The sequence below is a fragment of the Actinoallomurus sp. NPDC052308 genome (assembly GCF_040679195.1).
In the GTDB taxonomy this organism is placed as follows: domain Bacteria; phylum Actinomycetota; class Actinomycetes; order Streptosporangiales; family Streptosporangiaceae; genus Actinoallomurus; species Actinoallomurus liliacearum.
On record NZ_JBFAUM010000006.1, the window covers coordinates 1 to 56,745 of the forward strand.

The following is a 56,745-nucleotide window of genomic DNA, read 5'->3' on the forward strand; positions in this document are numbered from 1 at the left end:
TCGCTACGAACGCAAAGCCGACCACTTCCTGGCGTTCGTCGGCATCGCTGCCGCCCTCATCTGCTACCGCCGACTCGCCAAATAAAACGACGTCTTAGGCGGCTACCAACATCCCCATGACGCGGATACAGGCGATGAAGCAGGCGCCAATGTCGGGACCCCAAGGACGCATTACCCCAGGTCATGGCGCTCGCAATGCCGCTACAGCCTCCACCAGTCCAGCGCGCTCTAGTACATCGAGTACGTCATCCACGGTCTCCGGTGGGTTGTTCCGGGTGTCTGCGATCTCTTGAACACATGCCCACAGGTTACGGTCGTCGATGTCGATCTGATCGAGGACGAACTCATCCGGCGTCTTGACCTCCAGGCCCCAAGGCTGCAGAACATCCTTGGGAAGTCCTTGACGTTGGCAGTGACGATGATTTGAGCGCCTGCCTTGATCGCAGCAGCCAGCACGTGGCGGTCGTGAGGGTCCGGGAGCTTTAAGCCCTCGATCAGCGGCTCACAGTCGGTGACTAGTGCGTCTGGCACCGCCCGATTCATCAACTCCCGAACCCTTGGCAGTTTTTCGGCTATGCCAGGTCGCCGCGCGCCGAGGTTGCTGAACACTTCATCCAGGATCTGGTCGGTCCACTTGGCGCGGATCCTGCTAGTCCGCCTCATGGCGATGCGGATAACAAATCCCGCATTGTGTTGCCGAACAGTACGTTGGCGTCATAGACCACGACGAAGGTCATGGCTTAGAAACCCAGCTCCTGGCCGAGTACAGACAGCTCGTCGGCGGCAGCTCGGCGCTCAGCATCGTCGCGGCGCTGGTAGTCGAGCAGGTCCTCATACTTGATGCGGCGGTGCCGTCCAACCAGCCGATACGGGATCTTGCCGTCTTCTAGCAGGCCAATTAGATAGGGGCGGGATACGTTCAGGATGTCGGCCGCTTGCTGCGTGGTCAGCTCAGCCTTGAGCGGCATCACGTTCACTCCCCGCCCCTGGGCGGCCTGGATGAGGATGAACGCAACCATGTCAACCACCTCGCGTGGCAGCACTAGAGCGTCCTCACCTGCAAGCTCACCGGTCACCAGGATCTGCTGGGCGTTGGGGTGGCTGGTGAGGTAGTCAGCGATCCGCCGCTTGGCACGCTCGGCCAGTTCGGCATCGATTGTTCCGGGACTTAGGCGCTTAGCCTGGGCAGACGTCATATCTGCAGTATCCGCAACATTCGCAGTGCGCAACGGCCGGCACGAGTACACGGTTCGAGAAGCATCATTGATCGCGCTGAATCGGGATCATCGTATGTACGAGTGGAGCACGCGTGCCGTAGCGCCGCTGTCTCGCTCTTAGCCTCCGAGCTTCCGAGCGCCTCCCGGCCTTCCTGGGGTTATCGGTGGTCGAGCTCGGCGAGGAACCTCGTGCCTCGTCAACGTACTTGCTGATCAGCCGTCGCAGCTCGACCAGCTCCTGTTCCCGGTGCGGGTAGCCCACGATGGGCAGCTCTAGCACCTCGCACAGCTCGACCAGGGCGCGTTCGTACTCTGGCCCGCGTTCATGTCGACGCGGGCCAGGGCTGTCCGGGCTCACCATTGGTCGGCCCACTTGACGTGGATCTCGTAGGGCCGCCGGCCGTTCTGTGCGGCCTCGGCCTGTGCTTCGAGCAGGGCTTCCCACCGCATCGAGCGAGGCGGCCTGCCGGGTGAACACCTGGACCTCGGCGGAGGCTGGCCGGGCGGTCCGAGTCCGTATATGAGAAACGCCCCGCCTCCGGCGTACCGGAGGCGGAGCGCTGTTCCCTCACGGGATATGGGCAGCGGCCTTACTTGCCGCCGCTCTTCTTGTTGCCCTCGTCCTTGATCGGGGTCTTGGTGCCGCCCTTGTCGCCGTTCTCCTTGTAGGTACCGCGGTCGGGCATGAGAGGCTCCCTCGGGTCGTCGAAGAGCTGCCTTTTTGCCAGCTCACTGTGGACTGTCCGAGGGGATGCTTCGTCCGCCACCCGATCTTGATAGGAATCTCGGAGCTTCCGAAGATCTCGATCGCTCGCCGGGGCGGCCGTCTACGCCGACAAGGCCCTCAACGAGCAGGGCCACCGGTGTGTAGCGCAGCTTGGCAGCGCGGTTCGTTCGGGACGAAGAGGCCGGCTCGCGCCGTTGGTCCGCTGGTTTCTCCCTCCAGCCCCGACCAAGTGTCCCCCGCGTCCCTCTTGTCGCCCAACCGTCCGTGACCTGCCAGAACCAAGGGGAGACCGTGGGGGACATCGCGCCTTCCATGTGTCCCCCCGCGCGCGTCGGGGGCTGGAACAGCGGCGGGCGCCCCCGCTGTTCCAGCTCGCCAGGAGGATCACGGGCGGGTGACTAACTGCGTGACAACCGCGACGAACGACGGCGGACGTTCCCGCTCGGTTGGGGCCTTCCAGGGCAGCAGCAACGTCTAAGGTGCTGGCCAAACACAGCGTAAGTCGCCTGAAAAGCGGAAGGTCGGCGGTTCGACTCGGCCCCTGCCCACAAGTCGTGATCTTTGAGAACAGCGTCCGACCTGCAGGATGAGGTCGGACGCTGTTCGCTGTGTGTCTGGTCGTGGTCGGTCGTCAATGGGGGGCGATGTCGGATACGTGCCCAAGTTTTAGCCCTGTTGGGCTGCCGCGATGCGGCGTTTGAGGTGGAGCATCCTCAGATGTCCTCGACTTCGCGGATGACCGTGGCGGCCTGGCCACTGAAACTGACCTTCGCGAAGCGCTGCGCGGACTGGACCCACATGTCCATGTTGTCGGTAGTGCAGCGGTTGTCCGGGCGGGCCGCCCCATCCGGGCACTTGCCGCCCGCCACGATCAGGACGGTGTCGGCGGCCGTGAAGAACACCGTGTCACCCACCTGGTACTTGCCGGGCGCGAGATAGGTCAACTCACCCTCCGCCTGACCCACCTCGCTGGGCGGCGCGTCCTGCTCGGACGGCGCGACGGTGTTGTGCTGCTGGGGCGCGGTCGACTGTCCCGCGGACGCAGAAGAGGAAGAGGATGTCGTGGCCGCTGTGGCCGACGACGCGGCCGACGACGGTGCCGGGGCCGCGCCGGCGCCTCCGGCGTTGTTGCAGGCCGACAGGCCGAGGGCGAGGATGGCAGCGGTCGCGGCGGTCGCCAGGATCGTACACATAAGGTCATCTCCGTAACTCCGGTGCCGCTCTGGGCGAGCGCGCTTCTGGTTTGGTGAGACCTCGACCGCCCGGACCTGGTTTGCCGGAATGCGGGTGATCAGAACCACGCGGAGTCCACCGAACTTCTCCACCCACCCCCTTGTCCAACCCCTTTCAGCCCCGCATCAAGGAACTCATTTCATCCTCGAGCGACACCGTGTTCTTGCAGGCGAACGACCGCTCGGCTCACCCACCGCAAACGTGCTATATGGAGCGACTTCGCAGCCTGATGCCCAGAACCAAGAGACCCTGACATGGGCATCGACCGCATGGCCGACGCCAAGCGGAAGGTCGAACGTTCGCCCCCGCCCACCACACCTAACGTGCAGAAAGACCCCGAGCGGAGATCGCCCGGGGTCTTTTTGACGGCAACGTCCTCAGCCGAGGGCATCTCCTGGCTTCCCAAGCGCCTTGCGTCCCTCGTCCAAGGCCGCGTGTGCGTAGATCGTCATGGTGGCCTCGATGTCACTGTGGCCGACGATACCCCCCGGACAAAATGCGGCGGGACGCCCAGGTCAGTGGGCCAGGCCTAATCGGGGCTAGTGCTTGATGGTGTGAGTGTGACCCACGGCGATCCAGTTGGGACCGCACATTGCCCGCGAGGTTTCGCCGACCCACTTCCAGGGGCCGTAGACGGTCTTCTGGCCGCTCCCGTTCCGCTGGTGGCACTTGGCGATGGCCCGCACATAGCCTGCGCCGGACGCACATCGCGCCCACGTGCCGACGCGGGGCGACATGTAGCCGTCCTTGCAGCCGGAAGGCCACGGTTCGGCGTGCGCGGCGGTCGGTGTGATGGATACGACGGCGCCGGCCGCCACAGTTACCAACGCGCCCAAGATCGTTTTCTTCATGGTGGCGAGTATAAAAGTTTTCGATCTTGCAGCGTCCGCATTACTCAGCCGATTTCAGTGAACAAGGTCACCCGAACTTTTCATGAGCTGCGGCCCCGCCGGGCCAGAGCGGTCGGGCACACGAAAAAGCAGCCCTTCCCGGAGATCCGGAAAGGGCCGCTCTTGCGTGTGACACCGCTTACGCGGCACCCCCAGATGTGTAGACGTCCACGATGCCGGCGTAGTACAGGCCCGTGGCGCGCTGCTTATCGGACGCGGCCCCCGGGGAACCCGTCCCTGAACTTGACGTGGAGCACGGCGTCAGGACCGAGACGCCAACGGAGGCGCCGACGCGCCTCGAGAAGCGCCGTGCGCTCCAACTGCCGCCTGCTGTTCCCCCGGACCGTGTCGTGGAGGGTCAGCACGGGCTTGCCGGCAGGCTCGTCGACCTGCGCGGACCCGCTCAGGATCACCTCGACGTCCACTGAACGGGCGTAGAAGCGGTCCTGAGGGCAGCAGCAGACGTGACGACAACGCCTCGATGCTCCGAACTGGGCATCTCACCTTCGGCCGTGGGTGACCAACAGCGTGACATCCGCGACGAACGACGGCGGACGTTGTCGCGGGTCATCAGCGACCTCGTATGTCTCGTCGCCAGCGGGTTGGTGGCGTGCCGTAGCGGTTCTTGAACGCGCGGCTGAATGCCGCCTCCGACGTGTAGCCGACCCTCTGCGCGATGAGCGCGACCGGATGGGAGGTGTCGCGCAGCAGGTCGGTAGCCGCGTCCAGGCGTACGTGCGCGAGATAGGCCGCCGGCGGCATCCCAACGCGAGCGACGAACCGCGCAGCGAACGCCGACCGGGAAAGGTTGCACGCTCGGGCCAGCTCCTCGACCGTCCAGTCGTGGCCGGGACCTCGGTGGATGGCGCTCAAGGCCAGACCGATCTGCGGGTCGAACGCACCGGGCAGCCAGTTCGGTTCGGCGTCCGCGCCGGCGGCCCAGGCACGCAGAATCTGGATGAAGATCAGGTCGAGGATGCGGGCGACCATTACCGCCGACCCTTGAGAGGGCGATTGCATCTCGATCACGAGCATCCTGCGGGCGACTTCGAGCCCCTCGAGCGCTGGGCCGTGGACGCCGCGCAGGATGATCACGGCCGGGAGGCTCCCGAGCAGGTGGCTCGCCTTCGGATCGCCGATCGTGAATGTTCCGCAGAGCCAGCGCGCCGGCTCGGGTGCGTCGTTCTCGGCTACGCCGGCGCGCACGATCGCTTGCGCCCGCTTGCCCCCGTCGCTGACGTGGTGCGGGTCGCCGCGCGGGAACAGGACGACATCGCCGCGGCTTACGTGCTCGACGTGCGGGTCTCCGTCGACCCGAACCACGAGTTCGCCCTCTTCGATGATGTGCAGGCTGCCGATATCGGCGAAGCCGATCGAGAAGGTTCGCGGCGGAGCGTACGCAACGATCCGTTCTCCGCTCAGACGGACCCTCCGGAGCAGCTCCGAGAGCAAGTCGTGCGACTGACTATCTGCGTCGAGGCCGAGCGCGGCATCCTCAAGCGCCGGCGGATCGGCGAACTCATGCGGCGATCCGAGCAGATCGGCTGACGTCGCTGGACGATCAGCAAAATTTCCTGGCGGAGCGGTCATGGTCGCTGCCCATTCCTCTAACTACGATCGACGAACAGTGAGTGGGGCCAACAAACGAAAGGACTTAGGACGGCGCTGGGCGCTCTGTCATATGCCGGCTTCTTCATCGGAGAAGCAGCTGCGATAGCGAAAGTTCGCCCGACATCATCGTCCAGGTCTGGGCCTGCTCGCTTGTATCAGCCGAGACTAACAACCAGGAGATCATCCATGGCGGAAAAGCCGACTAAAATCAGCTTCGTCTATTCCAACCCCACCGACCCGGACGCATTCGAGGCAGCTTACTCCGAGCAGCTCGCGCTGGCGCGCAAGCTCCCCGGCCTGACTCGGCTGCAGACGTCGAAGGTCTGGCCCAAGGAGGACGGCAGCCCGACTCCGGCGTACCGGCTTTTGGACCTGTACTTCGCCGACTACGCGGCGGCAAGCGCCGCCGCCGCGGAGGCGGGTCCGCTCGTCGCCGCTACCCGCGAGCACGCCACCGGAGGCGTTGTGATCGCATTCGCAGAAGTCCTCGAGGACGCCTAGGCCGAACAAGACGGATTCCAGTCCCGTCGTCATTGCGGCAACCGATTGCCGGGAGGGGGCAGGACCCCCTCCCGGCCCACCCCCACAGCCGATGGGTGATATCGCGCGAGCGAAGGCCGTCGCGAGGGGACCGGCCAACGCCCGGTTCGAGGTGATGAAGAGTCCAGATCTCCCTCTGGCCGACGAGCCGGAGTGAGACGTCACAGCCGCCACAGGTGGATGCGGCCGTCCGAACCGCCACCGGCCAGCGTCTTGCCGTCCGGGCTGAACGCCACCGAGTAGCCGGTCGTCGAGCCGAACGCGTGGACCTCCTTGCCGGTTCGCGCGTCCCAGACCGTGGCGGTCGGGCCGTTCTCCTCGTCGCAGGCGGCCAAGTAACGGCCGTCGGGGCTGAACGCGACCTCGCCGCTCGTGCCGCCGGCGAAGCGTTCGCCGGGCTTGTGCGTGGCGACGTCCCAGGTCTCGACGTCGACCTTGGTGCCGGCACCGGCCACGGTCTTCCCGTCCGGGCTGAACGCCACCGCGTCGACGGCGCGATGGGCGTTGATCGGGCTTTTCGGTCGGCGGCCGGGGACGTCCCAGAGGCGGATGTGGTCGCCGTCGCCGTACGCCAGCGTCCGGCCGTCCGGGCTGAACGCGGGCTCGAAGATGAAGTGGCCCTCGGTCGGGGTGGTGGCGGTGTCCTGCCGGGTGGCGATATCCCAGAGCCGCACCCCGACCATGATCGCCGCGTTGTCGCCGAGCCAGAAGGAGCCGACGGCGAGGGTCGTACCGTCCGGGCTGAACGTCGCGGACGTGGCGCTCTCGCCCTTCGGGGTGGTGAGGGTGGTGATGACCCGCCTGGCGGCGACGTCCCAGAGCTGGATGCTGCCGTTGTCGTCCTCGGTGGCCAGCGTTTTCCCGTCCGGGCTGAACGTCACGATGTGCCGGGACTTGTCGGGGTCGCCGGTACCGCTGTCCAGCACGGCGGTCTGTCGTCCCGTGGCGGTGTCCCACAGCCGGACGGCGTCGTAGTTGTCGGCGCTGGCGAGCGTCTTGCCGTCCGGGCTGAACGCCACGCCCCAGACCCCGGCCGAGTCGGTGTCGAGCACGCGGTCGGCCGGGATGGTCGTCGGGATGGCGGTCGGGTGGTGCGTGGGCACGGAGGCGCCACCCGTCCCGGCCCGTACGGCGACGCCGACGGCTGCGGCGAGCACGACGACGGTGCCCGCCACGATGGCCGCGACCCGCCCACGTCGGAGGCGACCTACGGTCCCGTCCAGGACCTCGGTGCCCGTCTGGACCGTGCCACCGTACGAGCCGGGCGGCACCGAATGCGGCGCGAACTCGGGACGCTCCGGGGACAGGTCACCGGATGGGCCGGGCGCGGGAGGCACCGGAACCAGGCCATCGCCCGGCCCGGGCTGGGGACCGGCTGGAGGTCGAGCACCGTACGGACCGGGCGCGGACTCGGGCGGTGGCCCGGGCGCCGGAAGCGTGGCCTCGGAACTCGCCGAAGATCGGCCACCGTAGGGACCGGACGCGGACTCGGGAGGCGCGGCGGGCGGTGGCGCGGCCTGCGGGATGAGGAGGTCGCGGACGTACTCCGGGGTGGGTCGGGCGTCGGGGTCCTTGTTGAGGAGGCCGGTGAGGACGTCCGTCAGGGGGCCCGCGCGGGTCGGCGGCGGTGGGTCTTCGGTGGCGATGGCGACGAAGACCGCGCCGTGCGTCGGGCCCTGAAACGGGGGGCGGCCCTCGACCACGGCGTACAGGGTGGCGCCGAGCGCCCACAGGTCCGACCGCGGGGTGGCGGCGTGGCCGCGGACCTGTTCCGGTGACATGTACGCCGGGGTGCCGAGCTGGATGCCGGACTTCGTCAGCGTGGCGTCGCCCTCCAGCACGGCGATGCCGAAGTCGGTGAGCACCGCGCGGTCGCCGTCCAGCAGCACGTTCGCCGGCTTGACGTCGCGGTGCACGATGCCCTTGGCGTGCGCGGCGGCGAGCGCGTCCAGCATCTGACGGCCGATGTCCGCCACCCGCCGTACGGGCAGCGGCCCGCCCGTACGCAGCACATCGTCCAGCGACCCTCCCGCGGCCAGCTCCATCACCAGCCACGGGCGGCCATCGTCGCCGATCACCCGGTCGTGCAGGGCCACGATGCCGGGGTGGTGCAGGCGGGCGGCGGCGCGCGCCTCGCGGGCGGCCCGGGCGTACCACTCGCGCCGCTCGGTGTCGTCGATCTCGTCGGGCAGCCGCAGTTCCTTGACGGCGACCTCGCGATCAAGCTCGGCGTCGTACGCGCGCCAGACCCGGCCCATGCCGCCGCGTCCGATGAGCCCGAGGATCCGGTAGCGACCGGCGAGGATCTCCCCGGGTTCACCGTGCATGGAACGAAGATAGCGAACCGGACATTGCGCGTCAGCTAGCACGGCTGACAGCGGCGGTTGACAGCAACGGCGACCACCACCGGCTACCGCCGACACACGTCGACAGCCATCTGACCTAAGGCAGGGCGGGCACGATCTCTCCTGTGATCGCGGAACGTCAACGACCTCGTGATCACTGAGTCCCTGCCGGCACCTCACTCCGGGGTGAGGGCCTCAGCCCGATCCGCGTGACCCCCTTATTCAGGTACGCGGATGATGTCGGGCTGCTCGGGGCCGTGCGGGATGTCGAAGGTGTCCTCGCCGGTGCGCAGTAGCCGCAGCACCACACCGGCCACGTACTCCGGTCGATGCACCACCAACCCTGGCCGGGGAGGCACGCCATCTTTGAAGATGCCGTTGCCGAACTCGGTCGCGGTCACCGAGGGCAGCAGCAGCGACACCGCGATTCCGTCCGCGGCCAGTTCCTCTCGCAACACCGAGCTGATCATGTTCACCGCCGACTTGGTCGCCGCGTACGCCCCCACCCCGGTCGCGACCCGGCGGGTCGTGCCCGAGCTGACGTTCACGATCCGCCCGAAGCCCCCCTCCCGCATGGCGGGCAGCACCGCCTGGGTGACGTCGACCAGGCCGGCCACGTTGAGGTCGAGGATCTTGCGGTACTCGGCGACATCGATGTCGGCGATCGGCCCCTGGATGCTGGCGCCGGCGTTGTTCACCAAGCCGTCGATCTGCCCGTGCCGGTCCAGTGCGGCCGCGACCAGATCGCGCACCTGCGTGGCGTCGGTTACGTCGGTGGGCACCGCCAGCGCCCCGTCGAGTTCCTCGCTCAACGCGGCCAGCCGGTCGGCCCGGCGCGCGGCCAGTACCGGATACGCCCCGGCGGCGTGCAACAACCGCGCGGTGGCTTCGCCGATCCCAGACGACGCGCCCGTGACGATCACCGTCCGGCCGGTCAGTTCGATCAGATCCGTCATGATTCAACGTGTACCAGACCGCCGCGCCAGATGATCGGGGTGAAGCCGCCGACCGGGCGCCCGGTGGAGTCCGGTGAGGAAGAGGGATACTGCTCCCCGACGGAGACGGGTATCCCGAGAATGTGTTGACGACATCACCCTGTCCGACTACGACGCTTTGACGGCTCGCTAACGAGAAGCTCGATCAGGAACTCGGCATCCTCGGCACCTGCGACGCGGCCGTGTTCGTCGGACGAGCGTCGACGGATCCGTCATCCTTCGGAAGCCATACCCGAGTCGAAGGACATGGCTTCCGAAGGATGGCCGCCTGCGACCGTGTACCGGGCCACCCGCGCGGCGCACTGCGGATCTGATCGACGCCACCTGACGGCGCTGACCGCCTTGGCGAGCGGTTGGCTCTCGAACTCCCTCGGCCAAAGGGTGTGTGCTACGGCATTTTGTGTTCGGCAGCGACAGATGCGCGCACCAACATGGGTATTGTCCCTAGGTTGGTTACTGTCCCGCCGCAGCTGGTTGGGAAGTTGTTCAACGTGCATCCGACCTCAAGGAGCTGATCGGTGTTTGTGCGCACGGTGACGAACACATTAGCGTTGCCCTGAATTGTCACCGATGCACAATCCACAGCAATGGCGCCAAATGCCGAAGTGAAGTCGGTAAGCGGGGTAGGCGTAGGCGGACTTGTGCTCTCGTTGACTGTCTGGCCAAACACCTTCCCATTACGAACAGCCACGACAGCCTTCGTCTGACCTTGGGCGGCCGCCGCGCCAAGGCACTTGGATGGTCCCCCTGGCCCTGTGGGCCCGCTCGGCCCTGTGGGCCCGCTCGGCCCTGTGGGCCCAGTCGGGCCTGTCGGCCCAGTCGGGCCTGTCGGCCCGGTCGGTCCGGTCGGTCCTGTGGGTCCTGTCGCCCCTGTGGGTCCAGTCGGTCCTGTCGGCCCGGTCGGTCCTGTCGGCCCGGTCGCCCCTGTGGGCCCCGTCGGCGCTGTGGGCCCCGTCGATCCAGTCGGTCCGGTTGATCCAATCGGCCCGGTCGGCCCAGTGGGACCCGTCGATCCGAGGAGCCCCACCGGCCCAGTCGGCCCCGTCTGCCCCGTCGGCCCAAGGGGCCCAGTCGGCCCCGTCGACCCAGACGATCCAGCCGGGCCAATCGAGCCGGTGGGACCCGTCGATCCAACCGGACCCGTCGGCCCAAGTGGCCCAGTCGGCCCAGTCGGCCCAGACGATCCAACCGGTCCAGCCGGCCCAGTTGACCCCGTCGGCCCAGTCGATCCAACCGGCCCAGTCGATCCAGTCTCCCCGGCGGGTCCAGTCGGGCCGCTGGGTCCGGTGCGTCCGGCGAGTCCCGTGGGGCCAGCGGGACCGGCCAAGCCGGTATCTCCTCGCGGCCCTCGCAGTCCTGGTGCCCCCCGCGGGCCCCGCGGTCCTCGGGCCCCTCGCGATCCTCGCGACCCTTCCAGGGCTCCTATCGCGAATGCTGGAATTGGATCGCCTTCATCCTCTTCTACAATCTTGTCCCTATCGCCACCGACATAGAAACAGTGAGACCTGAAGATCCCTCGATGGCATAGTCCAGATACCGGGCTAAATCCGTAACCAACGGGCGAGATCTCCGGCGTCTTAGATTCCGCCGGAGCCGACGGCGGCAAGAACATCGTCACTGCGAGTCCGCCGACTGCCGCTGTCGCCGCAAAAGCCAGCCGACCCACTCCACCGGACGCTTCAACGAGTGATCGTTTCGTGTTTTGCATCAATTCTACGCACCTATGCCTGAACTGGAGATCGAACCTTCCGATAAGGCCACCCGACAGCGGCGCGAGATGGATACCCACCCATCGATACGTGAACTGCATCACTAAGGCCACAATCAAGTAAGAATCGATATGGCGATAAGTCCGATGACTCCTATCTCACCCTCCGATCCATCCAAGGATTTATCCCCGCAGAGCGGCCTCGATGTGGCATTTGACAGCATCATCATGGCCCCAATGCACTCGGTGTAGACCTTAAGCAGGACGGAGACGCCGTGCCCCGTGCATTCTGCGGCTTGGACGGCTGGTACGCCTCTGTTAAGCCATGTGGAGGCGAAGCGGAGGTCGTCGGCTCGTCGCCGCGTATGCCAGCAAATAGATCTCTTCGGCCCGGGCAGGCGCTCGCGACGCCATCTATCTCGCGCAGGCCCAACGAGCAGGGGGCTACTCATCGGCGCGTGATCTCGCGGGGCTATCCGGGAGGCAGCAGTAGCCCCGCGGGTGGGTCCGTGGCGAGGTCCTTGCCGAGGCCGCCCCGGCGGCCGGAGAAGGTCGCGTCGCTGAAGTCGACGGTGCCGCCGGAGAACTTCGCGCCGGTGAAGACGATGGTGGTGCCGGAGAACTCCGCGTCGGTGAAGTGGAGGGTGCCGCCGGACAATGTCGCGTCGGTGAAGTCGAGCGTGCCACCGGAGAACGTCGCGTCGTTGAAGTGGGCGGTGGTACCGGAGAACTCCGCGCCGCTGAAGCCGACGATGCCACCGGAGAGCGCCACGCCGGTGAAGTGAACGGCGCCGCCGGAGAACTCCGCGCCGGCGAAGTCGAGGGCGCCGCCCGAGCATGTCACTCCGGTGAAGTCGATGGAGGCGCCGGAGAACACCGCGGTGATGAAGTAGTGGGTGGCACCGGAGAATGTCGCGTCGCCGAAGCGGACCGTACCGCCGGAGAACTCCGCGGAGACGAAGTGGATGGGGCCGTCGGAGAAGGTCGCGCCCGTGAAGTCGATGGAGGCACCGGCGAACCTGGCACCGGTGAAGTCGACGGTGGCGCCCGAGAACGCGGTGCCGGTGAAGTCGACGATGCCGCCAGAGAACACGGCGTCGCGGAAGTCGACGATACCGCCGGAGAACTCCGCGCCGCTGAAGTCGCCTCCATCGAAGCGGGCACCGGTGAAGTTGAAGTCATGGCCTCGCCAGGAGACCCGAGCGTTATCGCGCAGGTGTGCGGTGATGATCGAGATGACGGTGTGGTGCACCTCCCGGCTGCCGCCGAACGCCAGCTGCTCGGCGGCCGGAGGGCCGGCCTCCGAGGGAGGTTCGTAGGGCGTCCGCAGGTAGGCGCACAGCTCGTCAATGCAGGTCTGCCGGCCGTCCTGCCAATCGTCGGCCAGACCGGCCAGCGCGTACACCCCGGCCAGCCGCACCGCGGTCTCGGCGTGTTCAAGCCGCCTCGTCGCCCTGGCGAACCGTCTGTTGAACACCCGCACCCGGTCATCCTCTCCGCTTTTCCCGTCTTCGGCGAGACGCCGTTCGCGAAAGTCCATCACCGACGAACCTCAGCACGTCCTCCACCGACAGGTGCGTACACGCCTTCAGGCGCGGCAGGTCGGCGTGGAGGGAGATCGCGCGCCTGGTGGATCACAAGGGCGGCTCCGCCGCCGCGGAGAAGGGCCATCGGCAGGAGACCCGGCGCCTCGACCATCGTCCGCCGCACTCATGGCAACGCCGATATTGATCCGCCGGTCGCGGTCACATCTCACTCAATCCCGGAACGCCTCAGCCGTCGCTGCCACACCGATGTTGGACACGACCGTCGGCCGGCCGCCCGTGAGCCGGGCGAGGCCGAGTGGACGACCGTCCCCCACCACATCACCGTGGCGTTCGGCGGCCTGACGCCGACCGGAACAGTGGACCTGGGTACACCCCGGGACGGTGCCTGACCGTATCGAGGGCGCGGCCCAGGATCCGTAGTGTCCAGGGCATGACTGATCGCCGCGTTGGAAACCCCGCCCTGACCCGCCGGAGCGTGCTCGGCGGCGCCGTCGCGCTCGGCGCGGGAGGCGTCCTGACCACCGGAATTCCAGCTCAGGCGGCCGAGCCGTCCAGGCTTGAAGGTCGGATCGACGCCCTCGCCGGACGGCTCGATGCCGACCTGATCGCCCTACGCCGCGACATCCACCGCCACCCCGAACTGGCGGGCGACGAGGTCCACACCGCCGCGCTCGTCGCGGACCGGCTGCGCGCCGCCGGTCTCGCAGATCAACGGCGGTCCGGATCCCGCGCACGTGTGCGGCCACGACCTGCACACCACGATCGGCGTCGGGGTCGCCGAGGTGCTGGCGCGCCTGCGGACCCGGCTCCACGGCCGGGTGGTGTTCTTCTTCCAGCCGGGAGAGGAGGCCCTCGCCGGGGCGCAGGCGATGATCTCCGACGGCGTGCTGGAGCGGACGAGGCCGGACGAGATCCACGCACTGCACTGCGGCCCCTTCCCGGTCGGCACGTTCGCGGTCACGCCAGGCACCGGGCTGCCGGGTCAGGACCACGGCAGCATCACGCTGACCGGGCCCGGCGCCTCCGACCGGGCCGAGCGGCTCGTCGCCGACCTCGGCGCGCTGTCGACGGTCACGCCTCCGCAGACGTCGGCCGACCTCGAACGACTCATCCGGGAGGTGGAGACGCCGCACGGGCCGCTGGCCCGGTTCGTCTGGATGAGGGCCGGCGCGCGTCCCGCCGCCAACGGCGACGTCGAGGTCCGCGCGACGTACCGGTGCTGGCCGCAGGAACGCATCCCGGAGATCCGCGACCAGTTGCGCCACCTGACCGGCCGGTACCCGGACGCCCGCATCGAGTTTCCCGCCGACGCGTTCCCGGCGATGGTGTGCCCGCCACGTCCGGGACGGGAGGTCCGCGACTACCTGGAGCGCGGACTCGGCCGTCAGGCCGTCACGACCATGCACGCGGCGATCCCGTTCAGTGGCGAGGACTTCGCGCTGTTCCTCCGCCGCGTCCCCGGGACGTTCAGCTTCCTCGGCGTCCGGCGGCCCGGCGCGGACATCACCACCGCGTATCCGCACTTCGGCACCTTCGACCCGGACGAGCGCGCCATCGGCGTCGGCGTCCGCGCGATGGCCGGCTGGCTCGCCCATCGCGCCGGGATCGGGACCGGGCACTCTGCACCCTGACGAGCGCCTGGTCGCCGGATGGGCGTGCCGTCCAGGACGGCGACGGCAGCCACCACCGGTTGCCTCCGGTACGCGTCGACCACCGTCTGGCCTCGGCACGGGCACCGTCAGCAGGGCCGATGTCCCTCCTGAAAAGCGGAGACCGCGCTCAGCCGTCGGCCCGTCTCGGCTCGGTCGGGTAGACGAGGGGAAGGCCGGCGACCCCGACCAGGCCGGCCGGCCAGAGGGCCGCTGGGCGAACTCCGTCGACGAGTCGGTAGCTCGGGATGCGACGATGCCATTCCTCCAGGACCGCCTTCATCTCCAGCCGCGCGAGATGAGCCCCGAGGCAGAAGTGCGGCCCGATCCCGAAGGCCAGATGGGGCTGGCGGCGGTGGAAGTCGATCGTGTCGGGCTCGGCATGCTCCGAGGGGTCTCGGTCGGCGACCGCGACGGCGACATGGACGGCGGAACCCGCGGTGACCCGGTGGCCGTCCAGCTGCACGTCCTCAACGGCCACGCGAGGGAGGGTCAGGATCGGGCCGTCGATACGGAGGAGTTCCTCGATCGCGTCGGGGATGATGCCCGGGTCGTCGACGAGCTGCTGCCGTAAGTCCGGCCGGGTGGCCAGGATCGCGAAGGCGTTCGACAGGGCGTCGGTCACGGTGTCGAGCCCCGCGAGGACGAATTGGAAGCACATGCCAAGGAGCTCGTGCTCGGTGAGGCGGTCGTCGCCGGTGTCGGCGAGGAGGACTGCCAGCAGATCGGTCCCGCCGCTCTCCGCGCGGCGCGCCGCGATGTGCTCGACCAGATAGCCGGAAAGCTCGCGGGCGGCCTCGGCGGCGGCCTCGGAGGGGGCCTCGGCTCCGAACTCGGGGGCCGAGCTGAGGATGGCGTCCTTCCAGGCGATCAGGCGATCACGGTCGGCGAGCGGCAGTCCGAACATCGTCAGGAACACCTGCGCCGGGAGCGGTACGGCGATGCTCGAGACGAAATCGCAGCGGCCCGCGTCGGCGACATCGCCGACCAGTCTGACGGCGAGCGCTCTGATCTCAGACTCCATCGCCCTGATCCGGCGCGGGCTGAAGTGGGGCTGGAGCAGGCGCCTGTAGCGGGTGTGCTCGGGCGGGTCGAACGCGATCGGCAGCATCGGCACCGGGCTGCCCGCGCTCTCGTAGGCCCGCTTGGAGGAGAAGAGCTCCGGATGCCGCAGGACGTACTCGACCGTCTCCCGTGAGATGGCCGCCACCCCGGTGGTGACCCTGGTGACCGGTCCCCGCTCGCGAATCTTGGCGTAGGCGGTGTCCCGGTCCTCGCTCACCGGGAGCCTTTCGATCGAAAGAGGCTGCTGGACGCCGGCTTCACCATGGTCGGCCATCGGAAGGGTCCTCACTGTCGCCGAAGCCCCGGGTCGGGCAAACCGTAACAAGTGACCGGTCGACTGAGAAGTGCACTTTGTTGAGGCCGGTCGGGGGCTTGGCGGCGTCATGCCCGCCGTGCTACGCGATGGTCTCCGACCGACGGACCGGCGGGTGATCACGGCTACTGCGGTCGATCATCTGAGCGGCCATCACCGTGCCCGGATGCCGTCGAGGATGAGCGAGATGACACTCGCGGACTCCGCTTCGACCTCGGGGGAGGACCACTCCGCGGCGTGCGTCGGATCGTGGAAGCGGCTGGTCGCGTTGAAAATGGCTCGCGCGATCACCTCTGGCTCACCGGCCGCGAAGTCCCCGCCGGCGATGCCGTCGACGACGATCGCGCGGATCTGGGCGAACAAGAAGGCGACATGGGCGGAGGACACGGTGCTGTGCTCCGCCGCCAGCACCCGGAAGGTGGCGAACAGCTCCGGGTCCTCCCGCGCTTTCGCCCGTTTCACGGCGAACATGGTGGTGAGCAGCCCACGTAGCCGGTCGGGTGGGGGCAGTTCGGAATCCTGAATCGCCGCGGCGAGATCCTCTTGCACCCGGTCGAGCCAGCGCCGTATCACGGCCTCGCGCAGCGCCGCCTTGGACGGGAAATGCCGGTACACGCTCCCGTGGCTCACTCCCAGCAGCCGCGCGACGTCGAGCACCGTGGTCTTCTCCGGACCGTGGCGGCGCAGGACCTCCTCGGTGGCCGACACGATCGTCTCCGCGTCGAGCGGTTCCCCGCGCAATCAGATCTCCCTGTCGAGCTGGTACGAGGTCGGCGCTTCGACGCTGTCGCGCCCGGTCACCCGACCTCCGCAGCGGAGAACGTACGTCAACGGACTGACGAACGTCAAAGTCTGTCAGTCCGTCCGCGTCAGCTTGGAGTGACAAATATTGACATCTGTCATTCCATGTTCGTACGGTGTCGGTCCGACTGTCAGACGCGATGCGATCGCCGACCGAGGAGACATCATCAGCACCCCTACCGCTTCGTTCGCCGGCCGCACCGTGTCCCGGGTCGGCTACGGCGCGGCCCAGCTCGACCGCCTCCGTGACCGCCGCGGCGAGGCCGTCGCGCTGTTGCGCCGCGCGGTCGAGCTCGGCGTGAATCACGTGGACACCGCCGAGTTCTACGGGTTCGGCTTCGCCAACGCCGTGATCCGCGAAGCTCTGCGCCGGGAAGACAGCGTTCTGGTCGTCACCAAGGTCGGCGCCGACCCCAATCCGGGCGGACGTCTGCCGCTGCGGATCGCGCAGCGGCCCGAGCAGCTGCGGGCCAGCGTCGAGGACAACCTCCGCAGCCTCGGCGTCGACCGGCTCCCCGTGGTCAACCTCCGGCGCCTCGACTCCGGCCCCGGGCTGCGTCCCGAGGGCGACCAGGTGGTCGACCTCGACGATCAGCTCGGGGTCATGACCGCGCTGCGGGACGAGGGCAAGATCGGCGCGATCGGCCTGAGCAGCGTCACCCTCGACGGCCTGCGCCGCGCTCTGCCGGCCGGCATCGTCTGCGTGCAGAACGCGTACAGCCTGGTCTCCCGTGCCGACGAGGACATGCTGCGGCTGTGCGCGGCCGAGGGCATCGCGTGGGTGCCGTTCTTCCCGCTCGGCGGGGCGTTTCCGGGCCTGCCCAAGGTCACCGAGGAGCCGGCCGTCCACGCCGTGGCCGAGTCGCTGGGTGTCACGCCCTCCCAGGTCGGTCTCGCCTGGCTGTTGCACCACGCGCCGAACGTGCTGCTCATACCCGGCACCGCCGACCCGGCCCACCTGGAGGCCAACATGGCGGTCGGCGAGCTCACCTTCGACGACGCCACCCGCGCCGCCCTCAACGCCGTCGAGTCCCGCTCCAACGAAGTCCCGATCGGCTAGGCGGAGGGAAGAGCGTGGGGACGGGCATGGGGATGAACGCCCCTTTCGCCGTAGCACCAGCAGCAAGAGACCCTAGGAACGGATCATGAGAGCGATCATCTACCGCGACAACGGCGGCCCCGACGTTCTTCGGCTCGTCGACCGTGACCTGCCCGTGCCCGGCCCCGGCGAGGTTCGCGTCCGGGTCGCGGTGTCCGGCGTGAACCCGACCGACTGGCAGGCCCGCTCCGGCTCCACCGGCCCCACGAGGTTCCCCGAGGTCACTCCGCACCTGGACGGCGCCGGCACGATCGACGCCGTCGGTGAGGGGGTCGACCCGAGCCGGATCGGTCAGCGGGTCTGGCTGTTCATGGCCACCGCCGGGCGGCCCACCGGCACCGCCGCCGAGTTCACCGTCGTGCCCGCGGAGCAGGCCGTGCCGCTGCCCGATGAGGCCGGTTTCGACGTCGGCGCCGCACTCGGCGTTCCCGCGCTCACCGCGCACCGCGCGCTCACCGTCGCCGAGGACGGGCCGCGCCGTCTGCGGCCCGGGGCGCTCGACGGCAGGGTGGTGCTCGTTGCGGGTGGGGCCGGAGCGGTCGGGCACGCGGTGATCCAGCTCGCCCGATGGGCCGGCGCCACCGTGATCAGCACGATCAGCGGCCCGGAGAAGGCCCGGCTGGCCACTGCCGCCGGCGCCCACCATGTGATCAACTATCGCGAGGGCGACCCGGCCGCCGAGATCCGCGAGATCGCCCCGGACGGCGTCGACATCGTCGCCGAGGTGGCGCTCGGCGCGAACCTCGCACTGGACCTGGCCGTGCTGCGGACGCGCGGCACGATCTCGACCTACGCCAACGACGGCGGCAAGCCGGTCGAGCTGGACGTGCTGCGGAACATGGTGCTGAACACACGCTTGCAGTTCCTGGTGCTCTACACCGCTGGTTCCGAGGCGCGCACCGCGGCCGCCGAGGACGTCGCCGCCGCAGTCGCCGACGGCGCCCTGCCGGTCGGAGCGGAGCACGGCCTGCCGCTGGTCCGCTTTCCGCTCGACCGCACCGCCGACGCGCACCGGGCGGTGCAGAGCGGCGCGGTCGGCAAGGTCCTGGTGGACGTCACGCGATGACGCTCCACCGCCCGCGAAGACGTCCCGGCGCCGGGCCGACCGAGGCGATCCCGCTCACGGCCGTCCGGATCCGTCGCCGTAAGAACGCGGTCAGCGGTGGAGATGGGCGAGCACGGCCAGAACACGGCGGTTGTCGTCCACGGACTCCGGCAGGTGGAGCTTCCCGAAGATGCTCGCGATGTCTTTGGTGACCGCGCTGGCAGAGATCATCAACTGCTGAGCTATGGCCACGTTGGAGCGCCCGGCGGCGATCAGGCTCAACACCTCGCGTTCGCGGGGGCTCAGTTCGGCCGTACGGCCGCGCGCGTCTCCTCGGGTCAGCAGTTTGGCGACGACCTGCGGGTCCATCGCCGTACCACCACGGGCCACCGATTCGACCGCGTCGATGAACTGTTCGGTGTTGGACACCCTGTCCTTCAGCAGATAGCCGACCGCCCCGGCTCCGTCCGCGAGCAGTTCACGGGCGCACCGCGGTGGCGGTCACGCCGGTGGCGGTCTTCACGAGTGTCCTCATGGCCCCGCCCTACCCCGCGGGCGGCCGCGCAGACATACCGCGCACCGGCGTACGAGGGCTGAGCACATCCCGCTCGGGCGCAGCCGCCCGTCAGTGCGGGATGCTCCGGCGCGCACGCCGCTGCACATCTCGGCGGAACCACTCGATCACCGCACGCACCTCGTACTGGGTGTCCGTGTCGGCGAGCCGGTCGAGGTAGAGAAGCCGGCGGGCCAGCCCCGGGAGGTCGACGGTGAAGTACATCGCCATGAGCGGGTTGACGAACAGCTCGCCGTCCCGCGTGCGATCGGTGAACCGTACGTCGCCGAACTCGCCGCGGATCGCGGCGGCGATCTGGCCGTTGACGATGCTGGGCCGCATCGGTGTGTGCCGCTGCGCGTCCGCGACCGCGTCCAGATAGAGCAGTGCCTCCTGGCCGGCGCCCGGAATCGTCAACGCGCCCAGGTACGCGCCATCCCGATCGAGTGCCGCCAGGTTCTCCAGTACATGGGCGTGACAGACACCGTGGTAGGCGTCGACGCCGAAGCCCGCGCACACCACCAGCCGTACCGGCACCTCCAGACCGGCGACCGCCGCGAGACTGGTCATGTCCTCCTCCGGCGTGCCGACGCCGGCCTCGTCGCCGCGCATCAGGATGTCGGTGCCGCCGTCGACCAGCACGATCGCGTCGATGCCCAGCCGCGTGACGGCGCGTGAGAGGCACTCGGCACGCCACTCGTGCCGGGTGGAGTCGGATGTCCACCCGGGATACGGCGGCTGACCCACGACGGCGGGGCCGCCGGCCTCCTAACGTCGACGGCGTCCAGATGACGTGCCCCGAGAGGAGGTGGGATCGGTGAGCGGTCCCGTCGAGATCATCCTGATCGTCGGTGCGGTCGGCTACATCCTGGCCCGCCGTCTGCTCGGCGAGCCCGCCGAGGCCAAGCGCATGCTGCTGCTCCCCGCCGTGCTCGCGGGAGTCGGGCTCACCGATCTGGCCAAGGTGCCCCAGTCCCCGGTCTCCATCGGATTCCTGGTCGGCACCACCGCGCTCAGCCTGGTGCTGGGCCTGCTGCGCGGCGCGAGCATCCGCGTGTTCGACAAGGACGGCATCGTCTACCTGCGCTACACGGCGACGACCGTGGTGTTGTGGGGGATCAACCTCGCGGTCAGGTTCGGCGCGAGCGTCGTGCTGGGCGTGGTGGACCCGGCCGCTGCGCATGCCGGCAGCAGTGGGCTGATGCTCACGCTCGGCGCCGGCATGGTGGTGGAGGGGCTGGCCGTGCTGTCCAAGGCGATGCGCACGAGCGGCCGGGTCGTGTGGGCGAAGGGGCGCGACGGCGCACCGCACACGATGTCGTCCCTGCTGGACGGGGTGCAGGAGAAGGTGCGGACCACCGACTGGTCCCGGACACGCCGTCCGCGCGGGCGCGGCGGCCTCGCGGCGCTGATCGAGGACGTGCGCAACCTCGACTTCCGGCAGCCGTACGACGGTTCCGCCCCGTACGGCGGGCCGCGACCGAACGGCGACGGCTCCCCCGAGGACCGGGCGCGGGACACCGATCCGCGCCACCGTGACCGATGACCATGACCGGTATAGGCGGAACAATGTCCGGCGATGAACGCCGAGCCTGACGACACCCGCCCGGCCGGGGTTCGCGCCGCCGACGCGCCGGCGGGAACCCCGGCGCGCTTCGCCGACGAACTGATCCGCCCGTTCGTCGTCGGCACCATCTCGGTGCTCACCCTGATCCAGCTCGTCGAGCATCCGCCGGTCCGGCTCCCCTGGCTCACCTGGGGCGTGGTGGTGGTCGCCATCGCCACGGGGGTCGCGCCGTCGATCCTGCCCTGGCGCCGCCTGTCGGGCCGGATGCAGATGACGCTGGTGTCGGTGTTCATGGCCGCCGGTGCGGTGTCGTTCTCGTTGGCGAAGGACACGGCGGCCCCGGCACTGGTGCTTCTCGCCTCCGTCACCGCCGGCGAGAAGCTGGTCTCCCGGCGGGCCGCGTTCACCATCGTCGGAGCCGGGACCGCCGCCACGGCCACCGTGAGCTGGGTATCCACCTCCCTGCACCTGCCGCACGAGTCGCCGTGGTGGGTCTCGCTCATCGTGTGCCTGCCCCTCTACATCGGCCTCGCGCGCCGGGAACGGGCCGACGCGCTGGCCATCGCCGACCTCGCCGCCCGGCAGAGCCGGCGCGCGGCCGCGTCCGAGGCTCGGGAGGCCGCGCTTGAGGAACGGGGGCGCATCGCCCGGGAGATCCACGACGTACTCGGCCACGCCCTGTCCGGCATCGCCGTGCAGTTGGACATGGCCGACGCCCTGTACGCCGCGGGCCGTGGCCAGGACGCCAACGAGGCCGTACGGCGAGCGCGGGCGCTGGCGGTGTCAGGGATCGGGGAGACCCGCCGCGCGATCCACGCGCTGCGCGAGGACACGTTGCCGCTTCCTGAGACCATCGCCCGTATCGCGCACGGGAGCACGGCCGGATTCGAGGTCCGGGGTGAGCCCGGCGAGGTCCGGGTCGAGGTCGCCCAGGCCGTCATCCGCGCCGCGCAGGAGGCGATCACCAACGCGCATCGGCACGCGCCCGGCGCCGAGGTGCGCCTGCTGCTCGACTACACCGACCGGCTGATCCGGCTCACCGTCACCGACACCGGAACGGCCGGCGCCCGGCCGAACCACTCGGGCGGCGGGATGGGCCTGGTCGGGATGCGCGAACGGGCCGGTCTGCTCGGAGGCGCGCTGTACGCCGGCCCCACCGAACCGCCGGCCCCGGGCTGGACAGTGCGATTGGAGTTGCCACGATGACGTCGATCCGGCTGTTGGTCGTCGACGACCAGGCCGCGATCCGGGACGCGCTCGCGGTCATGCTCGACCTCGACCCGGACATCACCGTCGTCGGCACCGCCGCCAACGGCGAGGAGGCGGTCACCGCGGTCGGCGAGCACGACCCGCAGGTCGTCCTGATGGACCTGCACATGCCGGTCATGGGCGGGGTCGAGGCCACCCGGCGGATCCTGGCCGCCCGGCCTGGTCTGCCGGTCGTGGTGTTGACGACGTTCGAGGACGACGAGTCCATCCTCGCCGCGCTGCGTGCCGGCGCCCGCGGGTACCTCACCAAGGACTCGGACCGTACGAGAATCGTCCAGGCCGTGCGCGGCGCACACGCCGGGCAGGCGGTCCTCGACCCCGACGTGCAGTCGCGGCTGCTCACCCTCGCCACCCGCGCCCCCGCGCCCGAACTGGACACGCCGATGCCGCTGACCGCGCGCGAGCGGGAGGTCCTCGACCTCATCGGCCAGGGCCTGCGCAACAACGAGATCGCCCGGCGCCTGTACATCACCGAATCCACCGTGAAGACCCACATCAACAATCTGTTCGCCAAGGCCGATCTGCACTCTCGCGCCGACGCCGTACGGCTGGCCCTCACCCTCGCCGGGAGCAGGAAGGAGAACGGACGCCCGGTGTGACCCCCGCGCTCTACGACCTGAGGGCCATCGTGGCGAGGTGGCGGGCGATGCCGTTGGTGTCGGTGGCCTCGACGTTGCTGAGCACGACGACCTCGATGTCGTCGTCACGCAGGTACATGTTGCTCGCGGCGTAGCCCTGGAGCAGACCCGGGTGGTACACGAGCCGGTGCCCGTCGAGCCGGTCGATGAGCCAGCCGAAGGCGTACGCGCTCGACGGCAGGGTGAGGCAGCCGCCGGGCGGGCATGGCGCCTGTGGCGAGAACGCCTCGTCGACGGTGGCGGGTGGTGCGACCAGGTCGGCGCCGAACGCCCGGTCCCAGCGGACGATGTCGTCGGTGGTGGAGTAGATGCCGGTCGCGGCGAACGCCTGGGAGCCGTTGATGGGCGGGGCGGGTGACCCGATCGTGAAGTAGCCCCTCGCGTGCCCGGGAGGCCCGTAGCCCCTGCTGTAAGTGGTGTCTCGGAGGCGCAGCGGGCCGGTGATCTCGTCGTGCAGCACGGCGCCGTACGGCTGGTGCGTCACGCTCTGAATGATCGCCCCGGCCAGGATGTAGCCGGAACTGCTGTACTTCCAGCTGGTGCCGGGTGTGAAGTCCAGTGGCAGGTTCACGAACCGCTGGATGATCTCGCGGGTCGTGGTCGGTTGCGAGAGCTTTTCATAGAAGCCGGGCAGATTCTGGTAATCGGGGATGCCTGAGGTATGGACGAGAATTTCGCGGATCGTGATGGGCTGCCACGCCGCCGGGCAGGCGTCGATGTAAGTCGGGATGAGATACGGGCAGATCGGGTCGTCCAGGCCGAGCAGTCCACGGTCGCGAAGCTTCAGCACGAGCATTGAGGTGAACTGCTTGGTGACCGAGGCGATCAGGAAGACCGTGTCCGGGCGGACGGGTATGTGTCTCTCCTCGTCGGCCTCGCCGGCGGCGAACCGCACCAGCACCCGCCCACGCCGTACCACCAGCGCCGAGCCGGTGAACTTCTTCTCCGCCGCCAGATCCCGCAGGTACGACCGCATCGCCGCGGTCGGCTCACCCGGCGGAGACTGGGAAGCCGAAGCCGCGGAGGAGGTGGTGGCGGCGGATTCCTGTTCACCGTGTCCCCGCTGCTGCGCGTGGCTGTAGCCGCTGTTGAAGTTGCGGTTCCGGATTCTGCCTTCGAGCCGTTCCCCATGGCGGTTCCGGTCGACGTCGCCGCTGCTCGATCGGCCGCTGGGGGCCCCGCAGCAACCACCGTCGGAGATGACTTCTTCGGCCACGCCCACTGCGGCGCCGGCCCGGGGAGCAGCGCCCGCGGCGAGGGATGCGCTCCCGACGAGAACCGCGCCGGACATGACCATCGCCATGCTCTTCGGAAATCCCATGGAGCAACCGCCTTGGCCGAAGTAATCGAGACAAAGGGTCGGATCTTTCGGCGATGACCCGGCCGGCGGCGACGATCGCCCACGTCAAGGGATTACTGCCCTGACTTTATGCCGCATGATCCGCTGACGTCGTCCCCTCGGCCGACTTCGGTGAAACCGCGAGAGATGAGACTTGGCGACGAGCCGACGCTCTCGTGATCATCGGTTACCCGCGGCAAGAGCGGTGTGGACCGGCTCGAGTCCTCGGCGGTCTCATCCCGTGGCGGGCTCGGCGGCCTCCTTCCGTGGAGCGTCGCGCCCGTACGGGGTCAGCGCACGCAGGCCCGCGCCGCGCATGGGGGTCTTCTCGGTCAGTGCGGTCGGGTCGATGCCGAGCGGCTCGTCCGTGTCGATGCCCCCGGTGGAATCGTCCTCGCCCCACTCGTCGTCCTGGGTGACCTCTTGCTCCCAGATGACGTCGCCGCCCTTGGCACAGGCCCACGCCTCCGTACCGGCATAGCCGCGCCCGGCGAATCCCCATGCGACGCCGAAACGCTCGCTCAGCCGTCGCAGGGCGTCGCGCGTCTGCGCGTACCACTCGTCATCCCATGCCGGGTAGCACCAGCCGCTGACGATGAGAGTCCAGCCGTCGACCTCCGGAGTGATGAACGCCTCGGCCCGCTGGGTGTGCTCGACCGGCGGCACCGTCCACCATGATCCACTGGCGACGGCCAATCCCAGGTCGAAGTACATCGGACCGGGGTCGGAGAAATCCAGGATCTCCAGGATGGCCTTCTGGTCACCGCCGGGAACGGCGATGCAGCTGTTCTCCCAGATCATCTGGGGACGGTCGGCGACGGCCTTCGCCCCGAGATGGCGTCGCCAGAGATCCTGGTCCTTTCGTGACAGGACTTCGGGTCCGCCGATGTTCATCATCGCGCTGAAGGCGTTGGCGCGATACGCGCCCGGACCGGACCTCCGCACCTCACGCAACGCGTCCAGCGTTCCGGGCCCCAGCTCCTCCAGCGCCCAGATCGCTCGTTGCTGTACGCCCGGGTCCGGATCGCCGAGCAGCCGGATCAGCGCGCCGGTCGCCGGCAGCGCCTCCGTGCCCATTCTCTGCAGGCAGAGGGCCGCGCACTCCCGGACGTCGGCCGAGGGATGCTCGAGCGACTCCAGGAGACGGTCCCAGTACTCACCGAAGAAACCGCCGAACGTCCAGCCGGCCCTTCGCGCCGGCTCTTTTGGCAGATCGGTGGCGACCGCGTCACGAATCGCGCAGAACGCCGCGTCGCCCAGCTCTCTCAGCAGAAAGCCGGCCCGGGCCCAGTCGAGCGGCGACTCCTCATCGAGCAGTTCCGCCATCAACGCGGGGACCCCGGCGTCACCGAGCTCCTTGAAGGTGTTCTGGGCCGGCCTCCAGATCGCCTCATCCGACGATGCGAGGTCGCTGATCAGTCCGTCGAAATTCACTTCAGTGATTATGTCGCCGCGCAGCGAGAACGGCACACGCGTCTCGCCAGCGCTCGTGCACGCGAGCGACTCCTCGATCTCCCGCTATCTGTCGGGGCGGATCGTCCCGCCCTGGGCCGTGATCCAGCGGTTGTCGCGGCTGGCCGAGGACGATCCGGCGCGGCTGCGCCCGCTGTGGGAGCACCTCACCGACGACCGTCACCGCCAGGGCGCCTGCCCGCCGCTGCCCGCGCCGTTCGGCGAACCGGTTCCGCCTCCGGCGGCGGAGCCGGAACCGGCTCCCGAAACCCGTGCCGCCGCCGCGCCGTTTCGATCGCCGCGCCCGGCTCGTCGTCGCCGCCCTGATGGGCGCGACCGCTGTGGTCTTCGGCGGGTCCGGCGTGCTCGTCGGGCTTGTGCGGCCCGTTCACCACGACCGGCGCGACCTTCGCGAGCCGCGCGCACGAGATCGGGCCGTCGTGGCACTTCCGCGCCTGCGGTGACACGCCGAACTGGCCCACCGACCTCCCGCGGAACGCCTGCACCGGGTTCTGGTGACTCCGCCGAGCCCGTCTCCCGCGACCGCCCGCAAGAGGCGGGCTCTCAGCGAGAGCACCAGGACAGCGCTCGACGTCGCAGCTTTTCGCTCGAATTTCACTCGAGATTCAAGCGAGACGAGAAATCAGAATTCCAGCCCCTCCGAAGCGAGTCGACAGCGAGCGACTTCTTGACCACTGGACGTGCATATCGGGCCATCCTCATGACCACATTTGGCCTTTGTTACGGGAGTGACCAGTGAGATTGACTCGCTGATTGACGATTGATTCACTGGGGCTTGACCAAGGCCAGCGATTGTCGCCTGCATAGCCGAAGCCTGCATCAAGCAACGGGGAGAACGGTGCACAGGAAACAACTCTGGAAGTCCAATGTAGGTCTCCTGTTCGACCATAGGGCCGAACTGGACAATCCGATGATCTTCCGTCTCAGCCACCCACTCGACATCGATCCGGCCGGCCGGACCCTCCTCGATATCGAGGAGTCGGCGCAACTCGTGCGGAGAACCTCGGCGGCGCTGCACGCTGCGGGGATTCGCGGCGGCGACCGGGTCGCCGTGTTCAAGGACAACCACTTCGACTGCCTTCTGCTCGCGGCCGCCGCGTGCCGAATCGGCGCTGTTCCCGTCATGCTCTCGGGCTTACTGCCCGATGAGGCGGTGCGCGCCCTGCTGCGACGCGTCGAGCCGAAGCTGCTGGTCAGCGACCAGCAACGCCTGGCAAGCGAAGGCAACGAGGCGAGCCCGCTGTCCGCGCTCGTCGAGCAGACCTTGTGCCTCGACAAAGAGATACCGCAGGCACTGACCCTTGCGGATCTCGACGGAGCCGACGAGCCGCCTCCCGCGCCACGCGCGAATGACGAACTGATGATGCTCACCCACACGTCGGGAACCACGGGCATTCCAAAGCTCATCATGTACACCCCCGACAAGCTCCAGGGTCAGATGGCCAGGCTGGAATGCCGCCATCTACCGCCGATCACCTATCGACGGGACGACACCGTCGCGGTGTTCCTGCCCTACGTACACGCGCGTTCCTTCACCTGGATCTATTCGGTACTCACCCTGTCGCCCGCCAAAGTGCTCCTGATGAGCGACAACGACCCCGAGATCGTCGGGCCGCTGTTCCGGGAACATCAGCCCACCGTGATCGAAGCGCTGCCGATCGACTACGACCGAATGGAGGAGCTCGCCGAAGAGCGCCGGAGCAACGCCTTCTCCTCGGTGCGAATGTTCATCAGCAATTTCGACGCCGTTCACTGGTCGAGGGTTCGCACTTTCCTGAACGCCTCCCGTCATCGTTTCCCCCTTTGGCGGGACGGCTATGGGCAGTCGGAGACCGGCGGCCTGGGAATGACGTTCATCACGCGGCGCAGGGCGAACAAGCGGCGCGACCAGGAGCCGGGCCCCCGCACGGTGGGCCGTCCGATGCCCACGTTCGTCCAGATCAAGGTGGTCGACCCGCGGACCTTCCGCCCGGTCCCGAACGGCACGCCCGGGCTGGTGTTCGCCCGTACGAGGGCGCGCTGCATCGGGTACTTCGGCGAGCCCGAACGCTGGAACGAAAAGGCCGTGGGCGAGTGGTGGAACACCGGTGACATCGGCATCAAGACCCGGACCGGGAAGGTCAAGGTCCTCGATCGCGAGGTCAACTACACGCCCGGCATCAGCTGCATCGAGCTGGAGGACGTGCTCGTCGACTACCTGCCCAAGAAGCACGACGTGGCCTTGCTGGCGGTCAGTGATGGGCCACCGGTGCCCGTCGTCGCCGCCCCCGACGGCCGCCTCGACCAGGGGCAATGGCGAAGGGCGGTGCGAGGACTTCCCGAACTGGCCGAGCCGATCGTGATCGACATCGAGGACATGCCCCGCACCGGGACCGGAAAGATCCGCCGGGAGGAGCTTCGCCGACGGTATCTGGGCGGAGCCGAGGGCCCCGGCACCGGTAGCTGGACATGAGGGCGGCACGCGACGGCGAAGCGGACCGGAACCAGACCCCGGCAGACCACCGGGCGCCCTTCATCGTGGAACCGTTCACGGACACGAGCCATTCGGTCTGGGAGCAGAGAGAGCACGTGGTCGTCGGGGTCAGCCCCGGGAACAGCTACTTCAGCGTCGCGCTGCTGACCGGGCTCCTTGGCTGGCTCTGCGAGGAGTTCGCCCAGGTCGACGTCGTCATTCCGGACTCGGCGCTGGAACACACCTTCCTCGCGCTCGGCTACGACGAGCGCCGCGCGGCGAAGAAGACGCGCGGCGAGATCAATGCGCTGCGCAACAGGATCGTCCGCGCCTGGGAGAGCAGCGGGGGCCCGAGGAAGACCGACGGTCTGCACCGGATGTCGGACCTGGCCTCCAACGAGATCTACGGGGAAAGGCTCGCGGAGTGCGAGCAGGCGCTGGGCAAGGACGACGCCCTGTGGGAGACCTGCGCGAAGATGAGCAGGGACGTCCTCGCCGCCCGAGGGTACGACGGGCCGTTCACCACTGAGCGCATCGAACGGGCCATGCGGTACCTCACCGCCGAACTTCCGTTCTTCCTGGCGTCGGCCGGCATCTTCGGCGTCGAGTCGTCGCTGAACTTCTACCACCAGCCACTTCCGCTCGCAGAACTCATCTTCGCCGACAAGTCCGTGCTCCAGGTCCCACCCTGGCAGGGATACGCCACCATCCGCCCCGATCCAAGAGGCCCGGGCGAGAGTGACACCGATCACCTTCGCGCCCCCGGCGCAGGAGGTGAAGCCGTGGAGTAACGGTCGTTGCTCCTGGTCCGAAACGGGAACTCGTCCCCGCAGGCGGTGGCGCGCGGTGGAACCGTGAGAGGTCCGCTGCGAAGACGGCCACCGCCTGCAGGTGTCACGGGGCCGGATCGTGGAATTTGATCTTCGTGCTCTCAGCAACCCCAATGGACCGCTGGTCGGCTCCCGGCGCCCGGCGGAGAACCGACCTCGTAGATCAGGGCCGCCACCCGATACCGCCTTCCCGGCAGTCCTCCGGCAGGACGACGCCGCACGGTTCCGTCGGCTCAGTCACACCACCACAGCGTCAAATCTGGCAGTCCGTGCCGTACGGTGCATGGGGAAGACTGAAGCCACAGATAGGAGGCGGAACCGGCGATGCCGAACGCTGAGTGCGCGCGGTGCGGCCACACCAACCCGGACGGTGCCCGCTTCTGCTCGAATTGCGGTGCCCCGCTCGCCGGGGAGGTCCCGCCGATCACGAGTGAGCCGGGCGACTCGACGTCCACGATGTCGCTGAGCGCGATCCAGGCGGCCGTCGAGGCGGACCAGGACGAGGGGCCGGCGCCCGATCACCGAGCAGTTGAGGCGCTCCCGCCCGACACCGCGCTGCTCCTCGTCAGAGGGGGCCCCAACGCAGGGAGCAGGTTCCTCCTCGACCGGGAGATGACGACCGTGGGCCGCCATCCGCAGAGCGACATCTTCCTCGACGACGTCACCGTGTCCCGCAGGCACGTCGAGTTCTACCGGCGCGGCGGCCGGTTCTCGATCCGCGATGCGGGCAGCCTCAACGGCACCTACGTCAACCGTGAGCGCGTCGACGAGGCGCCGCTGTCCAGCGGCGACGAAGTGCAGATCGGGAAGTTCCGCCTGGTGTACGTCGGCAACGCCGCCCTCGAGAGCGCCCCTGCCGGCTCGGCGGGGGCCGGGAGTCCTCCCAAGCGCGGCTGGTGGGGCTTCTGGCGCCGACGCTGACCACCCGGGCCTCCCGTCCCCGATCACCGCAGCCGGGTCCGGACGTGAACCGACCGTGTGTCGCCGCGACCCACCGGCCGACCTGCGGCTGAAACGAGATCTCGCCGCTATCCGGACCGACCATGCTGAGGACCGCGGGTCGGCCATGGAGGGCGCGATGAGGTGGGGGCGGTGGGCCGCGCTGGCAACGGTTCTGTGCCTTGTCGCGGTCGGCTGCGGAGGCAATCCGGCGCGCCCGGCACCGGGCGCCCACATCGTCGTCGTCCTGCGCGCGGACGGCAGTGGGCGGGTCGATCTCTGGGTCGGCGGTGGCGTGCACGTTGACCGCGAACTGCGGGACCTGGGCCAGCGGGTGGCCGCCGCGCTGTTCCCCGGCAAAGCCCTCGGCCCAACGCGCGTCGAGCCGGACGCGGCCTTCACGTTCGCCCGTACAGAGGTCGTCCGGGCGTACCATCGGGGCCCACGCCCCGCCTTCGACATCGCCGGCGAGAGCGTCGGTCCCGTGCTGAAGTCCGCCGGATATCCCGGCTACACCTTGCTGCTCCGACCGCCCCAGGTCCGTACGTCGATCGGCGCCCGGACACATCCGCCCGGTTTCGAGTACACCTGGCGGATCTCTCCGGGCGACCCGCCACCGACCGGCCCGATGGTCATGCATCCTCGGCTGCTCCACTGGGCCGTCGAGATGGCGTTACTGGCCGTCGCCGGCATCGGGGTGCTGACGTCGTTCCTCAGCCGTGACGCACGGATCGGGTTCGGTGGATGCGCGGCCGGTTCGGTCGGTGCGGTGACGGTCCTCCTGACCGACCGCGCGTCCGGCGACGCCCTGGGCACGCTGGGCCATCTCAGCGGAACCCCGCTGACGCTGGTGACGAGGCTGCCCATCGTGGCGCTGCCCCTGGCGGCGCTCGCGGTGATCCGCCTCTTGCACCTCATCGCCGGACGATCGAGGTAACCGGCGCAGCCGGCGCTGACCGGGCGCCGACTCGTCGCATGCGTCTGCTCTACTGTCCGGATGGAGTACTCCCGGCTTCTCGACTGCCTTGAGGCGGACTTCACCCGGCTGCGGGCCGTCGCGGCGACCGACCTGGGCGCGGCGGTGCCGAGCTGCCCCGGCTGGACCGTCGCCGATCTGACCCGCCACGTCGGGCAGGTCTACCTGCACAAGACCCTGGGCATGCGCGAGGGTGGCGAGCCCGACCAGTGGCCGCCGAAGGGGCTCAAGGACGAGGAGCCGCTCGCGCTGCTCGACCGCACGTACGCCGGGCTGCTGCGGGAGTTCGCCGCGCGTGCGCCGGAGGAGCCGACCGGCACCTGGTACGGCCCGGACCAGACCGTCGGGTTCTGGATCCGGCGGATGGCGCAGGAGACGGTCGTCCACCGCATCGACGCCGAGCTGGCCGCCGGGCAGCCGGTCGCGCCGGTCCCGGCCGACCTCGCCGTCGACGGCGTCGACGAGCTGCTCAAGGTCTTCCTGGCGTACAGCGTCAACGAGTGGGGCGACTACTTCACCGACATCCTGGCGGGCGCGCCGGCCCGGACGTACGCGATACGGACCGACGGCGCGGCCTGGCGCGTACGGACGGCTCCGACGCCGTACACGGTGGAGGACGGCGCCGGCGACGGCGCGGCCGACGTGACCGTGAGCGGTCCGCCGACGGCGCTGCTGCGCTGGGTGTGGAACCGCGAGGCGGGCGACGAGCCGAGCGGCGTGACGGTCGAGGGCGCCCCGGAGGCGGTGGAGGAGTTCCGGCGCTGCATCGTCACGGCGACGCAGTGAGTCGGCCCGGCGTCGCCTGAGGTCCGCGCCACGGGCGTCCGGTCGTCGGCTTCGCGGCGATGGCGTCGTCGATCCGCACGCACGGCGGCCGATCGTGGCCGTCGCGCCCGCTCGCGCGTGCGGAGATCTTTTCTCCGGACGTTTCGGTGAATTACGGTCTTGGCACCCACGAGCCAGGAGTCCGCATCGATGCGCAACTCGGTACGTACCGCCCTCGCCGCCACCGCGGCCACGCTCGGCGTCGCCGCGTGGTCGACGGCCCTGCCGGCGAACGCCGCACCCGCCTCCTCCACCGGCCATCGGAGTGGTGCGCTGCACTCGCTCCGCGGGCCGGTGACGAAGGAGAACTTCTACTTCGTGATGGCCGACCGGTTCAAGAACGGTGACCCGGCCAACGACACCGGCGGCCTGGGGAACGACCCGCTGGTCTCCGGGTTCGACCCCACGAACAAGGGCTTCTACAACGGCGGTGACCTGAAGGGCATCACCGCGAAGCTGGACTACATCCAGGGACTCGGGACCAACTCCATCTGGCTCACCCCCAGCTTCAAGAACAAGGCGGTGCAGCTCGAGGACGGCCCCTCCGCGGGCTACCACGGCTACTGGATCACCGACTTCACGCAGATCGACCCGCACCTCGGCACGAACGCCGACCTGTCGGCGCTGGTCAAGGCCGCGCACCAGCGGGGCATGAAGGTCTACTTCGACATCATCACCAACCACACCGCCGACGTCATCGGCTACAAGCAGGGGGCGCGCACGGCGTACGTCTCCAAGGACCAGAAGCCGTACCGCACGGCCGACGGGAAGCCGTTCGACGACCGGGACTACGCGGGCACCTCGACCTTCCCCAAGCTCGACCCGAACACGTCCTTCCCGTACACCCCGGTGCTCGACGACAGCGAGAAGCACCTCAAGGTGCCGGACTGGCTCAACGACGTCACGCTGTACCACAACCGCGGCAACACGACCTTCACCGGCGAGGACGCGCAGTACGGCGACTTCTACGGGCTCGACGACCTGATGACCGAGAACCCGCGCGTCGTCCGCGGGTTCATGGACGTCTACGAGACGTGGATCAAGGACTTCGGCATCGACGGCTTCCGCATCGACACGATGAAGCACGTCAACGACGAGTTCTGGCAGACGTTCGGGCCGGGCATCGTGAAGTACGCGCGGGCGCACGGCAAGCCGGACTTCTTCATGTTCGGCGAGGTGGCCCTCGACGGCAGCGACGCCGCGGCGAAGAGTTTCACCTCGCACTACACCACGCACGACAAGATGCAGGCGGTGCTGGACTTCCCCTTCCAGGACGCCGCGCGCAACTTCGCGTCCCGCGGCCTGGGCAACGCCGCGCTGGCGCGGTTCTTCCAGAACGACGACTGGTACACCGACGCGGACTCCAACGTCTACGAGCTGCCGACGTTCCTCGGCAACCATGACATGGGACGCATCGGCTACTTCCTGACCAGCGACAACCCGGGCGCGAAGGACGCCGAGCTGGTGGCACGGGACCGGCTCGCGCACGAGCTGATGTACTTCTCGCGCGGCAACCCGGTCGTCTACTACGGCGACGAGCAGGGCTTCACCGGCACGGGCGGGGACCAGCTGGCCCGGCAGACGATGTTCGCCAGCAAGGTGCCGGAGTACCTCAAGGACGACCTGCTCGGGACCACCTCGACGCACGCGGTCGACAACTACGACACGAGCCACCCGCTCTACCGGACGATCAGCGAACTCGCGGCGGTCACCAAGCGGCACCCCGCCCTGCGGAACGGCGCCGAGCAGGTCCGGTACGCCTCCGGTGGACCGGGGATCTTCGCGTTCTCCCGGATGGACCGCACGCAGCAGCGGGAGTACGTCGTCGCGCTGAACAACGGCACGACGGCGCAGTCGGCCGCGATCCCCACATACGTCGCCGGCGGCGGCTTCACGAAGGTGTACGGCACGGGCGCGGCGACGCTGCGCAGCGACGGCGACCGGACCCTGCGGGTGACCGTGCCCGCCCTGTCCGCGGTGGTGTACCTCGCCGATGGCCGGGTCCCCGCGTCCAAGGCCGCCCCGGCCATCACGCTCGAGGCGCCCACGCCGGCGGAGACGTCGCACGGGCGCATGCACGTCGCCGCGAACGTCGCCGGGTCCTCGTTCAACGAGGTCACCTTCCAGGTCAAGGTCGGCAACGGCCCGTGGCAGCCGATCGGCACCGATGACTCCGCTCCGTACCAGGTGTTCCACGACACGAGCGGGTACCGGACCGGCACTCCGCTGCGCTACCGGGCGGTCGTGCTCGACAACGCCGGTCACACCCGCTGGAGCCGGGAACGGTCGACGGCCGTGCCGGCGCCGGCGGTGACCGTGACCGCCCCGAAGGACGGCGGGACCGTCACGAACATCGACCCGGTCACCGTCCAGGCGAACGTCGACCCCGAGCGGGCGACGCAGTCCGTGAGGTTCGAGCGCAGCGTCGGCGGCGGGGCCTGGGAGGACCTGGGCACGGACACCTCCTCCCCGGCGTACACCGTCACCGACGACGTGTCGAAGCTGCCGCTGGGCACGCAGGTCCGGTACCGCGCCACCCTGCTCGAGCGCGGCACGCGGCCGGTCACCGGCGCGCCGGTCACGGTGACCACCGCCGAGCCCAAGCCCGCTCGCGACCACGTGACGCTCGCCGGGTCGCTGCAGTCGGAGATCGGTTGCGGCGGCGACTGGGACCCGGCCTGCGCGGCCAGCCGACTGGCGTTCGACACGACCGACGGCCAGTGGCACGGCACCTTCACGCTGCCGGCCGGCGACTACGAGTGGAAGATCGCCATCAACGACTCGTGGACCGAGAACTACGGCGCGGGCGGCGCCGCCGGCGGGGAGAACCTCAAGCTCAGCGTCCCGGCGGACGGCACGAAGTACCGGTTCACCTGGAACCAGGTCACGCACGTCCCCTCGGTCGAGAAGGTCTCCTAACCCGCGTCGCCCCCACCCGTACGCCGGGTGGGGGCGACCCCCGCCGCCCGGTCGCGCGTCAGGCGCGCGCGGACCCGCTGGTAACGGCTCGCCTTGGGCTTGGGGATGCGGTCGGGGGACCGCCCCGGGCGCGGCACGACCCGATCGGCCGGGACCGCCTCGTCGAGACGCGCGGCGAGGGAGGAGCCGCCGATCCAGAGCGTCGGCTCGATCAGCAGCGAGAAGCCGTCCCGGCCGATCAGCCGGCGCGCCCCGTCCGGCCAGGCGAGCATCGCCTCGCACTCGGGGAACCGCACCGTCACGCGGCGGGAGGGACTCTGGACCAGGCTGACGCCCGCCGGACCGATGACGAGACGGTCGCCGTCGACCGGCGCGTCGGCGCTGCGCAGGACCTGCCCGTCGACCGTGTCGGCCGAAGTCCACGGTGCCGGATGGAATCGGGCGCCCGGCAGTTCCCGGCCCGGCGTCATCACGAGGGCGGACTGGAACGCCTCGGCGCCCACCTCCCGGACGGCCTCGGGGCTCACGGCGGCCAGGCGCGACTCGAGACCGCGATCACTGATCGGCTCGCGCCCGAACAGCTCGCGCAGCGCGTTGCCATAAGCGGTGCCGGATGGCGAGTCGCGTTTGGCGGTACGGAGCCGGTCCACGATGTCGGCGATCTCCTGGCCGGACGCGGCCTCTTCCGCGGTGAGCCGGAAATGGAATACGAAGGCGGAGACCAGTTCGGCGTGATTCTCCGGCAGGCCGTCGGCGAACGCCGTGACATGGGCGACGTCCGCGTCGCGCACGTTGTACGACGCCGCCGGGCTGTAGCTGATTCCAAGCTCCGTCCGGAGCTTCTTCTCCAGCCGTCTGCCGAGCAACATCGTGTACGCCTGAGCCGGCATCGACCGGCCGACCACGGCGTTGGCCACCACGGTGCGCTGCCGGGGCTCGGTGAAATACGCGGGTGTGACGGGCAGGGCGGATGAGGGCGCCGGCGGCGGAATGCGCTCGCCGGTCGGCAGGTCGAGTCGCAGTGACTCGGGCGGCGGCCCGCCGATGAACACCAATACGGCGTTGTTCCGGGTGAACCACCGCTCCACCCATGCGGAGATCTGGTCCGGAGTGTGCCTGCCGACGCCGAACTCCTCGTAGGAGGACACGCCGTACGTCGCCGCGCCGTACCGCCAGAGCAGGAGCGGCTCCAGCAGGGCGGGTGCCCTGTCGTTCGCCTCGGCGCGCAGGATCCGGTTCTCGACCTGGAGCCGGTCGAAGGGCAGGGAGCGCAGCGCCCCGCACACCCCGGTGAGGAACTCGACGACCTCCTGCGGATCGCCTTTCACCGCGAACACCGTGGTGGTCGCGTCGACCTGGCCGTTGACGGTGTGCGCCTGGCCTTTCACCGCGAACAGCGCGAGATGCTCGATCAGGTGGGTGATTCCCGAGACCGCCAACTGTTCGTCGGCCGTGCCGACCCGGAAGATGAGACGGGCTTTCAGATCGCCGTCGCCGTCCGCCCAATAAGCGGGTATTCCGTCGACCTCGGTTCGTGCCCAGACCACTTTTGACCTCCTGAACGGCCCGAGCAGATTAGGGTCCGCCTCGATCAAGGTCAACCCGATTCGGGAAAGGTCCTGAATAAGGTCAGGCGGTGGTGCCCAGGACGGATTCGGCGATGGCGGTGCGGGCGTAGAGGACGGATCGGCCCGCGCGGTGGGCGCTGACCATTCCGGCGTCGCGCAGCGCGGTGAGGTGCTGGGAGACGCCCGCGGCGGAGATGCCGGTACGCCGGGCGAGGTCGGTGGTGGAGGCCGGCGCCGCCAGCTCGGTCAGGAGAAGGGTCCGGGACCGGCCGAGCACGGCGGCGATGGCCTCGGCGCGCGCGACCGGGCGGTGCTCCCACAGCGTGCCGGTGCCCCGGGCCGGGTACGCGAGCTGCGGCGACTCGGGCGGGCGCGACCAGGTGTAGACATGCTGGGCGAACGCGGAGGGGACGAGCAGCAGGCCGGGTCCGGCGCTCTCCCGCGAGATTACGCACTGGCGGCGGACCAGGCGCAACGTGTTGTCGTCCCAGCTCAGCGTCGAATGCAGCTCGTTGAACAGGTGGCCGGTGCCGCGTTCGGCGACCTGGCGGGCGCGGTGGAAGACGTCCGCGTCGAGCAGGGCGCGGATCTTGGCCCAGTACGGCGCGAGGGCGATCTCCCAGTACGCCTGGATCTCCTCGCACAGCTCACCGAGCCGGGTGTCCGGCGCGGAGCGGCCGTTTCTGCCGAGGACGTCCAGGTCGGCCTGGATCCGATCCGCCGGGGTGGCGCGGATGGCGGCCAGTTCGGCGGCGAGGGCCGGGGCCGGCTCCTCGGCGGGCGGGGTGAGGAAGTCGGGAATGTAGCCGGACGGCGTGATCAGGCGGGCGAGTCGGCCCCGATCGAGGCCCGCGGCGGTCACCCGAGGCCGTACCTGCTCCAGCCAGGTCCGGTGCACCAGGTGCGCCGTGCCCGCGGTCAGCAGGCGGAAGCTCGTGACGACCTCCCACATCGGGGAGACCGTGAAGCGGGTCAGCGCCAGGTCGTCTGCCGAGAAGGCCAGTTCAGACTGCACGTCACCTCCACGGATTCGGTCCAGGCTTAATCAATGGTGGCGATTGTAGGCCGCGCGCAGGATTCCCGGCATGGTGTCCACCTTCCGCGGACTGCCGCGCACCGCCTGGGTCCTCTTCGCCGGAACCGTCGTCAACCGGCTCGGATTCGTCGTCACGCCGTTCCTCGTCTTCTATCTCGCGTCACGCGGCGTCTCGACCGAGCAGGCGTCGTACGTCCTGGGGGCGCTCGGGGCGGGCAACCTGATCGGGCCGGTGATCGGCGGGCTGGCCGCCGATCGCGTGGGGCGGCGGGCCACGATGCTGGCCGGTCTCATCGGTACGGCACTCGCCCACGGGCTGCTGTACGCCGCGCCGAACCTGGTGACGCTCGCCGCCGCGGCCCTCCTCCTCAGCGCCGCGGCGACCACGGTCACGCCGGCCTCCGGCGCGCTGATGACCGACGCGGTGACGGGTGATCAGCGCCGCGTGGCCTTCTCCCTGTTCCACTGGGGGGTCAACATCGGGACGGCGGTCGCCGGGGTGCTCGGCGGGTTCCTGGCCGCGCACGGCTACTGGTCGCTGTTCGCGCTCGACGCGGCGACCTCGCTGGCGTTCGCCGTCATCGTGGTGGCGCTGCTGCCCGGCGGGCGCGCCGGGAGTGAGCGGACCGCCGCCGCCGAGGGCGGGGCCGGGTACGGCGTGGTGCTGCGGGATCCGCTGATGCGCGCGCTGCTGCCGCTGCTCGGCACGGCCCTGGCCATCTACTCGCTGACCGAGGTCTGCCTGCCGCTCGCCATCCGCGACGACGGGCTGCCCACCACCACGCTCGGCCTGATGGCCACGCTCAACGCCGTCCTGGTCGTGGTCCTGCAGCCCGTCGCGCTGCACGTCCTGGCCCGGTTCCGGCAGATCCCGGTGTACGTCACGGGCAGCGTCCTGGTGGCGGTCGGCATCGCCCTGACGGGCGTGGCCCACGGCCCCTGGGCGTACGCGGGGACCGTCGTACTCTGGTCGGTCGGCGAGGCGACGGTCGGCGGTGTCCCCGGCGCGATCGTGGCGGCGCTGGCCCCGGAGTACGCCCGCGGCCGGTACCAGGGCGCGTTCCAGTGGACCTGGGGCATCGCCCGGTTCGCGGCCCTGTCGGTGGGCACCGGCGTGTACGCGTCGGCCGGGCCGGCTGTGGTGTGGTGGTTCAGCGCGGTGGCCGGCACGGCGGCGGCGCTGGGCGTCGGAGCGCTGGCGCCCCGGATCGCCCGCCGTCAGCCGCCACCGCCGCCCGCTCCCCCCGCGCCACCCGCTCCCCCGGCCGCGCCCGTGGTGCCCGAGCCGGTCATAGCGGGCTGACCTGGTCCGCCGACGTTGCCCCATTCGAGGAGGGTGCCGTCGGTGCGCACGGCGACCACGAAGTCGTTGCCCGCGGAGAGCTGGATGATGCCGCGCGCCCAGCGTGGCGGCCTCGCCTGGCCGAACTCGTTCCGTCCCCAGCCGAACGCGGTCCCGTCCCACCGGAGCGCGGCGACGAAACGATCGCCGCCGGAGACCTGCCGGAGACCGGAGACGCGGTTGGCGATGCTGACCTGACGGAAGTCATCGGCCCCCCAGGCGAAGAGCCTGCCGTCCCAGCGGAGGGCCAGGGAGAAGACGCCGCCCGTGGACAGGTCCCGCACCCCCGAGAGCCAGCGCGGGGGACTCGCCTTCCGGAACTCGTCGTTGCCCCAGCCGACGACCCTGCCGTCGGTGCGCAGCGCGATGCCGAAGCGATCGCTGGCCGACGCGAGGATGATCCCGGAGAGCAGGCGGGCCGCACTGACCTCGCGGAACCGGTCGTCGCCCCAGCCGACGACGGTGCCGTCCCACCGCACCGCCAGGGCCCAGTCGCCGCCGGCCGAGATCGACCGGACGCCGGTCAGCCAGCGTGGCGGGCTCGCCTTGCCGAACTCGTCGTTTCCCCAGCCCACCACGGTGCCGTCGGTGCGCAGCGCGATGCCGAAGTCCCTGCCGGCGGAGATCGCGGTGATGCCCCTGAGCCGGCGCGGGAGGCTCGACTGGCCGAATTCGTCCCGCCCCCAGCCGACGACCGTGCCGTCCGTACGAAGCGCCAGCGCGAAGTCGTCTCCGGCGGAGACTGCCGTGATGCCGGAGAGCCGGACGGGCGGGATCGGTCTCGGAAGGTACCTGCCCCGGGCCGGCAGTGCGGCGAACGCCGGAGCCGGCACACAGAGCACCGGCAGGGCCACGGCGGCGATCACCGCGGCCCACGGGCGCGGTCGTGTCCTCGGCTTCATGGCGCTCGGGCTCCCCGCGAGGTGGGCCGCACGGACGTACGGCGAGACGATCTGTCGGCACCATGCTTCCGCGCGGCCGCCGGGCGAGACGACGGATCCCGGTCACGGCACCGTCAGCAGCCGGAAAACAAGCGGCCCACGCCGCACCTCCCGGCCGTCGACGCCCGTGCTCAGGCCGGTGCGCTCAGATCAGGCGGAACGGGCGTGGCCCTCACCGGCGATCCGCGCCTCCGACTCGGGCTCGGTGCCCTCGCGGAGCGGGTCCGCCGGGCGGCGGCCCTCACCGCGCCGCCACGTCTCGAACGCCGCCGTGGTGGCCAGCACGATGGCGGTGCCGAGAAGCCACCCGGCGATGACGTCGCTGAGGTAGTGCACGCCCAGCAGCACCCGGAACAGCCCGGACGCCACGCTGAGCACGGCGGCGGCCGCCCACGCGACCGCCCGCCAGGCCCGCCGCAGGAGCGGGAGCAGGACCAGCACGATCGTCGCGGTGCCCACCACCGTCATCAGCGCGTGCCCCGACGGGAACGACCCTCCGCCGGCGTGCGCGATCGGACTGGGCAGTACGGGGCGCGTCCGGCCGACGGCCGTCTTGAGCGCCGCGCTCACCACCCCGGCCACCAGTACGTTCGTCGCCGCCCAGACGGCGAGTCGCCGCGCCCTCCGGTAGAGAAGCCACGCCGCGAGCGCGAGGAGGATCGTCCGGAACACCCAGGGATGGAAGACGTACGCGGTGGCCCGCAGTGGACCGACCAGTGCCCGGTGTCGCAGGACGAAGCCGTGGGTGTGCGTCGTGGCGGTGTCGTCCAGGTGCCGCAACGGCGCCCAGTGGACGTCGACGAGCGCCAGCAGGACGACGAACGGCACGACGACGAGGAAGACGGCGGCACAGGCCAGGGTCAGTCTCAGCCCGAGACGCCCGTCCGGGCTGAACCGCCGGTAGGTCCACCTTCGCGCACGTTGTCGCCACATGCCGGAGCCCTACCCCCTGGCCCCGCGTCCTATCGCGATGCCGTCTCCCGGAGGACCGTACGCGACGGCGTCAGCGCCGGCCGGTGGGTGTCCGATGCGAGCGACCGGCGTGATGCCGGCCGGCGGCCGGAGTTCCCACGCCCTCCAGCCCGCTGCGGATAGGCGGCAGGTCCAGGAACCCCGAGACCAGGAGCGCCGCGCTCACCGCGGCGAGGCAACCGCCGACCACGTCGAGCAGGTAGTGCACGCCGAGGTACATGCGGGCGAACGCCACGACGCCGGCGAACAGCACGCCGACCGTCATCGCGAGCGGCCGCAGGCGCCCGCGTACGAGCATGCCGAGGATGAGGGCGACCGCGGCGGCGACGGTGGCGTGCCCGCTCGGGAAGCTCATCGCGTTGTCCGGCGGGATCACCCACAGCCGCCGCGGCGGGCGGTGCTCGGCGACCAGGGTCTTCACGACGAACGCGATCGCCAGTGCGCCGATCATCAGGCAGGCGGTCAGCAGCGCGTCACGACGGCGCCGCGTGAACCACAGGACCACCGGCACGACGACCGCGACGACGACGCCGACCGCGGCCTGCGCGACCAGGGTCGCGGCCTTCGCGACGAGGGTGAGGGCGGGCGTCCGCAGGGTCACGAGATGTTCGTCGATGCGGAGGTCCGCGCTGGTCAGCGCGGCGGTCTTGGCGGCCGTGCCCAGCACCGCCAGGACGGCCAGCAGCAGTACCCCTCCGATGATCTTCGCCCGACTCGCCACGTCCTGCCCTTCCAGCCCACCGCGGCCTTCACCGCGATTTCACGATCAGGACACGTTAGCGCCGCGTTCGCCACGCTGCGCGGCAGACGCGGCACATCGGGTGAGTGATCGACGCCACGGGGCGGAACCCGTGCGGGGTTCAGAAGCGATTCATAGCCTTCTCACAGCCATCGCAAGGGCACCTCTCATAACTTCGGGACCATGACTACGGCCCTGACCGGCTCCGACAGCCCGGCGAAGCCTCCCACGCGGCGGTTCTTCTCTTCGGACCCCTCGGTCATTCTCCTGGCGGCGACCGTGGTGGTCGCCGTCGCGGTGGCCCCGTTCGAGCTGTCCAAGCTCTTCGGCCTGCCCGCGCACGCGCTGTTCCTGCACGTCCCGGTGGTGCTCGTGCCCATTCTGGCGGGCGTCGTCATCGCCCTGGCCGTACGCCCCGTCTGGCGGGTCCGGTACGGCCTGGCGGCGGGCGTCTTCGGCATCGTGACGATGGCGGCGACCATCCTCACCGCCGGCGCCGGCGAGAAACTGCGGGACGAGCGGATGCAGCGGATGGGGCGGCTGCGGCCCGGCGGCGCCCCGGCCGGCGGCCCGGGCGGCCGTCCGGGCAGCGCCCCGCGCCAGGGCGGCGGCGGAGAGGGCAACCTCCTCGACCGGCACGCCGAACTGGGCTCGCAACTGCGCCTGCTCGTGCTCGCCCTCGTCGTCCTCCTGGTCGTCCTCGTCATCCTCGCGCGGTACCGCGCGCTCACCGCCGCAGAGGGCTTCCTCGCCGGTCCGGCCCTCGGCACGGTGGTGGCCGCCCTCGCCGTCGTGGCCGCGGTCGTCTCGGCGATCTGGGTCGTGCGGACCGGTCACCTCGGCGCCGAGATGACCTGGCACGAAGGCGACTGAGCGGAGTCCAGGCCGCCACGGCCCGCGCCGAGACCCTCCAGAGAAGACGTCGGGGACCGAGCCGATCCGGACACGGCTCGGTCCCCGACCTGTTCACGCGACGGGAGTGACGGTGGGTGGCGACGCCGCCACCTCTGCCTCCCCACACGTGTAGACCCGCCACCGATGGCAACATAGAGTCATTGATTGAGCACTCTTGGTAGTCGATTGGAGTCGGGTTGGCCTGGGGGCGGCGAGTGGAGGACGGTGCGCTCCGGACGGCACGCGCGACCGCCGTCATCCTGTGGGCGCTGACCGTCACCGTCGTCCTCCTCGTGCACGGCGCCGCCCCGCATGGCGCGCACTCGGCGGCCGTGCTGGCGTCCATCCAGGCCGATCGCCCGGCGTCGGACCCGTGCCCGGCCGCCCGGTCGACGGACCGGCTGCGCCCCGATCCGGGCGACGGCGGCCGTCCCGTGCCGTGGGGCCACTGCGACGCCGTCCTGCACCGGGCTCCCGCGCCGCCCTCCGGCCCCGGCGCCCAGCTCCTGCGTGGATGCACCGGGCAACCGACCTGGACGGACGCGGACCCGCGCTCGACGACGCCCCGCCGGCTCGCGCGCTCGGCGCGGCACCTCGCGCACCACGAAGCCGCCCGGCTGCAGGTCCTCCGCTGCTGATCCGAGGCCCGCCCGTACGTGCGGAGCAGGGGGTGCCGCGCGTACGGGAGCACCGGTCCGCCTCACCCGTCTTCAGCGCGAAGGACATGTCCCATGCAGTCACTGATCGACCATGCCCGCAGCTTCCATCAGCAGGTCGCGACCCACCGCGGGCGGCTCTCCCCATCCCGGCCGGACCGCACGCCGCAGGCCGTCTTCGTCTCCTGCTCCGACGCCCGGGTCGTCCCCGCGCTGCTCACCGGCTCCGCGCCCGGCGACCTGTTCGAGCTGCGCACGGCGGGCAACGTCATCCCGCCCCACCGGGTGGGGCGGCTGACCGCCGAGGCGGCGACCCTGGAGTACGCCGTGGCGATCCTCGGCATCGCGGACCTCATCGTGTGCGGCCACACCCGGTGCGGCGCGGTCCGCGCGCGTACGGGCGGCAGCGCGCTCCGCCACGCTCCGACCACGCGATTCTGGCTGCTGCACACGCATCGGTGGCGCGGGATCCGCGCCCAGGAGCAGGAGGACCCGGGCCGGTCGCACCTCGTCGCCCAGCTCGACAAGCTCCGCCGCTATCCGTGGGTGGCCCGGCGCCTGGCCAACGGCACGCTGCGGCTGCACGGCTGGTTCTACGACGTCGAGACGGGCGCGGTCTGGAGGTACCGCCCGGATACCGGCGCGTTCGTGCCGTTGTAGCGTCCCGACACCGCCCGCCCCTCGCCTGAGGACCCTTTCCGCTGCTCACGAGTATGCTCACAGAGTGACTGATCGATCACGAGGCGTCATGTGATCGATCTGCCGCCCGGGTTCACGGCCGCCGCCGCGGCCCGGGCGCGGATGGTCAGGACCCGTCGGGGGCGGGTTGGGGGGTGCCATGCTCGGGATGCACGACACGGTACGGACGGCGCGGCGGCGTTCGCTGCTGCGTCGCTGGTCCGGCCACGAGTCACCGCTGCGCCGGCTGGACTGGGTCCTGCTGAGCGCCGTCGTGATGCTGACGCTGATCGGGACGCTCCTCGTATGGTCGGCGACCCGGCCGGCCCTGCTGAACACCGGCCAGGACCCGCAGGTCTTCCTCAAGAAGCACCTGCTGACGGTGGCGATCGGCCTCGGCCTCGCCGCGCTGGTCACGGCGCTGGACTACCGGCTCGTCCGCGCGTACGCGTCGATCGTCTACGGCGCGTCCTGCGTGGGGCTGATCCTCGTGCTCACCCCACTCGGCTCGACGATCAAGGGCCACCACTCCTGGATCGAGCTGGGCGGCGGTTTCCAGCTCCAGCCCGCGGAGTTCGCCAAGGTGGGGCTGGTCGTGGTGCTCGCGGTGCTGCTCGGCGAGCCGCGGGACGCCCAGACCGCCCCGGACACCCGCGACATCGTGGCCGCGCTCGTCCTCGCCGGGGTGGTCGCGGGCCTGATCATGATGCAGCCGGACCTCGGCACCACCATGGTCCTCTCCGTCGTCGTCCTGGCGATGGTGGCCATCTCCGGCGCGCCCAAGCGCTGGCTGGTGGCCATGGTCACCGGCGGCGTGGGCGGCGGGATCGCCGCCTGGCAGTTCCACCTGCTGAAGCAGTACCAGATCAACCGGTTCATCGCCTTCGCCGATCCCGCGGCCGACCCGAGGGGCGCGGGGTACAACGCGGCCCAGGCCCGGATCGCGGTCGGCTCCGGCGGGCTGGCCGGTCAGGGGCTGTTCCGCGGGCAGCAGACCGGCGGCCACTTCGTCCCCGAGCAGCACACCGACTTCATCTTCACGGTCGCCGGCGAGGAGCTCGGCTTCCTCGGCTCCGCGTTGATCGTCGTGCTCGTCGGCGTGGTGCTGTGGCGGGGCCTGCGCATCGCCGCGCAGTGCCCGAACGGCTTCGGGATGCTCGTGGCGACCGGGGTCGTGTCGTGGCTGGCGTTCCAGACGTTCGAGAACATCGGCATGACGATCGGCATCATGCCGATCACCGGGGTCCCGCTGCCCTACATCTCGTACGGCGGCTCGGCGACGCTCGCCAACATGATCGCCCTCGGCCTCCTCGAGGCCGTCTACGTCCGCCAACACCCCTTCAGCTGACCACCGGCACGATAGGGCTAGCGTCGGAGGTGAAGATGGCGACCTCGATGCAGGCTCCGTTGGCTTCGCTGCGGCTCGACTTACGCCAGTCGGCATACCGCGCGGTCATCTGGAAGATCCGATCCCGTTCTCGAGGCCGTCGGCTACATCGGCGAGCAGGCCGATACTCGCGGCACCCGAGAGAGCGGCCTGCCGAAGATGCTCATACCGCCGTATATACCTCATTACCTCGTGGCGTCACGATATCGCCGCAGGCAGAGTGCCGGAACGGCCCCGGCGTTGCCGCCGGGGCCGTTTCCGAGTCGTCCATCCGCGCCAGGTCGCCTACTCGGCGGTGTTCCAGAAGGCGCACTGGTGCTCGGTGGCGTCGTCGACCGAGCCGATCCGGGCCGGTGCCAGTGTCTGGACGTGCCGGGTCCCCGAGGCGTACGCGGCCCAGGCGGGGGCGCCGTCGGCGGCCGGCGCACCGCTGTGGGCGAACGCGGTCCAGTAGGCGATCATCTTCCCCGCGAGCGCGCGCTGGGCGGCGTCGAGGGTCACCGGCGTGCCGTCCGGCCGGTTCACGTCGAACAGGTAGGTCAGGTCCGAGATGTGCGACGCGCCCGCCGGGAATCCCTCGGGGAACGCCGTCCAGGTCGGCGCGTTCGGGTCGGCGAACTCGTACGCGTGCACTGGGGTCCGGCGCGCGAGCGCGTCCGCGTCCCGCAGGACCGGGCAGACCGTGGTGCGGTCCGTCTCGATCGCCGCCCAGGCCAGGGCGGGCGCCCACTGTTCGCCCGCCGCCGCGTACGCGGACGGCGGGTAGTGCCGGCGCACGTCGGCCGCCTTCGCCCCGTACGCCTGGTCGGTGAGCTGGACGTACCGCTGCTCGGTCATCGGCGTCCCGCCGTATGCCGGGTTCACGAGGGAGGCGGTGACCATGCGGCCCTCGTCGCGGGTGTGCCCGATGATGGTCGGGACCCGGTTGAACCGCCCGGCGCGGATGGCCGCCTCGGGGTTCTGCGGCAGGGTCGGCGTGCCGTACGCCCCGCTGGAGAACTCCTCGGTGTGCGGCAGGAGGCGGTCGGTGGGGAGCCCGCGCAGGCAGTCGATCGCGGTCGCCGCGTCCGCGCAGCCGAGTTCCTTGGCCAGCTCGCCGCCCTGCGCGTCGACCTCCGCGAGCGGCTTCCACTTGGTCGTGGCGGTCGTCGTGGGCGCCTGCTGCCCGAGCATGAGGGTCGGGGTGTAGCTGCCGCAGCTCGCGCTCTGGATGACGACCTTGTCGTACAGTCCCTTCGCGGCCGGGGAGGTCAGCTGCCCGCACGTGCTGATCGCCCCCGCCGACTGGCCGAACAGGGTGACGTTGCTCGCGTCGCCGCCGAAGGCCGCGGCGTTCCGCCGGATCCAGCGCAGTGCCGCCTGCTGGTCCTGCAGCCCGAACGTCCCCGAGCCGGGGAGCCCGGCGTGCCCGAAGAACCCGAAGATCCCGAGCCGGTAGTTCACCGTGACCACCACGACGTCGCCCTGCGCGGCCATCCGGCGCGGCTCGAACTGGCTGCCGGAGCCGGTGGTCAGGTCGCCGCCGTGCAGGAACACCATCACGGGCTTCTTGTGCGCCGCCGACGCGTCGCGTGGTGTCGTGACGTTGACGGTGAGACAGTCCTCGCTGACCGTGCTTCCCACCGGCTTGTTGTACGGGGACTGCGCGCACACCGGTCCGGGCTTCGTCGCGTCCCGGGGACTGGACCAGGCGGCCACGGGCCGGGGCGCCGTCCACCGCAGTGAGCCGACCGGCGGCGCGGCGTAAGGGATGCCATTGAACTCGCGCACGTCGGTGCCGACGCTGCCCAGGACCGGCCCCGAGGCCGTCCGGACCAGCCGCCCGTCCGCGGTGTCCGTCTCGGCCAGGGCCGGCGCCGCCGCCAGCCCCGCCGCCAGGAGGCCGGCGGACGCCGTGGCCCCGATCCGTACGGTGTTCCGAAAGATCCGTCGCTTCGTCATGTCCGGAAGCCTCGAGGGCGGTGCTGACCGTACGCCTACCGGTCACTGACAGCCGCACACCACCTCGGTCAGCGGCAGGCTCGCCATCCGGCCCCTGCTCAGGGACGGCGGGGGCCGCCCTTACACGTGCACTCCCGCCCCTCCCTCCGTACTCGCCGTCCGTCACGGTGACGACGCCCGTTCCCAAGGGAGCCGTGGTGCGAGATCGTGGAGGGCGACGCCCGGGAGGTCGGCATGGCAGGCGACGGACGCAGGTTCTCGGTCACGGTGACGGCGCACACCAGCGCCGCCCCGGCGACGTTGTTCCGGCTGGCCGCGGACGGCGGCCGCTGGTCGGAGTGGGCCGGGACCCTCGCGCCCCGGTCGTCGTGGGAACGACAGGGCGACCCGCCGCCCGGCGGGATCGGCGCGATCCGCCGCCTCGGCCTGTGGCCGATCGTCGTCCGCGAGGAGACGGTCGCGTACGAACAGGACCGCCTGCACGGGTATGCCCTGCGCACGTCGGCCCCACTGCGGGGCTACCGGGCCGAGGTGACGTTCGAGGCCCGCGACGGCGGCGGCACGGACGTCGTGTGGCGAGGTGCCTTCACCGAGCTGATCCCCGGCACGGGCCGGGTCGTCGAGCGGGCGCTGCTGCTGTTGCTCCGCTCGCTGACCCGCCGTCTCGTACGGGCCGCCGAACGCGAATCCCGGACACCCGGGTGAAGTGGGACTCCGGGGACGTCCGGTGCCACCAGCAGCCGGTGACGAAGTCCCGCAGCCTGCGCGGGCGGGTCTCCAGGCGGTAGACCGGCCGCCCGTCCCGCAGCACGTCGAGGTCGCCTTCGGGGGTCTCGGCGATCCGGAAGACCCCCGCCGGGTCCTTCTGGTCGCCGCGCTCGTCGATCCGCAGCGGGTGGTGGATGTGGCTGCCGAACCCGACGTCGACCAGCCACGGCCCGACCCGCAGCGCCAGATGTCCGTACGGGACGCTCGGGTCGCCGTCGACGAAGACGCGGGCGTCGAGGTAGGTCACGTCGTAGCCCAGCGCCGACAGCAGGGCCCCGAACGCCCCGTTCAGCTCGAAACAGAACCCGCCCCGCCGCCGGTCGACGATCTTGGCGACCAGAGCGTCGTCGTCGAGAACGATGTCCTCGCCCAGATGGATGCTGAGGTTCTCGAACGGCACCGCGAGCAGGTGCCGCAGATGCAGGTCGCGGAGGGCTTCGTCGTCGGGGCGCGCGGGCGGTTCCGCGCCGATGCGGGAAAGGTAGGCCTGCACCCAGGTCTCGTCCATGCCTCATTCACGCATGCGGGCACCGCCCCGGGCCATCGGCCATGGGTCGTACGCCGGGGGCGTAGGGCTAAGGCCGGAAGAGCGCGCTCTGCGGGCCCATGATCATGCGGTCGTTCGGCACGAGGCTGCGCATGACGGCGCGCAGCTCCGGCTCCGTGATCGACACGCAGCCGGCGGTCGGGTTGATCCCGCCGACGTGGAAGAAGATCGCCGAGCCCAGTCCGGGCTTGGCGTTCGGCCGGTTGTAGTTGATCACAACGACCTGGCGGTACGGGCCCCGCTGCGCGATGGCCGACAGGTCCTCGTCGGTCGAGCGGCACGTGCCGGAGTAGAACTCGTTGTAGTCGCTCTTGCCCGGCGTGGCGCCCCAGCAGTCGCCGCTGTCGCGCAACGTGCGGTACTTCAGTTTGGTGCCCGGGTTGCCGAGGCCGAACGCCTCGGTGAGCGTGAACGAGCCGGTCGGCGTCTTACCGTCGCCCTCGCGCTTCTCGCCCGGCCGGGCGAAGGCGGCGGTCCCCGCGCGCCCGGTGGTCTCGCTGACCTTCTTCCAGGAATTGCCCTGCTTGGCGCACTCGGTGACCACCACGTGGTTCGAGTCGTACGAGGAGGAGATCGCGAACACCACGTGCGACGCCGACCCCGTCGGATATCGCAGCTTCCCCTGGTTCACGGCGGAGCACGGGTCGAAGGCCTGGGCCTGTGCGGCGGGCGCCAGGCCGGTGAACATCGCTCCGCCGGCGAGGGCGAGTGATGCGAGAAGGGCGGTTCGTTGCGGTCTCATGTGAAACCCCCAGCGTGTTTGCCGACCACAAACCCTACGCACCGAATTGCGGGCGATCTAGGGTGGCGTCATGACGAATCTTCCGGAGCGGCGCGAGTTGCGCATCTCCGATGCCGAGCGCGACCAGGTCGCGGCGATCCTTCGTGAGGCGGCGGGCGAGGGTCGGCTCGGCCTCGAGGAGCTCGACGAACGCCTCACGGCAGTCTACGCCGCCAAGACGTACGGCGACCTGGAGCCCATCACCCGTGACCTGCCCGAACCCGCGACCCGACCGGCCGCGGCGCCGCGCGGCGACCGGTTCGGCGGGACGCCCGGCTCCCGCGTGCTGTTGGGGATCATGAGCGGGTTCCAGCGCAAGGGCGCGTGGGTGGTCCCCGAAGAGCTCACCGCCGTGGCGTTCTGGGGCGGTGGGCAGCTCGACCTGCGGGAGGCGAAGTTCGAGGCGCCCGTGGTGACCATCCGGGCGTTCGCCGTCATGGGCGGCATGGAGATCCTGGTGCCCGAGGACGCCGAGGTGCACGTGAACGGCATCGGCATCATGGGCGGCTTCGACCACCGTGCGAGCGGCGTGGGCGCCGCTGGCGCACCGAAGATCATCATCACCGGTTTCGCGTTCTGGGGCGGGGTCGGCGTCCAGCGCAGAGCCTCCGACGCCGAGTTGCGGCGCCGGAAGCTCGAGCGCTGACCCTCCGGGGTCTCACTCCGGGTCGCGGGCGTGCCTCGGCAGCAGGAACGCCGCGAGGAAGGTCAGGCCGAGCAGGCCCACCTCGACCCACAGCGTGATCTTCATCGTCCCGACGAACCCGCTCTTCAGCGCCGTACGACCGATGTCGGCGGCCGCACGCTGCGCCGGGACGCCCGCCGCGCGCACCTCTCCCTCGGCCCGGACGCAGGACGCGGGGACGGCCTCGGCGTCCTTGGCCACCGCCCGGTCGTGGCCGCAGTCGCGCAGCCCGGCGACGAGGCGGTCCCGCGCCGGTCCGGACACCCCGGCGGCGGCGAACGCCTTGGGCGCCGTCGTGTCCGTGGCGGACGCGACCTGGCCGCCGAGGACCCCGAAGAAGATGGTGCCGAGGACCGCCACGCCGAGGGCGCTGCCGAACTGCTGGACGGCGGTGAGCGTGCCGGACGCCGAACCGGTCTCGTGCGGCTCGACTCCCGCCAGCACGGTGTCGAAGAACGGCGCCATCAGCAGGCCCATGCCGATGCCGGTGAGCGTCAGCGCGGGGACGAACTGCCAGGGGCCGACCCCCGTACCGGCCAGGTGCAGGGTGAGGACGACGGCCGCGACGCCCAGGGCCATCACCAGCGTCCCGCCGTGGATCACCTTGCGGCCGAACTTCTGCACCGCCTGGGCGACACCGAAACCGATGATCACTCCGACCGACCAGGGCACCGTCGACAGCCCGGCCCGCAGCGGGGAGTACCCGAGGCCGATCTGCAGGAAGAGGCTGAAGACGAGGGAGAACCCGGCCATGCCGGAGAAGAACACCGTCCCGACGATCAGCCCGCCCGTGAAGCCGCGCTTGTGGAACAGGCTCGGCACGACCAGCGGGTCACCGCCCGCGCGCTTGGTGCGGGCCTCGTACCAGCCGAAGAGCCCGAAGACGGCGACCCCGGCGGCGATCATCGCGAACGTCCAGGCCGGCCAGCCGAGCTCGCGGCCCTGCACCAGCGGATAGATCATCAGCAGGGAGGCGACCGCGGCCAGCACCACGCCGGCGAGGTCGAGTCTCGCCACCTGCGGTGACCGGGAGGCGGGCAGGAAGCGCAGCCCGCCGAGCACGGCCAGCAGCCCGAGCGGCAGGTTGATGAGGAAGATCATCCGCCAGCCGGTGCCGAAGAGGTCGGCGTCGATGAGCCAGCCGGCGAGGAGCGGGCCGCCGACCGAGGACAGCCCCATCACCGGGCCGAACATCCCGAACGCCTTGCTCATCTCCTGCTCGGAGAACATCTCCTTGATCATGCCGAGGCCCTGGGGGAGCATGACCGCCCCGAAGAGCCCCTGCAGGCCGCGGAAGGCGATCAGCGTCTCGGGCGACTGCGCCAGCGCGCACAGCAGCGAGCCGGCCGTGAAGCCCAGCGCGCCGATCACGAACATCCGCTTGCGGCCGGCGACGTCGCCCAGCCGCCCGCCGGTGATCAGGCCGATCGACATCGCCAGCGTGTAGGCGGCGCCCAGCCACTGCACGGTGCTCGCGCTGCCGCCGAGATCGGCGCGGATCGACGGTGCCGCGATGCTCGTGATCATGGCGTCCAACATGTCCATGACCTCGGCGGCGAGAAGGACGAACAGGGCGACCCACCGCCAGCGGTACACCACCGAGGTGCCGACGCCCACCCGGGACTCGTCGGTCGCGGTCATGGCCCCTCCTTTGACGTTATTACTCGTTTCGCGAGAAGATATATCGCGTATACCGAGAGAGGTCAAGACATATCGCGTTTGAGTACTCGCTGATCGAGAAGCGACCGGGCGAGCGGTTCAGCGCTCCAGCGTGGCCAGGTGGGCGGCGGCCGCGTCGATGTCGTCCTCGGCGAACACCGCGATCCCGCTCCGCTCCAGCAGGGCGGTCGTCACGCCCTCGCCCGGCACCGTCGTGCCGCTGAAGCCGCCGTCGTAGATCCGCGCGACGCCACAGGAGGGGCTGCGCTCCTTCAGGATCGCCATCCGCACGCCCTGGGCGCGCGCCTGCTCGAGCGCGTGCCGCGCACCCTTGAGGAAGTGCGCCGTGACGTCGGTGCCGTCGGGGGTCAGCACCCGGGCCCGCCCGTCCAGCACGTCGCCGCCCAGGCCGCCGTGGATCTCGGCGGGCGGGCGCGGCACGGGCAGCCCGCCGCGCACCTCCGGGCAGACCGGCACGAGACGCCCCTCGGCCCGCCACCGCTCGAACAGGCGGTGGTCGCTGCGCTTGCCGGTGCCGTCGTAGCGCACCGGCGTGCCCAGCAGACACGAGCTGACGAGGATGCGTTCCATCGGGTTCAGCGTAGGTCAAACCTGGAATACACAGATGTGACGACGGTCTCATACCTCGGCGACACCTGGGCGTGCCAAGCTCTGATCATGAGTTCGATGCAGGCGGATCTCCGGCGGGGACTCTCCTTCGTCCGCCGGGTCGGCAGGGCCCGTGAGAGCGTCGTCGAACCCGATCTGCCGCCCGCCCGCGTCCTCTCACTGCCCCGGCGCGGCGAGGTCACCGTACGGGTCGTCGAGGGCCCCGCGCCCGTGCTCCTCCTGCACGGCTGGGCGCTCACCGCGGACGTCAACTTCTGTCACCTCATGCCGCGCCTGTCCCAGGGCATGGTGGCGATGGACCACCATGGGCACGGGTGCGGGCCGAACCGGCCCGGGCGGTTCCGCATCGAGGCCGCAGCGGACGACCAGGCCGCGCTGCTCGACGCCCTGGGCATCGACGAGGTCGTCGTGTGCGGCTACTCCCTCGGTGGCCCGGTCGGTCTCGAACTCGCCCGCCGCCACCCCGACCGGGTCGCCGGCCTGGTGCTGCAGTCCACCGCCCTGCGCTTCGACAGCCCCGCCGACCGGGTGACCCGGCCGCTGCTGAAGGCGCTCCGGCCGCTGACCCGCTTCGACGTCGGCCGTACGGCCCCGCTGCGCTACTTCAGCGACACCCGGACCCGCAGTGAGGAGACCGTCCGGCTGTGGCCCTGGCTGCGCCGCGAGCTCGTACGCGCCCATCCGCGAGCGATCATCGACACCATGCTGGCGGAGTACGAGTTCGACTTCCGGCCGCACGCGCCGCAGCTCGCCGGGCTGCCCACCGCCGTCGTCCTGACGACGCGGGACCGCGCGGTGCCGCCCGCCGACCAGTACGAGATGGCCCGCCGCCTGGACGCCGAGGTGCTCGAGATCGACGACGACCACGATGTCTTCCTCGCCGACCCCGAGACCTACGTCGCCACGACCCTGGAGGCGATCCGCCGCGTCACCACCTGACCGTCGTGTCGGTCAGGTACTCCGAGGTGAACGCCGTACGGTCGCCGTCGCGCGTGCCCGGGACCGGGAACAGCCGCGCCGACAGCGGCTTGCGCAGGCGTACGGCCAGGGCGGTGACGTCCAGCAGCAGCCGGGCGATGGCGTCGGCGGAGCTGTCGCCGGGCAGCGGCACGGTGTCCAGGCCGGTGCCGCAGACCGAGGAGTACGCCAGCAGGTCGTGCAGGCCGATCCGGCCCTCCTCCCAGCGCCGGGCGAGCACGACGTCCTCCATCACCGGCAGCATCAACCCGTTGTAGCCGCAGGTCGGCAGGTCCGTGCTCCGGATGCCCGCGGTCAGCGCGGCGGCGACGGCGAGCGTGCCGGGCGCGCCGAACTCCCCGGTGATCTCCTCGAACGCCGCGCCGATGCTGTCCGCGCCGTTCGGGGCCGGCGACAGGTCGATCCCGCCGAACGCCACACCCAGCTCGGCGGCCACCCGCTCGGCGAGCCGCACGACCGGCGCGGCCTCCTCGGTGACGGCCGCGGCGAAGCGCTCGGTCAGGCCGTCGAGGCCACCCTTGGCCGCGCCGACCGCGATGCTCGCGCCCTGCAGACCGACCGTCAGGTTCGCCGGCCCCTGGTGGTACGCGGCGGGGAAGAACGGGCTGCCCGGCGGGACGCACGCCAGCGCCGCGAACCGGAAGTTGCCGAAGCCCTCCTCCGTCTCGTTCGCCAGCCGGAGCATCGCCTCCGCCGCCGGCCGGGCCGCCGCCGTGTTGCCGTCGAGCCGGACGGTGCAGTTCAGCGCGTCGTTCCCGATCAGCAGGTCCGGGATGGTCTCGACCCCCGACGTCGCCGGGCCGAGCGAGCAGTACGTCAGGCCCGCGTCGTCCAGCGCGGCCTGCAGGTCACGCGCGTACGCGACGGTCGGCGTCATGTCGTCGAACACGGGACGGGTGGACAGGCGGAGCGTCTGCACCTCGTATCCGGCGTCGCGGAAGACCGCCTCCGCGCGGCGCAGCGCGGCCGCGCCCTTCGCGACGACGTCCGCGGCCAGCGGGTGCGGCTCGGGCACCCCGAGGGTGAGCGTACGGATCGGGACCATTCTCAGATGATGTCAAAGAACCCGTCGGCCACCAGATCGGGCAGCATGGCAAGGGCCCGGGCCCGTACGATCCCGGCGTCGGCGCCGGTGAGCTCGGCGATCGCGTCGAGCAGCGGGCCCAGAGGCAGGTCGCCGTCGCAGGCCCCCGCCAGCGCGGCCTCGACCGTCCCGACCTGGGCCGCGCGGCGCAGCCCGCTCGTCTGCCGCAGCACGATCCGCTCGGGGTCCTCCGCGCCCGGCGGGCCGATCTGCTCCTGGACGACGCCCGGCGCGGTGCGCAGCGTGGTCGACGGGGTGAGGTGCGGCCGGGCGCGTACGACCTCCCGGACATGCCCGCCCACGGGCTGGTCGACGGCGTGCCGCAGCTCCTCGACCCGTACGTCCTCGCCGCCGGAGGCGTGCAGGGTGATCCAGCCGAAGCCGACGCCGGTGACCTTGTGCGCCTCGAAGTAGTCGAGCCAGGCGTCGTAGCGGGAGCGGTACTCGGGCGAGCCGACGTCGCAGGAGTCCCGCAGCCACAGCTCGGCGTACTCCGCGGGGTCCTGCACGTCGCGCTGGACCACCCAGCCGTCGACGCCCGTGATCCAGTCCGCGACGCGTTCGCGCCAGTCCTCGCCCTCGACGTGCAGCCAGTTCGCCAGCAGGTGGCACCAGCCGCCCGGCGCCAGGTGCGCGGGCGCCCGCCGAACCAGGCGCCGGCACAGCTCGTCGCCCGGCAGCCCCGTCTCCCGGTACTCGAACCGCAGGTCCGGCGAGATCACGAACGGCGGGTTCGACACGATCAGGTCGAACGTACGGCCCGCGACGGGCTCGAACAGCGAACCCTCCAGCAGCTCCGCGTCGATCCCGGACAGCGCGAAGCTCAGCCGGGCGAGATCCAGGGCGCGCGGGCTGACGTCGGTGGCGGTGACGCTCCGGGCCCGGTCCGCGAGGTGCACGGCCTGCACGCCGGACCCCGTACCGAGGTCCAGCACGTCGCCGACCGGTCCGCGGACGACCAACTGCGCCAGGTTGTTCGACGCGCCGCCCTGCCCGACGACGTGGTCCGGGTGAAGGGGGACACCGCCCGGCCGGGCCTTCAGGTCGGAGACGATGTGGCCACGGGCGGACGGCGGATCGCCGACGCCGGACGCGGACTCGACCGGTTCGACGTGCAGCAGCGCGCGGACCTCGTCGCCGGACCGCTCGATCAGGCCGAGCGCGGCCAGGTCGGCGACCGGCAGCGCCGACTCCGGCACCGGCACCTGCAGCCAGAACAGCCGGACCAGGGTCTCCAGCGGGGTGCCGCCCCGGGTGGCCCGCAGCGCCGGGACGATCTCGTCGCGGGCCAGCGCCGCACCGGCGACCGGTCCGAGGAGGTGCCGCACCCCGGCGACGGTGTAGTCGGCGTGCTCGAAGAGCCCGCGCACGCGCGCGGCGGCGCCCTGGTCGACGGCCATGCTCAGCCCAGGAACTTGACGAAGCCGTTAGCGAGGGCCTCGGCCATCTGCTGGCGGCCCTGCGCGCTCTTCATCTTCGCCGCGTCACCCGGGTTGCGCATGTTGCCCGCCTCGATGAACACCGCCGGCCGCGTCGAGACGTTCAGGCCGCCGAGGTCGCCGCGGACGTCGATGCCGTCCTTGCCGAGGTAGGTGGAGTACGGGATGCCGGTGCCCTCGTGGAAGGCGTCGCGCAGATCCTTACCGAGCCTGCGGGACGGCGCGAGGATCGAGTCGTTGTGGCCGCTCTTGATCTTCGCCGGCTCGATGATGTGGAACCCGTGCCCCTTGGCGGGCGCGCCGTCGCCGTGGATGGCCAGCACCGCGTCGGCGTTGGCGCGGTTGCCGATCCGGGCGCGCTCGTCGACGCACGGGCCGACACCGGTGTCGCTGTGCCGGGTCAGCACGACCTTGGCGCCCTTCGCCCGCAGGATCTTGGCGAGGCGGTTCGCGACGTCCCAGGTGAACGCGTGCTCGGAATAGTCGTCGTTCGTGGCGGTGCCGGTCGTGTTGCAGGGCTTCTTGCCGTTGTAGATGTCGACGAGCCTATTGATCTCTTCGGGGTGCGCGGCGTTGCCGCCGTTGTGCCCCGGATCCACCACGATGACCTTCCCTGCGAGGGGGCCCTGCCCGCCGCTCGGCCCGCCGGTCGGCGACGGAGATCCCGAGGAGACCGGCACGGGGTGCGAGACCGCCGACGACGCCGTCGGCGGAGCCGCCGACGACGAGCCGCCGGAGCCGCAGGCGGTCAGCCCACCCGCGAGCACGGTCATGACCAGGGCGCTCAGCGCCCTGCCGGAGCGAACCGTCGAACAACGCATCACGACCAGTCTGCCAAACCCCGACGAGTGCCGCGTCCCGCCCCCGGAAAGAGTGCCGGAGGGGCGAGTGGCCGGAGGGTCTGAGTGGCCGGAGGGTCTGAGTGGCCGGAGGGTCTGAGTGGCCGCCGTCGCTCTCTCCGCGCTGAGTCGGGCGACGGCGGCCACGCCTGAGGCCGGTCGGCGGTCGCCGACCGCACGGAACGGCCGCCCCGGCCGCCCGCGACCCACCGGCCACCGCCACCGGTCAGCGGACGGCGCTTTCCTTGCCGAGCAGGACGGCGAGGGCCCTGGCCTCGTCGGCGTCCAGGCCGAGTACCACGCGAGGCCGGCCCCACGGGTGGTCGATCGAGTGGCTGACGTATCCAGAGACGGACTCCGTCACCTCCTCGATCAGCCCGCGCGCGTGCCGCCACTGCGACCAGGCGCGCTCCAGCTCACTCGCCGCCCGCTGCGCGGATGACACAAGCTCCGGATCACGCACGATCGCCCCCTGGCATCTCTCGGCTCCGCCCGCCCGCCGCCCGGCGGTCCCGGGTCCACGCCCCGGCCGTCCCCCCCGAACAGGGCCGGTGGCGACTCCCGATGACGGACCCGCCGGGCGGCGGTCACGCACCCATTAAGGCGGGCGCGCCGA

At 70.5% G+C, this 56,745-nt stretch carries 50 protein-coding genes, 1 tRNA gene and 1 pseudogene; 23 read left to right on the forward strand and 29 right to left on the reverse strand.

Features of this window, described 5'->3' with window-relative positions:
* Positions 1-85: pseudogene (locus AB0L00_RS18825) on the forward strand (IS5/IS1182 family transposase); the annotation flags it as partial.
* 143 nt (positions 86-228) lie between these two features.
* Here the strand turns inward: AB0L00_RS18825 and AB0L00_RS18830 are convergent.
* On the reverse strand, positions 229-663 hold the full coding sequence (locus AB0L00_RS18830) for a PIN domain-containing protein (protein WP_364435441.1): 435 nt from the start codon (positions 661-663) through the stop codon (positions 229-231).
* Between the two features lie 77 nt (positions 664-740).
* Entirely contained in the window at positions 741-1,196 is a 456-nt protein-coding gene (locus tag AB0L00_RS18835) for a helix-turn-helix domain-containing protein (RefSeq protein WP_364435444.1), read from the reverse strand.
* An 888-nt stretch (positions 1,197-2,084) separates the two neighbouring features.
* Here AB0L00_RS18835 and AB0L00_RS18840 point away from each other — a divergent pair.
* Positions 2,085-2,172: transfer RNA gene (locus tag AB0L00_RS18840), tRNA-Pro, on the forward strand.
* A gap of 485 nt (positions 2,173-2,657) precedes the next feature.
* Here the strand turns inward: AB0L00_RS18840 and AB0L00_RS18845 are convergent.
* The 3 genes from AB0L00_RS18845 to AB0L00_RS18855 all read right to left on the reverse strand — a co-directional run bounded on the left by AB0L00_RS18845 (position 2,658) and on the right by AB0L00_RS18855 (position 5,657).
* Positions 2,658-3,269, reverse strand: a complete 612-nt coding sequence (locus tag AB0L00_RS18845; RefSeq protein WP_364435447.1) for a hypothetical protein — start codon at positions 3,267-3,269, stop codon at positions 2,658-2,660.
* Positions 3,270-3,716: 447 nt separating this feature from the next.
* The gene (locus AB0L00_RS18850; protein ID WP_364435450.1) at positions 3,717-4,028 is read right to left on the reverse strand and encodes a hypothetical protein; all 312 of its coding nucleotides are present in this window, start codon (positions 4,026-4,028) and stop codon (positions 3,717-3,719) included.
* Between the two features lie 609 nt (positions 4,029-4,637).
* Positions 4,638-5,657: an AraC family transcriptional regulator gene (locus AB0L00_RS18855; RefSeq protein ID WP_364435453.1), complete on the reverse strand. Its 1,020-nt coding sequence runs from the start codon at positions 5,655-5,657 to the stop codon at positions 4,638-4,640.
* Positions 5,658-5,864: 207 nt separating this feature from the next.
* On the opposite strand from AB0L00_RS18855, the gene AB0L00_RS18860 reads away from it, so the two are divergent.
* Complete coding sequence (locus tag AB0L00_RS18860) at positions 5,865-6,179, forward strand: EthD family reductase (RefSeq protein ID WP_345367225.1); 315 nt, start codon at positions 5,865-5,867, stop codon at positions 6,177-6,179.
* Between the two features lie 200 nt (positions 6,180-6,379).
* On the opposite strand, the gene AB0L00_RS18865 is transcribed toward AB0L00_RS18860, so the two are convergent.
* The 3 genes from AB0L00_RS18865 to AB0L00_RS18875 form a co-directional block, all read right to left on the reverse strand.
* Complete coding sequence (locus AB0L00_RS18865) at positions 6,380-8,545, reverse strand: protein kinase (RefSeq protein ID WP_364435458.1); 2,166 nt, start codon at positions 8,543-8,545, stop codon at positions 6,380-6,382.
* Positions 8,546-8,781: 236 nt separating this feature from the next.
* Positions 8,782-9,519, reverse strand: coding sequence for an SDR family oxidoreductase (locus tag AB0L00_RS18870; protein ID WP_364435461.1), 738 nt, complete (start codon positions 9,517-9,519; stop codon positions 8,782-8,784).
* Positions 9,520-11,738: 2,219 nt separating this feature from the next.
* The gene (locus tag AB0L00_RS18875; protein WP_345367211.1) at positions 11,739-12,749 is read right to left on the reverse strand and encodes a pentapeptide repeat-containing protein; all 1,011 of its coding nucleotides are present in this window, start codon (positions 12,747-12,749) and stop codon (positions 11,739-11,741) included.
* A gap of 798 nt (positions 12,750-13,547) precedes the next feature.
* On the opposite strand from AB0L00_RS18875, the gene AB0L00_RS18880 reads away from it, so the two are divergent.
* Positions 13,548-14,444 carry a M20/M25/M40 family metallo-hydrolase gene (locus tag AB0L00_RS18880; RefSeq protein WP_364435464.1) on the forward strand — a complete coding sequence of 299 codons (897 nt, stop codon included), beginning with the start codon at positions 13,548-13,550 and terminating at the stop codon, positions 14,442-14,444.
* A 148-nt stretch (positions 14,445-14,592) separates the two neighbouring features.
* Here AB0L00_RS18880 and AB0L00_RS18885 read toward each other — a convergent pair whose 3' ends face one another.
* The gene (locus AB0L00_RS18885; protein WP_364435467.1) at positions 14,593-15,744 is read right to left on the reverse strand and encodes a cytochrome P450; all 1,152 of its coding nucleotides are present in this window, start codon (positions 15,742-15,744) and stop codon (positions 14,593-14,595) included.
* A 249-nt stretch (positions 15,745-15,993) separates the two neighbouring features.
* Positions 15,994-16,581 carry a TetR family transcriptional regulator gene (locus AB0L00_RS18890; RefSeq protein ID WP_364435470.1) on the reverse strand — a complete coding sequence of 196 codons (588 nt, stop codon included), beginning with the start codon at positions 16,579-16,581 and terminating at the stop codon, positions 15,994-15,996.
* A 262-nt stretch (positions 16,582-16,843) separates the two neighbouring features.
* Between AB0L00_RS18890 and AB0L00_RS18895 the strand changes: the two genes are divergently transcribed.
* Both AB0L00_RS18895 and AB0L00_RS18900 read left to right on the forward strand, forming a co-directional pair.
* Positions 16,844-17,701 carry an aldo/keto reductase gene (locus AB0L00_RS18895; RefSeq protein ID WP_364435472.1) on the forward strand — a complete coding sequence of 286 codons (858 nt, stop codon included), beginning with the start codon at positions 16,844-16,846 and terminating at the stop codon, positions 17,699-17,701.
* 85 nt (positions 17,702-17,786) lie between these two features.
* Positions 17,787-18,806 (forward strand): NADPH:quinone reductase, encoded by a 1,020-nt coding sequence (locus AB0L00_RS18900; protein WP_364435475.1) that lies wholly within the window; start codon positions 17,787-17,789, stop codon positions 18,804-18,806.
* Positions 18,807-18,896: 90 nt separating this feature from the next.
* On the opposite strand, the gene AB0L00_RS18905 is transcribed toward AB0L00_RS18900, so the two are convergent.
* On the reverse strand, positions 18,897-19,214 hold the full coding sequence (locus AB0L00_RS18905; protein ID WP_364435478.1) for a LuxR C-terminal-related transcriptional regulator: 318 nt from the start codon (positions 19,212-19,214) through the stop codon (positions 18,897-18,899).
* A 196-nt stretch (positions 19,215-19,410) separates the two neighbouring features.
* Positions 19,411-20,085, reverse strand: a complete 675-nt coding sequence (locus AB0L00_RS18910; protein WP_364435480.1) for a DUF1152 domain-containing protein — start codon at positions 20,083-20,085, stop codon at positions 19,411-19,413.
* Between the two features lie 70 nt (positions 20,086-20,155).
* Here AB0L00_RS18910 and AB0L00_RS18915 point away from each other — a divergent pair, with 70 nt between their 5' ends.
* The 3 genes from AB0L00_RS18915 to AB0L00_RS18925 are packed head-to-tail and all read left to right on the forward strand — an operon-like array spanning position 20,156 to position 22,773.
* Complete coding sequence (locus AB0L00_RS18915; protein WP_364435483.1) at positions 20,156-20,884, forward strand: DUF1453 domain-containing protein; 729 nt, start codon at positions 20,156-20,158, stop codon at positions 20,882-20,884.
* A 33-nt stretch (positions 20,885-20,917) separates the two neighbouring features.
* Entirely contained in the window at positions 20,918-22,111 is a 1,194-nt protein-coding gene (locus tag AB0L00_RS18920) for a histidine kinase (protein WP_364435486.1), read from the forward strand.
* Entirely contained in the window at positions 22,108-22,773 is a 666-nt protein-coding gene (locus AB0L00_RS18925) for a response regulator transcription factor (RefSeq protein WP_364435489.1), read from the forward strand. Before AB0L00_RS18920 ends, AB0L00_RS18925 begins: the two co-directional genes overlap by 4 nt.
* A gap of 10 nt (positions 22,774-22,783) precedes the next feature.
* Here AB0L00_RS18925 and AB0L00_RS18930 read toward each other — a convergent pair whose 3' ends face one another.
* On the reverse strand, positions 22,784-24,133 hold the full coding sequence (locus tag AB0L00_RS18930) for a serine hydrolase domain-containing protein (protein ID WP_364435492.1): 1,350 nt from the start codon (positions 24,131-24,133) through the stop codon (positions 22,784-22,786).
* Positions 24,134-24,385: 252 nt separating this feature from the next.
* Positions 24,386-25,585, reverse strand: coding sequence for a HEAT repeat domain-containing protein (locus AB0L00_RS18935; RefSeq protein ID WP_364435495.1), 1,200 nt, complete (start codon positions 25,583-25,585; stop codon positions 24,386-24,388).
* Between the two features lie 814 nt (positions 25,586-26,399).
* On the opposite strand from AB0L00_RS18935, the gene AB0L00_RS18940 reads away from it, so the two are divergent.
* From AB0L00_RS18940 to AB0L00_RS18965, 6 genes are all read left to right on the forward strand, one after another.
* Complete coding sequence (locus AB0L00_RS18940; RefSeq protein ID WP_364435497.1) at positions 26,400-28,076, forward strand: class I adenylate-forming enzyme family protein; 1,677 nt, start codon at positions 26,400-26,402, stop codon at positions 28,074-28,076.
* Positions 28,073-28,867 carry a tRNA-dependent cyclodipeptide synthase gene (locus tag AB0L00_RS18945; protein WP_364435500.1) on the forward strand — a complete coding sequence of 265 codons (795 nt, stop codon included), beginning with the start codon at positions 28,073-28,075 and terminating at the stop codon, positions 28,865-28,867. The genes AB0L00_RS18940 and AB0L00_RS18945 overlap by 4 nt, the downstream gene beginning before the upstream one ends.
* A gap of 363 nt (positions 28,868-29,230) precedes the next feature.
* Complete coding sequence (locus AB0L00_RS18950) at positions 29,231-29,827, forward strand: FHA domain-containing protein (RefSeq protein WP_364435503.1); 597 nt, start codon at positions 29,231-29,233, stop codon at positions 29,825-29,827.
* A 157-nt stretch (positions 29,828-29,984) separates the two neighbouring features.
* Positions 29,985-30,782 (forward strand): hypothetical protein, encoded by a 798-nt coding sequence (locus AB0L00_RS18955; RefSeq protein ID WP_364435505.1) that lies wholly within the window; start codon positions 29,985-29,987, stop codon positions 30,780-30,782.
* A gap of 60 nt (positions 30,783-30,842) precedes the next feature.
* Positions 30,843-31,607, forward strand: a complete 765-nt coding sequence (locus tag AB0L00_RS18960) for a maleylpyruvate isomerase family mycothiol-dependent enzyme (RefSeq protein ID WP_364435508.1) — start codon at positions 30,843-30,845, stop codon at positions 31,605-31,607.
* A 189-nt stretch (positions 31,608-31,796) separates the two neighbouring features.
* On the forward strand, positions 31,797-34,565 hold the full coding sequence (locus AB0L00_RS18965) for an alpha-amylase family glycosyl hydrolase (RefSeq protein WP_364435511.1): 2,769 nt from the start codon (positions 31,797-31,799) through the stop codon (positions 34,563-34,565).
* On the opposite strand, the gene AB0L00_RS18970 is transcribed toward AB0L00_RS18965, so the two are convergent.
* On the reverse strand, positions 34,562-36,112 hold the full coding sequence (locus AB0L00_RS18970) for a hypothetical protein (RefSeq protein WP_364435514.1): 1,551 nt from the start codon (positions 36,110-36,112) through the stop codon (positions 34,562-34,564). The genes AB0L00_RS18965 and AB0L00_RS18970 overlap by 4 nt on opposite strands.
* 82 nt (positions 36,113-36,194) lie before the next feature.
* Positions 36,195-37,148: a winged helix-turn-helix domain-containing protein gene (locus tag AB0L00_RS18975; protein WP_364435516.1), complete on the reverse strand. Its 954-nt coding sequence runs from the start codon at positions 37,146-37,148 to the stop codon at positions 36,195-36,197.
* A gap of 70 nt (positions 37,149-37,218) precedes the next feature.
* Here AB0L00_RS18975 and AB0L00_RS18980 point away from each other — a divergent pair, with 70 nt between their 5' ends.
* Positions 37,219-38,472, forward strand: coding sequence for an MFS transporter (locus AB0L00_RS18980; protein WP_364435519.1), 1,254 nt, complete (start codon positions 37,219-37,221; stop codon positions 38,470-38,472).
* Here AB0L00_RS18980 and AB0L00_RS18985 read toward each other — a convergent pair.
* The 3 genes from AB0L00_RS18985 to AB0L00_RS18995 all read right to left on the reverse strand — a co-directional run bounded on the left by AB0L00_RS18985 (position 38,388) and on the right by AB0L00_RS18995 (position 41,145).
* Positions 38,388-39,413: a hypothetical protein gene (locus tag AB0L00_RS18985; protein ID WP_364435522.1), complete on the reverse strand. Its 1,026-nt coding sequence runs from the start codon at positions 39,411-39,413 to the stop codon at positions 38,388-38,390. The genes AB0L00_RS18980 and AB0L00_RS18985 overlap by 85 nt on opposite strands.
* 189 nt (positions 39,414-39,602) lie before the next feature.
* Positions 39,603-40,385 (reverse strand): phosphatase PAP2 family protein, encoded by a 783-nt coding sequence (locus AB0L00_RS18990; protein ID WP_364435525.1) that lies wholly within the window; start codon positions 40,383-40,385, stop codon positions 39,603-39,605.
* Between the two features lie 70 nt (positions 40,386-40,455).
* Positions 40,456-41,145 carry a phosphatase PAP2 family protein gene (locus tag AB0L00_RS18995; RefSeq protein WP_364435528.1) on the reverse strand — a complete coding sequence of 230 codons (690 nt, stop codon included), beginning with the start codon at positions 41,143-41,145 and terminating at the stop codon, positions 40,456-40,458.
* A gap of 201 nt (positions 41,146-41,346) precedes the next feature.
* Here AB0L00_RS18995 and AB0L00_RS19000 point away from each other — a divergent pair, with 201 nt between their 5' ends.
* The 4 genes from AB0L00_RS19000 (at position 41,347) to rodA (ending at position 44,739) form a co-directional block, all read left to right on the forward strand.
* On the forward strand, positions 41,347-42,036 hold the full coding sequence (locus tag AB0L00_RS19000) for a DUF2231 domain-containing protein (protein WP_364435530.1): 690 nt from the start codon (positions 41,347-41,349) through the stop codon (positions 42,034-42,036).
* A gap of 236 nt (positions 42,037-42,272) precedes the next feature.
* Complete coding sequence (locus AB0L00_RS19005; protein WP_364435533.1) at positions 42,273-42,695, forward strand: hypothetical protein; 423 nt, start codon at positions 42,273-42,275, stop codon at positions 42,693-42,695.
* A gap of 93 nt (positions 42,696-42,788) precedes the next feature.
* Positions 42,789-43,373 (forward strand): carbonic anhydrase, encoded by a 585-nt coding sequence (locus tag AB0L00_RS19010; RefSeq protein ID WP_364435536.1) that lies wholly within the window; start codon positions 42,789-42,791, stop codon positions 43,371-43,373.
* 187 nt (positions 43,374-43,560) lie between these two features.
* Positions 43,561-44,739 carry a rod shape-determining protein RodA gene (rodA, locus tag AB0L00_RS19015; protein WP_364435539.1) on the forward strand — a complete coding sequence of 393 codons (1,179 nt, stop codon included), beginning with the start codon at positions 43,561-43,563 and terminating at the stop codon, positions 44,737-44,739.
* Here rodA and AB0L00_RS19020 read toward each other — a convergent pair.
* Together AB0L00_RS19020 and AB0L00_RS19025 are read right to left on the reverse strand one after the other, a co-directional pair.
* On the reverse strand, positions 44,732-44,848 hold the full coding sequence (locus AB0L00_RS19020; protein WP_364435541.1) for a DUF397 domain-containing protein: 117 nt from the start codon (positions 44,846-44,848) through the stop codon (positions 44,732-44,734). The genes rodA and AB0L00_RS19020 overlap by 8 nt on opposite strands.
* A gap of 215 nt (positions 44,849-45,063) precedes the next feature.
* Positions 45,064-46,719 (reverse strand): carboxylesterase family protein, encoded by a 1,656-nt coding sequence (locus tag AB0L00_RS19025; protein ID WP_364435544.1) that lies wholly within the window; start codon positions 46,717-46,719, stop codon positions 45,064-45,066.
* Positions 46,720-46,953: 234 nt separating this feature from the next.
* Between AB0L00_RS19025 and AB0L00_RS19030 the strand changes: the two genes are divergently transcribed.
* A complete protein-coding gene (locus AB0L00_RS19030; protein ID WP_364435546.1) occupies positions 46,954-47,424 on the forward strand; it encodes an SRPBCC family protein in 471 nt (156 codons plus the stop codon).
* On the opposite strand, the gene AB0L00_RS19035 is transcribed toward AB0L00_RS19030, so the two are convergent.
* Together AB0L00_RS19035 and AB0L00_RS19040 are read right to left on the reverse strand one after the other, a co-directional pair.
* Positions 47,306-47,995 carry an arylamine N-acetyltransferase gene (locus tag AB0L00_RS19035; protein WP_364435549.1) on the reverse strand — a complete coding sequence of 230 codons (690 nt, stop codon included), beginning with the start codon at positions 47,993-47,995 and terminating at the stop codon, positions 47,306-47,308. The two genes, AB0L00_RS19030 and AB0L00_RS19035, sit on opposite strands and share 119 nt — an antisense overlap.
* A gap of 67 nt (positions 47,996-48,062) precedes the next feature.
* Entirely contained in the window at positions 48,063-48,776 is a 714-nt protein-coding gene (locus AB0L00_RS19040) for a L,D-transpeptidase family protein (RefSeq protein WP_364435551.1), read from the reverse strand.
* Between the two features lie 70 nt (positions 48,777-48,846).
* Here AB0L00_RS19040 and AB0L00_RS19045 point away from each other — a divergent pair, with 70 nt between their 5' ends.
* Positions 48,847-49,461 (forward strand): DUF1707 domain-containing protein, encoded by a 615-nt coding sequence (locus tag AB0L00_RS19045; RefSeq protein WP_364435554.1) that lies wholly within the window; start codon positions 48,847-48,849, stop codon positions 49,459-49,461.
* 12 nt (positions 49,462-49,473) lie between these two features.
* Here the strand turns inward: AB0L00_RS19045 and AB0L00_RS19050 are convergent, their stop codons facing one another.
* Positions 49,474-51,141: an MFS transporter gene (locus tag AB0L00_RS19050; RefSeq protein WP_364435556.1), complete on the reverse strand. Its 1,668-nt coding sequence runs from the start codon at positions 51,139-51,141 to the stop codon at positions 49,474-49,476.
* A gap of 117 nt (positions 51,142-51,258) precedes the next feature.
* Positions 51,259-51,750 carry a DUF523 domain-containing protein gene (locus AB0L00_RS19055; protein ID WP_364435559.1) on the reverse strand — a complete coding sequence of 164 codons (492 nt, stop codon included), beginning with the start codon at positions 51,748-51,750 and terminating at the stop codon, positions 51,259-51,261.
* A gap of 87 nt (positions 51,751-51,837) precedes the next feature.
* Between AB0L00_RS19055 and AB0L00_RS19060 the strand changes: the two genes are divergently transcribed.
* On the forward strand, positions 51,838-52,728 hold the full coding sequence (locus AB0L00_RS19060) for an alpha/beta fold hydrolase (protein ID WP_364435562.1): 891 nt from the start codon (positions 51,838-51,840) through the stop codon (positions 52,726-52,728).
* Here AB0L00_RS19060 and AB0L00_RS19065 read toward each other — a convergent pair.
* From AB0L00_RS19065 to AB0L00_RS19080, 4 genes are all read right to left on the reverse strand, one after another.
* Positions 52,718-53,812: a DUF711 family protein gene (locus AB0L00_RS19065; RefSeq protein ID WP_364435565.1), complete on the reverse strand. Its 1,095-nt coding sequence runs from the start codon at positions 53,810-53,812 to the stop codon at positions 52,718-52,720. The two genes, AB0L00_RS19060 and AB0L00_RS19065, sit on opposite strands and share 11 nt — an antisense overlap.
* Before the next feature lie 2 nt (positions 53,813-53,814).
* A complete protein-coding gene (locus AB0L00_RS19070) occupies positions 53,815-55,251 on the reverse strand; it encodes a methyltransferase (protein WP_364435567.1) in 1,437 nt (478 codons plus the stop codon).
* A 2-nt stretch (positions 55,252-55,253) separates the two neighbouring features.
* Positions 55,254-56,111: an N-acetylmuramoyl-L-alanine amidase gene (locus AB0L00_RS19075; RefSeq protein ID WP_364435569.1), complete on the reverse strand. Its 858-nt coding sequence runs from the start codon at positions 56,109-56,111 to the stop codon at positions 55,254-55,256.
* Positions 56,112-56,355: 244 nt separating this feature from the next.
* The gene (locus tag AB0L00_RS19080) at positions 56,356-56,592 is read right to left on the reverse strand and encodes a hypothetical protein (RefSeq protein WP_364435572.1); all 237 of its coding nucleotides are present in this window, start codon (positions 56,590-56,592) and stop codon (positions 56,356-56,358) included.
* Positions 56,593-56,745 lie beyond the last annotated feature (153 nt).

What these genes read in the sequence shown, in the direction of transcription:
- AB0L00_RS19065 (WP_364435565.1), bottom strand. Translation starts at nt 53,812, where the DNA reads ATGGTCCCGATCCGTACGCTCACCCTCGGGGTGCCCGAGCCGCACCCG.
- AB0L00_RS19045 (WP_364435554.1), top strand. Translation starts at nt 48,847, where the DNA reads ATGACGAATCTTCCGGAGCGGCGCGAGTTGCGCATCTCCGATGCCGAG.
- AB0L00_RS18870 (WP_364435461.1), bottom strand. Translation starts at nt 9,519, where the DNA reads ATGACGGATCTGATCGAACTGACCGGCCGGACGGTGATCGTCACGGGC.
- AB0L00_RS19075 (WP_364435569.1), bottom strand. Translation starts at nt 56,111, where the DNA reads ATGCGTTGTTCGACGGTTCGCTCCGGCAGGGCGCTGAGCGCCCTGGTC.
- AB0L00_RS19000 (WP_364435530.1), top strand. Translation starts at nt 41,347, where the DNA reads ATGACTACGGCCCTGACCGGCTCCGACAGCCCGGCGAAGCCTCCCACG.
- AB0L00_RS18960 (WP_364435508.1), top strand. Translation starts at nt 30,843, where the DNA reads ATGGAGTACTCCCGGCTTCTCGACTGCCTTGAGGCGGACTTCACCCGG.
- rodA (WP_364435539.1), top strand. Translation starts at nt 43,561, where the DNA reads ATGCACGACACGGTACGGACGGCGCGGCGGCGTTCGCTGCTGCGTCGC.
- AB0L00_RS18865 (WP_364435458.1), bottom strand. Translation starts at nt 8,545, where the DNA reads ATGCACGGTGAACCCGGGGAGATCCTCGCCGGTCGCTACCGGATCCTC.
- AB0L00_RS18955 (WP_364435505.1), top strand. Translation starts at nt 29,985, where the DNA reads ATGAGGTGGGGGCGGTGGGCCGCGCTGGCAACGGTTCTGTGCCTTGTC.
- AB0L00_RS18850 (WP_364435450.1), bottom strand. Translation starts at nt 4,028, where the DNA reads ATGAAGAAAACGATCTTGGGCGCGTTGGTAACTGTGGCGGCCGGCGCC.
- AB0L00_RS19055 (WP_364435559.1), bottom strand. Translation starts at nt 51,750, where the DNA reads ATGGAACGCATCCTCGTCAGCTCGTGTCTGCTGGGCACGCCGGTGCGC.
- AB0L00_RS18855 (WP_364435453.1), bottom strand. Translation starts at nt 5,657, where the DNA reads ATGACCGCTCCGCCAGGAAATTTTGCTGATCGTCCAGCGACGTCAGCC.
- AB0L00_RS18930 (WP_364435492.1), bottom strand. Translation starts at nt 24,133, where the DNA reads ATGGGATTTCCGAAGAGCATGGCGATGGTCATGTCCGGCGCGGTTCTC.
- AB0L00_RS19050 (WP_364435556.1), bottom strand. Translation starts at nt 51,141, where the DNA reads ATGACCGCGACCGACGAGTCCCGGGTGGGCGTCGGCACCTCGGTGGTG.
- AB0L00_RS19035 (WP_364435549.1), bottom strand. Translation starts at nt 47,995, where the DNA reads ATGGACGAGACCTGGGTGCAGGCCTACCTTTCCCGCATCGGCGCGGAA.
- AB0L00_RS19060 (WP_364435562.1), top strand. Translation starts at nt 51,838, where the DNA reads ATGAGTTCGATGCAGGCGGATCTCCGGCGGGGACTCTCCTTCGTCCGC.
- AB0L00_RS19020 (WP_364435541.1), bottom strand. Translation starts at nt 44,848, where the DNA reads ATGACCGCGCGGTATGCCGACTGGCGTAAGTCGAGCCGCAGCGAAGCC.
- AB0L00_RS18920 (WP_364435486.1), top strand. Translation starts at nt 20,918, where the DNA reads ATGAACGCCGAGCCTGACGACACCCGCCCGGCCGGGGTTCGCGCCGCC.
- AB0L00_RS19030 (WP_364435546.1), top strand. Translation starts at nt 46,954, where the DNA reads ATGGCAGGCGACGGACGCAGGTTCTCGGTCACGGTGACGGCGCACACC.
- AB0L00_RS19010 (WP_364435536.1), top strand. Translation starts at nt 42,789, where the DNA reads ATGCAGTCACTGATCGACCATGCCCGCAGCTTCCATCAGCAGGTCGCG.
- AB0L00_RS19070 (WP_364435567.1), bottom strand. Translation starts at nt 55,251, where the DNA reads ATGGCCGTCGACCAGGGCGCCGCCGCGCGCGTGCGCGGGCTCTTCGAG.
- AB0L00_RS18965 (WP_364435511.1), top strand. Translation starts at nt 31,797, where the DNA reads ATGCGCAACTCGGTACGTACCGCCCTCGCCGCCACCGCGGCCACGCTC.
- AB0L00_RS18830 (WP_364435441.1), bottom strand. Translation starts at nt 663, where the DNA reads ATGAGGCGGACTAGCAGGATCCGCGCCAAGTGGACCGACCAGATCCTG.
- AB0L00_RS19040 (WP_364435551.1), bottom strand. Translation starts at nt 48,776, where the DNA reads ATGAGACCGCAACGAACCGCCCTTCTCGCATCACTCGCCCTCGCCGGC.
- AB0L00_RS18950 (WP_364435503.1), top strand. Translation starts at nt 29,231, where the DNA reads ATGCCGAACGCTGAGTGCGCGCGGTGCGGCCACACCAACCCGGACGGT.
- AB0L00_RS18835 (WP_364435444.1), bottom strand. Translation starts at nt 1,196, where the DNA reads ATGACGTCTGCCCAGGCTAAGCGCCTAAGTCCCGGAACAATCGATGCC.
- AB0L00_RS18860 (WP_345367225.1), top strand. Translation starts at nt 5,865, where the DNA reads ATGGCGGAAAAGCCGACTAAAATCAGCTTCGTCTATTCCAACCCCACC.
- AB0L00_RS18900 (WP_364435475.1), top strand. Translation starts at nt 17,787, where the DNA reads ATGAGAGCGATCATCTACCGCGACAACGGCGGCCCCGACGTTCTTCGG.
- AB0L00_RS18945 (WP_364435500.1), top strand. Translation starts at nt 28,073, where the DNA reads ATGAGGGCGGCACGCGACGGCGAAGCGGACCGGAACCAGACCCCGGCA.
- AB0L00_RS18980 (WP_364435519.1), top strand. Translation starts at nt 37,219, where the DNA reads ATGGTGTCCACCTTCCGCGGACTGCCGCGCACCGCCTGGGTCCTCTTC.
- AB0L00_RS19025 (WP_364435544.1), bottom strand. Translation starts at nt 46,719, where the DNA reads ATGACGAAGCGACGGATCTTTCGGAACACCGTACGGATCGGGGCCACG.
- AB0L00_RS18985 (WP_364435522.1), bottom strand. Translation starts at nt 39,413, where the DNA reads ATGAAGCCGAGGACACGACCGCGCCCGTGGGCCGCGGTGATCGCCGCC.
- AB0L00_RS18990 (WP_364435525.1), bottom strand. Translation starts at nt 40,385, where the DNA reads ATGTGGCGACAACGTGCGCGAAGGTGGACCTACCGGCGGTTCAGCCCG.
- AB0L00_RS18925 (WP_364435489.1), top strand. Translation starts at nt 22,108, where the DNA reads ATGACGTCGATCCGGCTGTTGGTCGTCGACGACCAGGCCGCGATCCGG.